The sequence below is a fragment of the Actinomycetospora termitidis genome, assembly GCF_030286555.1.
GTDB lineage: Bacteria > Actinomycetota > Actinomycetes > Mycobacteriales > Pseudonocardiaceae > Actinomycetospora > Actinomycetospora termitidis.
In genome coordinates, this window is the sequence record NZ_JASVWF010000003.1 from 53386 (window position 1) to 111056 (window position 57671).

A 57671-nucleotide genomic window follows, 5' to 3' on the forward strand; every position below is an offset into this window, starting at 1 on the left:
TGGTCGAACGCGGCCGACAGGTTCTCCGAGGTCATCACGTCGTCGAGCAGGCCCTGCGCGACGATCCCACCCTCGCGCAGCAGCATCCCGTGCGTGAAGCCGGGCGGGATCTCCTCGACGTGGTGGGTGACCATCACCATCGTCGGACCGTCCGGGTCGGCGGCCAGCGCGGTCAGCCCGGCCACCAGGTCCTCCCGGCCGCCGAGGTCGAGCCCGGACGCCGGCTCGTCGAGCAGCAGCAGCTCCGGGTCGGTCATCAGGGCCCGGGCCAGCATGGTGCGCTGCCGCTCGCCGGACGAGAGCGTGCCGAAGGTCCGGTCGGCGAGCGGCAGGGCGCCGAGCACCTCGAGCATCGCCTCCGCGCGCCCGTCGTCGACCTCCTCGTACGACTCCCGCCACGTCCCGAGCACGCCGTAGCCGGCGCTGCGGACCACGTCGCGCACCGTCTCGTCGGACGGCACCCGGCCGGACAGCGCGGCCGACGCCAGCCCGATCCGTTCCCGCAGCTCGAACACGTTCACCCGGCCCATGCGCTCGCCGAGCAGGTCCACGGTGCCCACGGTGGGGTGCATCTCCGCGGCGGCCAGGCGCAGCAGCGTGGTCTTGCCGGCGCCGTTCGGGCCGATCACCACCCAGCGCTCGTCGACCTCGACGGTCCAGTCGATCCCCGTGACCAGCGTGTTCCCGTTGCGGCGCACCGAGACCCCGCGCAGGCGCACGATCTCGTCGGCGTGCGGGCGGTCGTCGGTGGCAGGGAACGGGGCGGCGCTCACAGTGGCCATCCTCTCCGATCCGATCCGGGCGAACATGGCTGGGGACGGGTCCTGTTCGGGCACGATCGCCCCTCATGCGCGCAGGAGCAGAGCGGGGCGTCCGACTCGACGGGAGCGGCACGCTCTCCGTCGCCGTCCCCGCCACCACCACCGCCGAGGCCGTCGAGGTGTGCCTGCTGGACGGCACGTGGGAGTCCGGACGGCGGGTGGAGCTCGTTCCCGACGACGACGGCTGGTGGCGCGGGCAGGTCCCGGACGTGGCGCCCGGCACCGGCTACGGCCTGCGGGTCCACGGGCCGTGGTCCCCCGCGAAGGGCCTGCGCACCAACCCCGCGAAGCTGCTCGTGGACCCGTGGGCACGCCGCGTCGACGGCCGCTTCACCTCGCTGGCCGCCGCCCTGCCCTACGCCGACGACGACGCCTTCTCGACGTCCGCGTCGACGACCGACTCGGCCGGCTCGGTCCCCTACGCGCTGGTGCCGGAGCCCGCACCCGCCGTCGGGAAGGATCGTCCGGGCGTGCCGTGGCGGGACACGGTCGTCTACGAGACCCACGTGCGCGACCTCACGATGCGCCACCCCGAGGTGCCCGCCGACCTGCGGGGGACGTTCGCGGGGGTGGCGCACCCCGCGGTCGTCGAGCACCTCACGCGGCTCGGGGTGACGACCGTCGAGCTGCTGCCGGTGTTCGCGAACGCCCCGGAGCCGTCGCTGATGGCGCGCGGGGCGCGCAACCACTGGGGCTACTCGACGCTGGCCTACCTCGCACCGGAACCGCGCTACGCGTCCGTGCGGGGACAGGAGATCGCCGAGTTCCGGGCGATGGTCGACGCCCTCCACGCCGCGGGGCTGGAGCTGGTGCTCGACGTGGTGTTCAACCACTCGTGCGAGGGCGGGGTGGACGGGCCGTCGCTGTCGTGGCGCGGGCTGGACGCGCCGTCCTGGTACCAGCTCGGTCCCGAGGGCCGCGACATCGACTTCACCGGCTGCGGCAACACCTTCGACGCCGGCTCGCCGCTGGTCGAGGCCCTCGTCCTGGACTGCCTGCGGTACTGGGTGACCGAGATGGGCGTCGACGGGTTCCGGTTCGACCTGGCGTCGACGCTGGGTCGGCCCGGCGGGTCCGGGTTCTCGCGCGACGCACCGTTGCTGGCCGCGATGGCCGCGGACGACGTGCTGTCCGGCGTGAAGCTGGTCGCCGAGCCGTGGGACGCGACCGGCGAGGGCTACCAGGTCGGCGGCTTCGGGTGCCCGTGGGCGGAGTGGAACGGGCGCTACCGCGACGGGGTGCGCGACTTCTGGCGCGGCCACGGCCCGGTCTCGGAGATCGTGACGCGCCTGGCCGGCTCGTCGGACATCTACTGGCCGCGCCGTGGTCCGGCGGCCTCGGTGAACTTCGTGACGGCGCACGACGGCTTCACCCTGGCCGACCTGGTCTCCTACGACCACAAGCACAACGAGGCCAACGGCGAGGACAACCGCGACGGCACCGACGACAACCGCTCCTGGAACGGCGGGGTGGAGGGACCGACCGACGACCCGGGGGTGCGGGCGGTGCGGGAGCGCCAGGTGCGGAACCTGCTCACCACGCTGGGCCTCTCCGCGGGCACCCCGATGCTCCTCGGCGGCGACGAGCTCGGGCACACCCAGCACGGCAACAACAACGCCTACTGCCTCGACGACGAGACCTCGTGGCGGGACTGGTCCGGCCTCGGGTCGCTCGCCGACTTCACCGCCCGCGTGTTCGCGCTGCGCCGCGAGGTCTCCGAGCTTCGCCGCGGCGACTTCTTCTACGGCCACTCCGACCTGCCCGACGGCGAGGTCCCGGACATCGTGTGGCTCTCCGAGACCTCCCGCGAGCTCGGCGCCGAGGACTGGGGCCACCACCGCGAGACGCTGGTCGTGCGCGTGCGCTCGGCGTCGTCGGTGCTGCTGGTGCTGCACGCCGGGGGTGGGGACGTCGACATCGAGCTGCCGGGGTGGCTGGGCGACACCGCGTGGACGCCGGCGCTGACCTCCGGGACCCCGGACGGCACGCCGTCGTCGGTGGAGCCGCTGCCCGCGGGTGCGTCGGTGACGGTCCCGCCGCACACGTTCCTGGTGTTCCGCTCGGTGTAGGCGCGGTCCACCGTAGTGAGTGGCGCCGTGCAGCGACACGTGCGCGTGGTGCCACTGACGTCAGGGGCGAGCGCGCTCGGCCAGCGCTTCGCGGACCGTGAGCACGAACTTCTCGGGGCGTTCCTTGAGCTCGTGCCAGTTCGTGCGGATCACCACCCAGCCGGCGAGCACGAGCGCGTTCTGCCGGTCGGAGTCGTGCAGGAAGGCGCGCAGGTCGCGGTGGTAGGCCCACCCGTCGACCTCGACGAGGATCCGTCGGTCGACGAAGGCGAGGTCGAGCAGGGCGGGTCCGTGCCGTGGGAGCACGACGCGGTGATCGGCGACCCACCCCGTGATGCCGGCGCGCCGCAGGGCTCGATGGGCCATCCGTTCGGCCTCCGACCGTGCGCCTCCCGCGGCCAGGGCGAGCAGCGCGGTGCAGACGGCGGCCCCGTAACGACGCCGGCTGCGACCGTGCACCTCCTGGAGCGCGTCGAGAGTCACCAGCCCCTTCTGCAGGACCCGGTCCATGAGCTTCGCCCCGGCGATCAGCCCCAGGGCGGCCACGGCGGCGAGGACGGTGGCGGCACGCTTGGTGACGAACAGCCCGTCGACGGCCACGCGATCCCCAGCAGGCACGGCCCGTCGGACCACCGTCACCCCGGGCCGCGGACGCGGTTGGTTCCGCTGGGCGACGGCGATCTCCACCTCGGTCGGAGCCACGTCCACCATGCGCCACCAGTAGGCGGCGGACCGGCCGACGAGCGTGGCGTCCGCGCCGAGGGACAGCATCGCGATCCGGATGCGTGCCCGGGGCGTCAACGGGTGGTCGGTCGTGCGCAGCACGCCGTGCGCAGGGCGCTCCCACTCGCCGCGGCGGATCTTGCCGGCGATCGCCGCCCGCGTGTAGCCCGCCTGCTTCGCCTGCTCGACGGTCGCCACGCCGTCCTGGTCGCGCATCTGCGCCCGCAGCGCAGCGGCGCCGACCTGACTGGTCCTCACACGGGAACCGACGCACACCGGCCCGCATCGGCTCCCAGTTCCTGGCCGGCGACCGATGTCAGTGGCACCGCGCGCACCTGCGGCAGCACCGTGCCACTGACTTCGCCGTGTCGGTGGGCCGCGGCGAGCAGGCGACCGGGTTGACGACGGGCCCGACCAGCGCCGGGACCCGCCGTCGGGAAGGGGACCTACGCCGGGAGGACGACCTTGCCCAGCTCGACCGGGGACGCGAGCAGCTCGTGCGCCGGCAGGACGCGGACGGTGTAGCCGAGCACGCCCGCGTGCGGGAGCGCCACCGTCGCCTCGAAGGTCTGCGTGTCCCCCGCCGAGCCGACCGTCGCCATCGGCGACACGACCGCCCCGGAGAGCTCGTCGGACTCGTCGGCCCGGCCCACGACCGCCTGCACCAGCACGTCCGAGGCGGAGAGGCCACCCAGGTCCACCGTCGCGCGGACGGTCATCGGCGCGCCCAGCACCGGGGTGTCGGCCGCGCCGGAGACGTCGACCTCCGCCACGCGCACCGACGGCCACGCGGCGTCCAGGCGGGCCCGGAACTCGGCGAGTTCCTTGGCGCCGGCGAACGCGTCGGCGGCCACGCGGCGGGCGGCACGGGCCGCGGGCGTGTACCAGTCGGTGACGTAGTCGGTGACCATCCGCGAGGCCTGCACCTTCGGCGAGAGGGTCGCGAGGGTGTGCCGCACGAGAGCGGTCCAGCGGTCCGGGACGCCGTCGGCGCCGCGGTCGTAGAACAGCGGCGCGACCTGCGTGGACATCAGGTCGTACAGCGCCGCGGCCTCGATGTCGTCGCGGCGGTCGGGGTCGTCGACGCCGTCGGCGGTCGGGATCGCCCAGCCGTTGCGGCCGTCGTAGAGCTCGTCCCACCAGCCGTCGCGCACGGACAGGTTGAGCCCGCCGTTGAGCGCCGACTTCATGCCCGAGGTCCCGCACGCCTCCAGCGGACGCAGCGGGTTGTTCAGCCACACGTCGCAGCCCCAGTAGAGGTACCGGGCCATCGACATGTCGTAGTCGGGCAGGAAGACGATCCGGTGCCGGACGGCAGGGTCGTCGGCGAACCGGACCATCTCCTGGATGAGCCGCTTGCCGGAGTCGTCGGCGGGGTGCGACTTCCCGGCGATCACGAGCTGCACCGGGCGCTCCGGGTCGAGCAGCATCGACCGCAGCCGCTCCTGGTCGCGCAGCATCAGGGTGAGCCGCTTGTAGGTCGGCACCCGGCGCGCGAAGCCGATGGTGAGGACGTTCGGGTCGAACACGCGCTCGGTCCAGCCGAGCTCGGGCTCCGAGGCGCCGCGGTCGAGCCAGGACGCGCGGACCCGCCGCCGGACCTCGGACACCAGGCGGGCCCGCAGCGTGCCGCGGACCTCCCAGAGCAGCGAGTCGGACACCCCGAACAGCTCGGGCCCCGCACCCGCGGCCGCCGCACCCGCCGTCAGGCCGACCATCTCGCGCGCGGTCCAGGTGGGGCCGTGCACGCCGTTGGTGACCGAGCCGATCGGCACCTCCGGCGCGTCGAACCCGCCCCACAGCGACGAGAACATGCCGCGGGAGACCTCGCCGTGCAGCTGCGAGACGCCGTTCGAGCGCTGGGCCAGGCGCAGCCCCATGTGCGCCATGTTGAACATGTCCGGGTCGGGCTCGCGGCCGAGCGCGAGCACCCGGTCGGTGGGGATGCCGGGCACCAGGTCGGCGGAGAAGTAGTGCTCGACGAGGCCGATCGGGAACCGGTCGATGCCCGCGGGCACCGGCGTGTGCGTGGTGAACACGGTGCCGGCGCGGACGGCCGCGAGGGCCTGGTCGACGTCGAGACCCGCCGTCGTGACCAGCTCGCGCATGCGCTCCAGGCCGAGGAAGCCCGCGTGGCCCTCGTTGGTGTGGAAGACCTCCGGCGCCGCGTGCCCGGTGACCCCGCAGTAGGCGCGGACCGCGCGCACCCCGCCGATCCCGACGAGGATCTCCTGCCGGATGCGGTGCTCGGAGTCGCCGCCGTAGAGCCGGTCGGTGATGTGGCGCAGGTCGGCGTCGTTGTCCTCGATGTCGGCGTCGAGCAGCAGCAGCGGCACGCGCCCGACCGACGCGACCCAGATGCGCGCCCGCAGCACCCGGCCCTCGGGCAGGGCGACGTGCACCAGCAGCGGCGCACCGTCGGAGCCGGTGAGCAGGTGCAGCGGCAGGCCCTGCGGGTCGAGCGACGGGTACTGCTCCTGCTGCCAGCCGTCGAGCGAGAGCGACTGCCGGAAGTAGCCGGAGCGGTAGAGCAGGCCCACCGCGATCAGCGGCACGCCGAGGTCCGAGGCCGCCTTGAGGTGGTCCCCGGCGAGGATGCCGAGGCCGCCGGAGTAGTTCGGCAGCACCTCGGAGACGCCGAACTCCATCGAGAAGTAGCCGATGCCGGCGGGCAGGTCCTGACGGCCCTGGTACCAGCGCGGCTCGCTCAGGTAGGTCCGCAGGTCCTCGGAGACCTCGCGGACCCGCTCGACGAAGCGGTCGTCCGCGGCGAGCTCGGCCAGCCGGGCCGGGCCCACCTCGCCGAGCAGACGCACGGGGTCGCCGCCGGTCGAGCGCCAGGCCGCCTCGTCGACCGCCGCGAACAGGTCCTGCGTCGGACCGTGCCAGGTCCAGCGCAGGTTCGTCGCGAGGTCCTGGAGGGGCGCGAGCGCGGCCGGCAACTGGGCGCGGACGGAGAAACGACGCAGTGCTCTCACGGGGTGGAGCCTAGGCAAGACCTCCGGACGCGCCGTCATCGCCCGTCGCGGCTGGATCGATTCGCTGGCTACGCTGCGTCGCGTGAGCGTGCTGGGGAGATGGTGGCCGTCCGGACGACGGTCCGAGGGTGCTGACGACGAGGCCGGGACCGGCAGGCTCGACCTGCCCACCGAGGCGCAGGAGGACGCGGCGCCACCCCGCCGCAGCGAGCCCTGGAGCGGGCGGTTCCGGGCGATCGTCACCGGTCGACGTACCGGCGAGTTCCCCGTTCCCGACGCCGGGTCGGTGCCGGCCGAGGGGCCCCGCACCGGCTCCGACGGCGCGGCCGCCGCCGAGGACCTCCCGCCGCGCTACGACCCGCGCGAGCACCCGTCGCCCACCCGCCGGCCCTGGGGCTCGGCGGGCGAGGTCGAGCTCGGCCCGCCGCCGCCCCCGGACGCCCCGGTCGACCCCGGCACGCCGTCCGGCCCGATCCCGGCGCCCGGCCGGTCGGCCACCGTCGACCGGCTCCGACGGGGTCACGACGGCGGGTCCCTCGAGGCCTCGATCGCCGGCGGTCCGACCGTCCCCTCCACGCCGGTGCCGGCGACCGCGCACCCCGGGTCCCCCGCCGCGCCCGCGTGGTCGCGCTCCACCCGCACCGGCGGCTTCCGGGCCGTCGTCCCGCCGTGGCGCCATCCGGTGGTCCCGCAGGCCGGGCCCGACGCCGACGAGGCGCCCACCGCGCTCACCCGGCGTCCCACCGAGCCGAGCGCATCGAAACCGGACGGTTCGGGTAGGGCGACGGACATGAGTTCGTCGCCCGCCGATCGGCCGACCACCGAGCACGGGGCGCCTCCCTTCGGCGTCCCCGGTCGCCACGCGCGCACCGACGCCCCGTCGGCCTCTCCCGCCGTGGGCCCGTCCGACGACCCGCTGACCTCGCCGACCGTGCCCGCCCCCCTCGACGACGAGCCGGTCACCTCCCCGGCCGCCGACGGCACCGGGCTCGACCTCGGCCGCCGCGACGCCGCCGACGAGCCCCTCGACGACCAACCCGTCACCTCCCCCGCCGCCGACGGGTCCGGACTCGACCTCGGCCGCCGCGACGCCGCCGACGAGCCCCTCGACGACCAACCCGTCACCACTCCCGCGGCCGACGGGTCCGGGCTCGCCCTGGGCGCCGTCGCCTCCGGCGCCGCCCTGGGTGGCGCTGCCGCCTCCGGCGCTCCGGCGTCCGGCGCTGCTGCCTCCGCGGACGAGCCGGTGGCCGACGCCGAGTGGGCCCCGGTGGATCAGGGCGGGCCCGCCGAGAGTCACACCACGCAGGTCCCGGAGCCCGCCGAGCTGCCGGACGTCGCACTCGGCGAGGCCGACACCTCCGACACCTCCGACACCTCCGACACCTCCGAGGCGGCCGACCCCATCGAGGACACCCCCGCCGCCGAGGAGCCCGAGGTCGTCACGCCCACCGCGGCCGAGACCGACCCGGAGCCCACCCCCGACGAGGCGCCCGCCGCGACCGTCGGCCCGGCGCTCGCGCAGGCCGACCCCGTCCCCGCGCCGGCGCCCACGCGGACCCCCACCACCGGCGACCTCGCCGCCGAACGCGCCCGCCTCGCGCAGGGCCGGCTCGGCATCGACGAGGTGACCCCCGAGGTGTCGGGCGGGCGGTTCCCGTCGAAGGCCGTCGTCGGCGAGGTCGTCCCGGTGACCGCCTCGGTCTGGCGCGAAGGTCACGACGCGATCGCCGCGACGCTGGTCTGGCAGCGCTGCGCCGACGTCGACCACGCGGACGCCGAGGCGGTGGCGACCGCGCCCGTCGTCGGGCACGAGCGCACTGCGCGCATGGCGAGCCTGGGCAAGGACACCGACCGCGCCGCCGGCAGCCTGGTCGCCGACGCGGAGGGCCTGTGGCGCTTCCGGGTCGACGCGTGGAGCGACCCGTGGGCCACCTGGCGGCACGCCGTCGAGGTGAAGGTCGCGGCCGGTCAGGGCCCGGGCGAGCTCGCCAACGACCTGGAGTCCGGCGCCCGCGTGCTCGACCGCGCCGCCGCGCAGATCGAGGACCGCACCGCCGTCGACGAGGTCGGTCACCAGCCGGCGTCCGAGGCCACCACGCCGCTGGAGATGCCGCCGTCGGTCACGTTCGCCGCGGAGCTGCGCGAGGCCGCCGCGTCCCTGCGCGACACGGAGCGCCCGCTGGTGGAGCGCCTGGCGAAGGCCCTCTCCGAGCCGGTGCAGCGGACGATGACCGAGCGCCCGGTCCGCGAGCTGATCACCCGCGGCGCCGACCACCACGTGCTCGTCGAGCGCCCGCGGGCCCTCGACGGTGCCTGGTACGAGTTCTTCCCTCGCTCCACCGGTGGCTGGGACGACGAGGGCCGCCCGGTCCACGGCACGTTCGCCACCGCCCGCTCCGAGCTCGAGCGCGCCGCCGCCATGGGCTTCGACGTGGTCTACCTGCCGCCGATCCACCCGATCGGCACGGTCAACCGCAAGGGCCCGAACAACACGCTCACCCCCGGCCCGGACGACGTGGGGTCGCCCTGGGCGATCGGCTCCGCGGACGGCGGGCACGACGCGGTCCACCCGCAGCTGGGCACGATCGACGACTTCGACGCGTTCGTCGCGCGGGCGCACGAGCTGGGCCTCGAGGTCGCGCTCGACTTCGCCCTGCAGTGCGCGCCCGACCACCCGTGGGCCGCGACCCACCCGGAGTGGTTCACGGTGCGCCCGGACGGGACGATCGCGTACGCCGAGAACCCGCCGAAGAAGTACCAGGACATCTACCCGGTCAACTTCGACACCGACCCGGACGGCATCTACGCCGAGTCGCTGCGGGTGGTCCTCTACTGGCTCGCCCACGGCGTGCGGGTGTTCCGCGTGGACAACCCGCACACCAAGCCCGCCGACTTCTGGTCCTGGCTGATCGCCAAGGTCCACGAGGTCGACCCGGGCGTGGTCTTCCTGGCCGAGGCGTTCACCCGCCCGGCGCGGCTGTTCGGCCTGGCCAAGGCCGGGTTCAGCCAGTCCTACACGTACTTCACGTGGCGGACCGGCCGCGACGAGCTGCGCGAGTTCTTCGAGATGCACCGTGACCGCATCGACGAGGCCCGGCCGAACTGCTTCGTCAACACCCCGGACATCCTCCACGAGTCGCTGCAGACCGGCGGGCCCGGCATGTTCGCGATCCGGGCGACGCTGGCGTCGATGCTGGCGCCGTCGTGGGGGGTGTACGCGGGCTTCGAGCTGTTCGAGTGGCAGCCGGCCAAGGCGGGCAGCGAGGAGTACCTGGACTCGGAGAAGTACCAGCTCCGGCCCCGGGACTTCGACCGCGCACTCGCCGAGGGCCGCAGCCTGCAGCCGTGGATCACGCGGCTCAACGAGATCCGCCGGGCCCACCCGGCGGTGCGGCAGCTGCGGACGCTGCGCTTCCACGAGACCGACAACGACGCGCTGCTGGCCTGGTCGAAGACCGACCCGATCACCGGCGACACCGTGATCGGCGTGGTCACGCTGAACCCGTTCGGCGCCGAGCAGGGCACGCTGCGCCTGGACATGGAGGCGCTCGGTCTCGACCCGTTCGCCCGCTTCGGAGCGTTCGACGAGGTCTCGGGCCAGGTGTTCGACTGGGGCCAGACGAACTTCGTCCGCCTCGAGCCGTGGCGCGACGTCGCGCACCTGGTGTCGGTGCAGAAGCGGTAGCGGCGCGAGCCGTACGAGCGGGCCGTTCGTCACCTTCTTCCGTGACGAGCGGCCCGTTCGTCCGTTCCGGGGAGGTTCCCGACGGCGGGTCCGGGCACTTTCCGGCGGTCCCGCGCGTTGGACCGGGTGAGATCGACCCTGGAGGTCCCCCGTGCTGTTGCTCCTCGCGTTCCTGGCCTACGTCGCCGTCGAGATCTGGGTCCTGGTCCTGGTGGGCCAGGCGGTCGGGTTCCTGGGGCTGCTGGGCCTGCTGATCCTCTCCGCGGTGGTCGGCGCCTGGGCCCTGCGGCACGAGGGCCGGCGCTCGCTGACCGAGCTCGGCCGGGCCGTGCAGAACCGGCGCCCGGCCGAGGCGCAGGTGGCCGACGGGATGTACGTCGCGCTCGCCGGGGTGCTCCTGGTGATTCCGGGCATGCTCTCCACGCTCGCCGCCCTCGTGCTGCTCGTGCCGCCGGTGCGCCGCGCGCTGGCCCGCCGCGCGGCCTCCCGTGCGGTCCGGGCGGGCAGTGCCCGGATGACGCCGTCGGTCGTCGTCATCGGCGGGCCGGCACCGGCCGGCCGTCGGGAGCCGGACGACGGCGGGTCCCCGATGGTCATCGAGGGCGCCCCGGCCGACCCGGACCACGGCCGCTGAACCCGACGTCCGGCACGACCCGACCGGCCGGTGCGGCGCACCGGCGGGTCGGACCACTAGCGTGGCGCGCGATGAACGATCCGACTCCGGGCACGCCCACCAGCACCACGGTCGTCGAGCCGGGCCACGAGGTCGTGCAACCCAGCGCCGACGACTTCCGCAGCGCGCGCCAGCTCCCCGTCGAGGAGGGCTGGTACAAGCGCGCCGTCTTCTACGAGGTGCTCGTCCGGGCGTTCGCGGACTCCGACCGCGACGGGTTCGGCGACCTGCGCGGGCTCACCGACAAGCTGGACTACCTCGCGTGGCTCGGCGTCGACTGCCTCTGGCTCCCGCCGTTCTACGACTCCCCGCTGCGCGACGGCGGCTACGACATCCGCGACTACCGCAAGGTGCTCCCGGAGTTCGGGACCGTCGAGGACTTCGTGGAGTTCCTCGACCAGGCGCACGCGCGCGGCATCCGCGTGATCACCGACCTCGTCATGAACCACACCTCGGACCAGCACGTGTGGTTCCAGGAGTCCCGCCGCGACCCCGAGGGCCCGTTCGGCGACTTCTACGTCTGGTCCGACGACGGGTCGGAGTACTCCGACGCGCGGATCATCTTCGTCGACACCGAGACCTCGAACTGGACGTGGGACTCGGTACGCGGCCAGTTCTTCTGGCACCGCTTCTTCTCCCACCAGCCGGACCTGAACTTCGACAACCCGGCCGTGTGCGAGGCGATGATCGACGCGCTGCGCTTCTGGCTCGACCTCGGCATCGACGGCTTCCGCCTGGACGCCGTGCCCTACCTCTTCGAGCGCGAGGGCACCAACGGCGAGAACCTCCCCGAGACCCACCAGTTCCTCAAGCGCTGCCGCAAGGTCGTCGACGACGAGTACCCGGGCCGCATCCTGCTGGCCGAGGCCAACCAGTGGCCCGCGGACGTCGTCGAGTACTACGGCGACCCGGAGACCGGCGGCGACGAGTGCCACATGGCGTTCCACTTCCCGCTGATGCCGCGCATCTTCATGGCGGTCCGGCGCGAGTCGCGGTTCCCGATCTCGGAGATCCTGGCGCAGACCCCGGAGATCCCGCGCAACGCGCAGTGGGGCATCTTCCTGCGCAACCACGACGAGCTGACGCTCGAGATGGTCACCGACGACGAGCGCGACTACATGTACGCGGAGTACGCCAAGGACCCGCGCATGAAGGCCAACATCGGCATCCGCCGACGGCTGGCCCCGCTGCTCGACAACGACCGCAACCAGCTCGAGCTGTTCACCGCGTTGCTGCTCTCGCTGCCGGGGAGCCCGGTCATCTACTACGGCGACGAGATCGGGATGGGTGACAACATCTGGCTGGGCGACCGCGACGGCGTGCGCAGTCCGATGCAGTGGACGCCCGACCGCAACGCGGGCTTCTCCTCGTGCGACCCCGGGCGGCTCAACCTCCCGATCGTCATGGACCCGGTGTACGGCTACCAGGCGGTCAACGTGGAGGCACAGTCGAACTCCAGCGCGAGCCTGCTGCACTGGAACCGGCGGATGATGGAGATCCGGCGCCAGCACCCGGCGTTCGGTCTCGGCGACTTCCACGAGCTCGGCGGCTCGAACTCGTCGGTGCTCAGCTACATCCGCCAGACCGTCGACGCCGAGGGCCACCGCGACGTGGTGCTGTGCGTGAACAACATGTCCCGATTCCCCCAACCCGTGGAGCTCGACTTGATCGCGTGGAAGGACTGGACGCTCACGGAGCTCACCGGAGGCGTTCCCTTCCCCGCCATCGGTGAGCTGTCGTACCTGTTGACGCTGCCGGGGCACGGCTTCTACTGGTTCTCGATCCAGCCCGCCCAGGAGCGCTGATGACTGCTCCGGTTCTGGACGCCCTGCTGCCCGACCTGACCGCCTGGCTGCCCGCGCAGCGCTGGTTCGCCGCGAAGGACCGCACGATCGCCGCCGTGCGCTTCGTCGGTCACCAGGAGGTCACGCCCGCCGACGCGATCCCCGCCGTCGAGCACGCCGTCATCGCCGTGTCGTTCACCGACGGCGGGTCCGAGGAGACCTTCCAGCTCCTGCTCGGCACCCGCCCGCGGATCCCGGGCGACCTCGAGCACGCCGTCATCGGGCAGGTCGGGGACCGCACGGTCTACGACGGCCTGGCCGACGGCGAGATCAGCCGCCTGCTGCTCTCGATGATCGTCTCCGACACGGCCGTGGGCTCGCTGCGGTTCGTGCCGGAGCCGGGGATCGAGGCCCCCGTCGTGGGTCCCGGCCGCCCGTTGCTCGGCGAGCAGTCGAACTCGTCGGTGATCTACGGCGAGCGCGCGATCATGAAGCTCTTCCGCCGGGCGACGCCGGGGCTCAACCCGGACCTGGAACTGCACCGCGCTCTGGGCCGCGAACGCTCCCAGGAGGTCGCGCCGCTGCTCGGGGCGATCGAGGGCGTCCTCCCGGGTGACGACGGTGCCCTGCCCATGACGGTCGCGATGCTGCAGAGCTACGCCGCGAACTCGGCCGACGGCTGGTCGATGGCCCTGACCAGCGTGCGGGACCTCCTGGCCGAGGGCGACCTGCGGCCCGACGAGGTGGGCGGCGACTTCGCGGGCGAGGCCAGCCGGCTCGGGAAGACGGTCGCGAGCGTCCACATCGAGCTCGCCCGCGGCCTCGGCACCGACCGGCTCGGTCCGGACGGCGTCGCCGCGGTGGCCGACTGGATGCGGGACCGTCTCGACCGCGCCGCGGAGGCGGTCGAGGTGGTCGCGGCGCAGCGCACCGAGATCGCCCGGGTCCTCGACGGCGTCCGCGAGGTCGAGGGTCTGTTCGTCCAGCGCGTGCACGGCGACCTGCACCTCGGGCAGACCCTGCGCACCCCGCGCGGGTGGCTCGCGATCGACTTCGAGGGCGAGCCCTCCCGCCCGCTGCACGACCGCATCCGCCCGGACTCGCCGCTGCGCGACGTGGCCGCGATGCTGCGCTCGTTCGACTACGCGGCCTTCCACCAGCTCGCCGAGTGGGAGACCGGCGCGGAGGCCCCCGCGTACCTGCAGCGGCGGGCCCAGGAGTGGGCCGACCGCAACCGGTCCGCGTTCTGCGACGGCTACGCCGAGATCGCCGGGTCGGACCCGCGCGACCAGCTCGCCGTGCTCCGCGCCTACGAGCTCGACAAGGCCGTGTACGAAGTGCTCTACGAGACCCGCAACCGCCCGAACTGGCTGGCCATCCCGCTGCGCTCGATGGCCCGTCTGGTCGGCGACACCGCGGGCTCCGAGGGCTCGTAGCCCCGATCGGTTCCCCGACCCCGTCCGCCGGGTAGGAGTACGGGACCCGCCCGCCGTCACGATCCCGGAGTTCGCACCACCGATGACCCGCCCCACCGCGCCCGGTCCGCTGCCCGTCGCCCCCGGGGAGCTCGACGTCCACCTGCTGATGGAGGGCGCCCACCGCGACCCGCACAGCGTCCTCGGCCCGCACCGGCGGCCGCAGAACCCCGGCACCGTCGTCGTCCGGACCCTGCAGCCGGGCGCCGACGAGGTCGACGTCGTGGTCACCGAGGGCCCGACGGCGGGTCGCTACCCGCTGGGCGCGGTCAACACTTCCGGGCTGTTCGCCGGCGCCGTCCCCGGTCCGCTGCCGCACTACCGGCTCGCGGTGCGCCGCGAGGAGCAGGGCGAGGTCACCGAGACCGTCGTCGACGACCCGTACCGCTTCTCGCCCGTCATCGGCTCCGTCGACCTGCACCTCATCGGGGAGGGCCGCCACGAGCGGCTCTGGGAGGCGCTGGGCGCGCACTTCCGCCGGTGGCCCACGCCGTCCGGGCCGGTCGAGGGCACGTCGTTCACGGTGTGGGCGCCGAACGCCCGCGGCGTGCGCGTCGTCGGCGACTGGGCGCCGGAGCGCGGCAGCTGGGACGGCGTCGCGACGCCGATGCGCGCGCTCGGCTCCGGGGTGTGGGAGGTCTTCCTGCCCGGGGTCGGCGTCGGCACCCGCTACGGCTTCCGCATCCTCACCCAGCAGAACACCTGGCTGGACAAGGCCGACCCGATGGCGTTCGCGGCGGACCTCCCGCCGACGCCCGCCTCGGTCGTCACCGCGTCGACGCACACCTGGTCCGACGAGGCGTGGCTGACCCGGCGTCGGGAGTCGCAGGCGCACCGGGAGCCGATGAGCGTCTACGAGCTGCACGTCGGCTCGTGGCGCCAGGGCCTGACCTACGCCGAGCTCGGTGAGCAGCTGGTCGGCTACCTGACCGAGCAGGGCTTCTCGCACGTCGAACTGCTGCCCGTGGCCGAGCACCCGTTCGGCGGGTCGTGGGGCTACCAGGTCAGCTCGTACTACGCGCCGTCGAGCCGCTTCGGGACGCCCGACGACTTCCGCGCGTTCGTCGACACGATGCACGCGGCCGGCATCGGCGTGATCGTCGACTGGGTCCCGGCCCACTTCCCGCGCGACGAGTGGGCACTGGCCCGCTTCGACGGCACGCCCTGCTACGAGCACGGCGACCCGCGCCGCGGCGAGCAGCTGGACTGGGGCACGCTCGTCTTCGACTTCGGGCGCTCCCAGGTCCGCAACTTCCTCGTCGCGAACGCCCTGTACTGGCTCGAGGAGTTCCACGTCGACGGGCTGCGCGTCGACGCCGTCGCCTCGATGCTCTACCTGGACTACTCGCGCGACGAGTGGCTGCCGAACAAGTACGGCGGGCGGGAGAACCTCGAGGCGGTGTCGTTCCTCCAGGAGGTCAACGCCACCGTCTACAAGCACCACCCCGGCGTCGTCACGATCGCCGAGGAGTCCACCGCCTGGCCCGGCGTCACCCGCCCGACCCACCTCGGCGGCCTCGGCTTCGGCATGAAGTGGAACATGGGCTGGATGCACGACACGCTCGACTACCTCATGCGTGACCCGGTGCACCGCGGCTACCACCACAACCAGATGACGTTCTCCCTGACCTACGCCTGGTCCGAGAACTACGTGCTGCCGTTCAGCCACGACGAGGTCGTGCACGGCAAGGGCTCGCTGTGGACCCGCATGCCCGACATCGGGCGTGGCGACCACGGCAAGGCGGCCGGGCTGCGCGCCCTGCTGGCGTACATGTGGGCGCACCCGGGCAAGCAGCTGCTGTTCATGGGCCAGGAATTCGGGCAGGTCCGCGAGTGGTCCGAGGAGCGCTCGCTGGACTGGGAGCTGCTCGACGACCCGCTGCACGCGGGGATCGCGCGCCTGGTCGCCGACCTGAACGCGGCGTACCGGTCGCAGCCGGCGCTGTACACGGCCGACACCGACCCGGCCGGATTCTCCTGGATCGACGCCAACGACGCCGCGGGCAACGTCTTCTCGTTCGTCCGGCACGACCCGTCCGGCGGGCCGGACCTGGTGTGCGTCGCGAACTTCAGCGGCATCGTGCACGACCGCTACCGGATCGGCATGCCGCGGTCGGGCCGGTGGCGCGAGGTCGTCAACACCGACGCCGACGTCTACGGCGGAGACGGCGCCGGCAACTTCGGATCCGTCTTCGCGGCCTCCGTGGCCCAGCACGGCCTCCCCGCCTCGGCCGAGGTGACCCTCCCGGCCTCGGGCGTGCTGTGGCTGGTGCACGACGACGCCTGAGGAATCGCCCGATTCGACACCCACGCGCGACCCGGCTCCAGCACACTGATCCTCGTGCGGATCCGGGTCGTGCTGGCGGTGCTGTCGGTGCTGGCCGTCCTGGTCACCGCGGGGTGCGCGTCGGCCGTCGACGGGCGGGCGTTCGCCGGCCGGCAGGTCAGTGCGGGGCTCGACCCGGTGTTCGTCCGGGACAACGACGGTTCGGACGACGACCGGCTGGCCGCGGCCGTCCTGCGTGACCTCGAGGGCTGGTGGGCCGGGCAGTTCCCCACGATCGCCGGCGGGGAGCGGTTCGTGCCGCCGCGGGGCTACTTCTCGGTCGACTCGGCGCGCCCCGGTCCACCACCGCCCTGCACCGAGTCCACCGACGAGGTGGAGGGCAACGCCTTCTACTGCCCGCGGGCCGACGTCATCGCCTACGACCGTGCCGCGCTCATCCCGGTGCTGCGCGAGGAGTTCGGCGACTCCGCCGTCGTCGTCGTGCTCGCCCACGAGTTCGGCCACGCGATCCAGCAGCGCCTCGAGGACGTCGTCACCACCAGCGCGAGCCTCGGCTCCGGCGCGCCGACGATCCTCTCCGAGGGGCAGGCGGACTGCTACGCCGGCTCGTTCCTGCGCGCCGTGCACGAGGGGCAGACCCCCGACCTGCGCACCGGCGACGCCGGGATCGACGCCGCGATGAGCGCGCTGATCACCTTCCGCGACCCGGTGGGCACCGACGCCGCGGACGATCGCGCGCACGGCAACGCGTTCGACCGCGTCGCCTCGTTCCAGGACGGCTACTCCGACGGCGTCGGGACCTGCGCGCAGATGACGCTGCAGAACCGGTCGTTCACCCAGCAGGCGTTCGCCACGCTCTCCGACGCGCAGAGCGGGGGCAACCTGCCGCTGCCCGACCTGCTGCGCGCCATGGGCACCGACCTGGACCGCTTCTTCGGCGGCCTCGTCCGGGCGCAGGGCGGGCAGTGGACCCCGCCGACGATCTCCCAGGGCGGCGACGGCTGCGGGCAGGGTGCCGTGGGGCTCTGCGACGGTGCGATCAACGCCGACGAGGGGCTCGACCGCATCCACGACTCCATCGGCGACTACGCGAGCGGCACCCTGCTCGCCTCCCGCTACGCGCTCGCGGCCCTGGCCGCCCTGGGCCGCCCGACGACGGGTCCGGAGGCCGGCCGCAGCGCCCTCTGCCTGGCCGGCGCCTACACCGCGGACGTCGGGGCGCCCGGCTCGGACTTCAGCCTCTCCCCCGGCGACCTCGACGAGGCCGTCAACCTGCTGCGCGGCAACGACGACGCCGCGACCGGCACCGACGGCGCGGTCACCGACGCGACGGCCTACGCCCGCATCGCGGACTTCCGGCGCGGGGTGGACGGCGGCGCGCAGCCCTGTCTGGAGCTGCGCTGACCGGACCAACCCGGCGTCGGGACAGCCCTCAGTAGAGCGCGCGGGCGAGCGCGCGCCGAGCCGTGGTGACCCGGGGGTCATCGGCGGCGAACAGCTCGAACAGCGAGACCAGGTGCTCGCGGGCGGCGTCCCGGTCCTCGCCGGCGGTGCGCTGCACCGTCTTGACGAGCCGGTCGAACGCAGCCTCGACCTGGCCGCCCGCGAGCTCCGCGTCGGCGGCGGCCTTCTGGGCGGCCACGTCGTCGGGGGCCGCGTCGGCCGCGGCGATCGCCGACGGGTCCGCGGACTCCGCGCGCGACATGAACCGGACCTGCGACAGCGCGGCCTGGGCCTCGGCGTTGGCGGGCTCGGCGGCGAGGATCTGCTCGTAGGCGGCCACGGCGGCGTCGTAGTCGCCGCGCTCGAGGGCCTCCTCGGCGGCGGTGAACCGCGGGTCCTCGGGCTCGGGCGCCGGCTCGGCCGACTCGTCGCCCCCGAAGCGGGCCTGGGCCTCGGCGATCCCGGGCATCTGCTCGCCGAGCTGCTCGAGGAGCTGGGTGAAGAACGGGCGGAGCTGGTCCTCGGGGTAGATCCCGGAGAACGACTGCACCGGGCGCTGCGCGACCACGACGTGCACCGTCGGGATCTCCTGCACCTGGAACATCTGCGCGATGCGCTGGTTCGTCCGCAGGTCGACCCGGGCGAGCACCCAGCCGCCCCGGCCCTCGACGGCGAGCTTCTCCAGGGTCGCGGAGAGCTCCGCGACCGCCGGGTCGCCGGACGCGGTGAGCTCGACGACGACGGGCAGCGTCATCGACCGGTCGAGGATCTCCTCCTGCAGGTTGGCCTCGGTCACCTCCACGGCGACCGAGCCGCCGGACGACGGCGCGGCGCCGCCGCCACCGCCGGACGCCGGCCGCTGCGGGGCGTTGCGCTGCTCGGCGCGGGCCTTGAGCCCGGACAGGTCGACGGCCCCGGCCATCGCCGAGGACAGGGCAGCCGCCTGAGCGGCCTGACGGGGATCGGGGCGTGCCACGGGTCAATCCTGCCAGCTCGACAGATGCTCCTCGACCCGTGCCACCTTGGCGTCCATCTGACCGCTCCAGCCGGGGCGGATGTCCGCTTTGAGCACGAGCGAGACCCGCGACCCGTACCGGCCCGCGGCTTCGGTCGCGCGGCGCACCACGTCCATCACCTCGTCCCACTCCCCCTCGAGCGAGGTGAACATCGACGAGGTCTCGTGCGGCAGCCCGGACTCGCGGACGACCCGCACGGCGGCGGCGACGGCCTCGCTCACCGAGTCGGACTCCCCACCGCTGGGGGCGACACTGAAGGCAACGATCACCGGTCCATCATCCTGCTAGATTCGCGCCGATGCCCGCGTCCGAGCCGCTGCCGTTCGATCCGATCGGACGGGCCGCCGACATCTGGTCGGTCAAGATCGGCGACGCCACGACGATGGCCGCCACCACGAGCGTGTTCCGGGTGCAGCAGATCCTGCAGCAGGCGGTCGACTCCGCCCTGCGCCCGCACGAGCTGACGTTCGCCCGCTACGAGGCGCTGGTGCTGCTGACCTTCTCCCGGCACGGCGCCCTGCCGATGAGCCTCATGGGTCAGCGCCTGCAGCTGCACCCGACGTCGATCACCAACATCGTCGACCGTCTGGAGGGCGCGGCCCTGGTCCGCCGGACGCCGCACCCGAGCGACAAGCGCACCACCCTGGTCGAGATCACCGCCGCCGGGCACGACCGCTGCCGCGAGGCCACGGCCGCCGTCACCGCGGTGGAGTTCGGCCTGGTCGGGCTCGGCGAGGACGAGGTCGAGGCGCTCACCGGCCTGCTCGCCAAGGTCCGCCGCGCGGCGGGCGACTTCGCCTGAGCCTCAGACGCCCTCCGGTACGCGCAGGCGCCCGTCGGCGAGGTCGAGGACGGTGTCCATCCGGTCGAGGCCCTCGGGGCGGTGGGTCAGGAGCAGGACGGTCCGCGGCGCGGCGAGCAGGTCGGCCATCAACGCCTCGGCGGTCGGGACGTCCAGGCCCTCGGTCGGCTCGTCGAGGATCCACACCGCGGGGTCGGCGACCACCAGACGTGCCGCGGCCAGCCGACGCCGCTCCCCGCCCGAGACGCTGCCCGGCCCGATCACGGTGTCGAGGCCCTCGCCGAGCGAACCCACCCAGCCGTCGAGGTGCACGCGGCGCAGCGCCGCGAGCAGGCGCTCGTCGTCCGCTTCCGGGGCGGCGAGGAGCAGGTTGGCGCGGACCGAGGCGGTGAAGACGTGGTCGTGGTCGCCGAGCAGGCCGACCCGTCGTCGCACCTCGTCGCCGGGCAGGTCCCTGACGTCGGTCCCGTCCAGGGCCACGCTTCCCGACATCGGGTCGAGCAGCTTGAGCAGGACGGCCGCCAGCGTCGACTTGCCCGAGCCGGACGCCCCCGTCACCGCCACCCGGGCCCCCGGTGGGAGGTCGAGGTCGACGTCGCGGAGGGCGGGCGAGCCCGGGGTCCATCCGGCGACGAGGCCACGGACCCGGATCGACGATGGCGCCCTGCACGCATCCGTTGGGAGCAGCGCGCCATCGTCGGTCGGGGAGGCACGTCCCGGCTCCGTTGCGGGCGGTGGCACCGCGGCGAGGGCGTCGAGTCGCGCCCGGGCCTGCCGCCCCCGCACGAGGGCCCGGGCAGCGGCGGGCAGCGCGAGGACGGTGCCGGCGAGGGCGGTCGGGAGCAGCACGACGATGCCGACCAGCTCCGGCGACGCGTCCAGCGACACCGCGGCGAGGGCGGCACCGACCGTCGTGACGCCCAGCGCGAGGTGGGCCGCCCCGTCGAGCAGACCGTCGTGGACGGCGGCCCGCCGTCGCGCCCGGTCGAGGACCGCCGCCCGGGCCCGGGGGACGGCGAGCACGTCGTCGCGGTCGCGGGCGGCCAGCTCCTCGCGGGCGGCCACCGTCTCGACGACGGCGGCCCGGAGCCGGTCGCCGGCGCGGTCGAGCGCCGGCACGTCGCGGCGGGCGGCCAGCGCGGCGAGCAGCGGGACCACCACCCCGGCGACGCCGAGCCCGACCAGCAGCGCCGGCACGGTCCCCGGCACCGCGAGCCACGCGACGAGCAGCACGACCGGGAGGACCACCCCGGCGACGAGCACCGGCTGCCGGCCCCGCACGAGCCCGTCGAGCCGCACGTCCACGTCGTCGACCGCCCGGGCGAGCAGCTCCCCGCGGCGTCCGGCGACCGCGCCGGGCACGCGGTCGACGAGGACGCCGACCAGCGATCGCCGCCAGCCCGCGACCCGGGAGAGCGCGTCGTCGTGGGTCACCAGTCGCTCCAGGTAGCGCAGCAGCGGGCGCAGGATCGCGCTCGCCCGCACGATCACCACCGCCACCGACAGCGTCAGCACCGGCGGCCGCGCGTCCGCCCGCACGATCAGCCACGTCGACGCCGCCGTCAGCACCAGCCCGGCCAGCACCGACCCTGCGCCCAGGACGACCCCAGCCGTCGTCGAGAACCGACGACGAGAACCTCCGCCACCCGAGCGAAGGGCCCCGTCGCTCGATCTACCCGACCGGAGGGGCCCCTCGCTCGAGACGGGTGCGGCCGCCGCCGGCCGCGACAGCGTGACAACGCGGTCCGCCGCCGCCAGTGCGGCCGGCCGGTGCGCGACGACGAGCACCGCGGCGCCGCGCCGGGCAGCGGCGCGCAGCAGGTCGAGCACCCGGGCCTCGGTGGCCGCGTCGAGGTGCGCGGTCGGCTCGTCGAGCAGCACCGTCTGGCGCGGCTCGGCCTCGAGGGCGACCAGCACGCGCGCCAGGGCGAGCCGCTCGCGCTGCCCCGCGGACACCGACCCGCCCTCCTCGGCGAGGGGGTCGTCGGGGCGCAGGGGCAGGTCGAGGGCGTCGAGCACGGCCCGGTCCGTCGTGCCGATCGCCTCGCCGACGGTGCGCGCGTGCGGGAGGGTCGGGCGCTGCGGCAGGTACTGCAGCGGCCGGCCGACCTCGACCCTCCCCTCGTCGGCGCGGATCGCCCCGGCGAGCACCCGCAGCAGGGTGGTCTTCCCCGCGCCGGACTCCCCGGCCAGCGCCACGACCTCGCCGGCCCCCACGGTCAGCCCGTCGAGGGCCAGCGCGTCGCTCCGGCGGTGCGGGTAGCGGATGCGGACACCGGTGGCGCGAGCGCCTCGTGAGGACTCGCGGCGGCTGTCGCCGCCAGAAGTGCTCACGAGGCCGGAGGCCACCTCCGAGGCCCGCGCCACGTCGTGGAACCGCGCCCCGACCTCGCGGATCGGCCTGTACGCCTCCGGCGCCAGGAGGATCGCGACGAGCGCCGGGGCCAGGCCCAGCGACCCGTCCACCACCCGCAGGCCGGCCGAGACGGCGACCAGGCCCACGGACACGGTCGCCACCAGGTCGAGCGCCGTCGTCGACAGGAACGCCACCCGCAGGAGCGCCGAGGTCGCCCGCCGGTGCGCCTCGCCGGTCCGGGCGACCTCGTCGACCTGCCGGCGCGCCCGTCCGAACAGCCGCAGCGCCGCGAGCCCGGCGACGACGTCCAGGACATGCCCCGCCAGGCGCTCGCCCGCCGCCCACTGGCTCGCCGCGCGCTTCTCGGTCACCCACCCGATCAACGCCGCGAACACCGGCAGCAGCGGCAGCGTCGCCAGGACGATCAGCGCGGACGGGCGGTCCGCGACGAACAGCCCGACGAGCACCAGCGGCGGCAGCACCGCGGCCAGCACCAGCGCGGGCAGGTAGGAGGTGAACCAGGCGCGCAGGTCGTCGATCCCGCCGCCGGCCAGCTCGCGACGCGCGCGGCCACCCGGGTCGCGTCGCTCGGCGTCGGGGTCGCGCGCGTCGAGCAGGTCCTCGCGCAGCGGCTCGACCACCCGCGTCGCCGTGCCCGCGGCCACCCACGGCAGCGCGGTCGCGACGAGGGTCCGCACCACCACGGCGCCGACCAGCCAGGCGATCTCCGTCGTCGGCCGCCCACCCCCGACCAGCGAGGCCACCAGCAACCCGGCCGCGACCAGGGCGACCGCGTCGGCCACCGCGCCCAGCGCCCCCAGCACGACCTGCGCCGCCACCCCGGGCAGCGCCGGCCGCGCGAGACGCAGCAGCCGCACGTCCACCGGGCCGGCCCTCCGGGTCGAGCTCCGCTGCGCTGCGTCTCCCGCCACTACGCCACCCGCTCCGACGCCACCCGCCGCCGGAACACCCAGTACGAGAACGCCTGGTAGGCGACGACGCCCGGCAGGATCAGCACCGCGCCCACGGTGATCACCGTCAGCGCGTACGGCGAGGCGGCCGCACCCGCGATCGTCAGCGACGACGCCGGGTCCAGGGTCGAGGGCAGCACGACCGGCACGTGCGCGGTGAACGCCGCCACCACGGCGCCTACCACCCCGAGGGTCGCCGCCGCGAACGCCGCGCCCTCGTGCCGTCCGGCCGCGGCCAGTGCCGTCACGACGGCGAGCAGCGCGACCACGCCCGCAGTCAGCGCCGGCAGGCCGCCGACCAGCAGCGCCACGATCCCGACGACGACGGCCGCGAGGGCCGCCGTCGCGACCGCCACCCGGCGCGCCCGCTCGCGCACCGGACCCGTCGTGCGGAGACCGAGGAACGTCGCGCCCTGCAGCAGCGCCGCGAGCACCCCGAGGACCGCGCCGGTCGCCGCCGGCCACGAGACCAGCGGCCCGAGCGTCCGCTCCAGGCCGTTCCCGACGACGGCTCCGGCCGGGTCGAGCGCCAGCCCGGTCGTCGCGACGCCGACCACCGCACCGAACAGACCCGCCGTCAGGAAGGAGGAGACGGCCAGCGTGCGCTCGCACCGGCGGCGCCACGCCGGGGTGTCGACCTTTCCGCGGAACTCGATCGCGACCCCGCGCGCCGCCAGCGTGAGCAGGGCCAGCACCAGCGGCAGGTAGAGCCCGGAGAGCAGGGCGGCGTACCAGTCGGGGAAGGCCGCGAAGGTGACGCCGATCGCGGCGACCAGCCACACCTCGTTGCCGTCCCAGACCGGACCGACGGTGCGGATCGCGGCGCCGCGCTCGTGGTCGTCGCGCCCGAGCACCCCGGCGAGCATCCCGACGCCGAAGTCGAAGCCCTCCAGGGCGAAGAACAGCACCCAGCAGAGCACCGCGAGGCCGAACCAGAGGATCTCCATCACGCGCTCCTAGTAGCTCGGCTCGAGGACGGATGCGGCGGTGTCGTCGGCGGCCGGTGCCGGGTGCAGCGGCGCCGGCTCGGCGCGCGAGACGTGCAGCACGAGCCGCGCCCACACCACCGCGAGCACGCCGTAGACCAGCGCGAACCCGGCCAGGGAGGCGATCAGCTCGACGGGGGTCAGGGTGGGCGAGACGCCGTCGCGGGTCTGGAAGAGGCCGAACACCAGCCACGGCTGGCGGGCGGTCTCGGTGAACAGCCAGCCGAAGGTCGCGGCCGCCGTCGGCAGCACCGGGAGGACCCACAGGAAGCGCAGCAGCCAGCGGTCGGCGAACCACGCGGGCTCGAAGTCCCGACCCTTCCGGGTGCGCCAGAGGACGTAGGCGGCCACGGCGGTGGCGACGACGCCCAGCCCGATCATGAGGCGGAACGTCCAGTACGCGACCGGGATCCACGGCGTGTAGTCCCCGGGGCCGAACTGCGCGGCGTACTGCGCCTGCAGGTCGTCGATGCCCTGGACGGTCGCGGTCGGGTCGCCGGTGGCGAGGAAGCTCAGCAGCCACGGGACGTCGAGCGACCACGGCGCGTCCTGGCCCGGCAACTGCACCGCGAACAGGCTGAACGGGGCGTGCGAGGTCGTCTCGTAGAGCGCCTCGGCGGCGGCCATCTTCATCGGCTGGACCTCGGTCATCACCTTGCCCAGCACGTCGCCCGTGAGGCTGACCGCGGCCCCGCCGACCAGGGTGGTCCAGGCGCCCACGCGGGCGAGGACGCGCCAGGTCGGGCCGTGGTCGGCCGTGGCCCGGCGCCGCCACAGGCCGATCGCCAGGAGCAGCGCGCCGCCCGCCATGAAGGCGCCCGCGATCGTGTGCGGGAACGACGCGACGACGACGGGGTTGGTCAGCAGGGCGGTGAAGCTGCCGAGCACGGCCCGCCCGGTCCCCGGGTCGATCGCCGCCCCCACCGGGTGCTGCATGAACGCGTTCGCCGCGAGGATGACGTAGGCCGAGATCAGGGTGCCGATCGCGACGACCCAGATCGTCGCCAGGTGCAGCCCGGGCCGCAGCCGGTCCCGCCCGAACCACCACAGGCCCAGGAACGTGGCCTCGAGGAAGAAGGCGAGCATCCCCTCGATCGCGAGGGTCGGGCCGAAGACGTCGCCGTAGTACTGCGCGAACGCCGACCAGGAGAGCCCGAACTGGAACTCCTGGACCAGGCCGGTCACCACGCCCACGGCGAAGGTGGCCATCAACAGCTTCCCGACGAGCATCGTGGCCCGCCCGTACCGGTCGTCACCGGTGCGCCAGAAGGCCGTCTGCAGGCCCGCCGTCAGTGCCGAGAGCGAGATCGACAGCGGGACGAACAGGTAGTGGTAGACGGTGACGACGGCGAACTGCAGGCGTGAGAGCTCCAGTGCGGTCACGACCCGACCTCCTGTCGACTACGACGCTTCGTAGTATCTACGACCAACCGTAGTACGACACGGGTCGTTGACACATCGTGTTGCTGGGTACACTCGCTCGCGTGGCCCTGGGAGAGCTCGAACGCGCGGTCATGGCGCAGCTGTGGTCGGCGATCGAGCCGCTCACCGTGCGGGACGTCCACGATCGACTGGAACGCGAGCTCGCCTACACCACGGTCATGACCGTGCTGGGCCGGCTGGCCAAGAAAGGGCTGGTCAGGCAGGAGCGCGACGGCAAGGCCTACCGCTACGCCGCCGCCTCGAGCCGCGAGCAGATGGCCGCGTCGCTGATGCTCGACGCGCTCGGCGACGTCGGGGAGGACCGGACCGCGGCCCTCGTGGCCTTCGTCGACCAGGTGGGCCCCGAGGAGGCGGAGGCGCTCCGCCGCGCCCTCGACACGCCGCCCAACGGCACGCCGCGCCCGGCGGAGCGATCACCCGAGTCGTGAGAACCGCCACCCAGGCGCCACACTGACTGTCCATGGCGTCGGTGTGGCTGGCGGGGCTCGCCCTCGTGCTCGCCGGGCCCGTGCCCGCCCTGCTCGCACGCGCCCGGTGGACCCGTGCCGTGCCCCGTGCGGCGATCGTGCTCTGGCAGGCGGTGGCGGTCGCCGCGGTGCTCGCCGCGGTCGGCAGCGCGCTCGCCGCGCCCGAGGCCCTGCTGCGGGTCCTCACCCATCCCCAGGAACGGACCGGGGCCCCGCTCGCCGTCGCCGTGGGCGTCGCCGCGGTGCTCGCGGGGCTGATCGTCGTGCGGCTCGTGGCGGTGCTGGTCCTGCTCGCCGTGCGCACCCGCAAGCGCCGCGCCCGGCACCGCGACATGGTCGACCTGCTCGCCCGCGCCGAACAGGGCGAGGCCGTCGGCTCGCTGCGCACCGGCACCGTGCTGCGCGTGCTCGACGGCGCGGTGCCCTTCGCGTACTGCGTCCCCGGGCGCGTGGGCCGCGAGGGCCGGGTGGTGCTCACCGGGGCCACCCTGGAGACGCTGGGGCCGCACGAGCTCAGCGCGGTCATCGCCCACGAGCAGGCCCACCTCGACGCCCGCCACGACCTCGTGCGCGAGGGCTTCACCGCCCTGCACAAGGCGTTCCCGGTGATCGTGCGCAGTCGGGAGGCCCGCGACGCCGTCGCGCTGCTGCTCGAGATGCTCGCCGACGACGCCGGCCGCAGCCGCCACGGCGACGACGCCATGGCCGGCGCGCTCGACGCGTTCGCCTCCGCCTCGGACCGGGCGGGCTACGGCACCGACGTCGTCGAGCGGCTCGACCGCATCCGCGCCCGGGTGCGGGGCGGACGCGCCCTCGCCGCCGGGACGTACCTCGCGGCCGTCGCCCTCGTCGTCGTCCCCACCGTCACGATCGTCATCCCGTGGCTCACCGACGCCCTCCCGACCGTCGGTGTCCGCTGAGCCCGCAGACCCCACACGACCGGACCCTCACGACGAGGGCCGCTCGCCCGGCCACTCCCGCATCGCCCCGCGCCGCCCGCGGTGCGCGCCGCGGCCGCGCCGCCACCGCCGCCGCGCCCGACCTGCGTAGTCCGCGCCCTGCAGCAGGGCCATCACCGCGACCATCCACCAGCACAGCATGTCCGCCCCTCCCGTCGGGCTCTCCGTCTCCCGACGGGAACGGACGGTAGCGTCACCCCCCGTCAACCTCGGCCGCTGCGCGCAGCCGGTCGGCCGCCGCGAACGGGTCGAGCCCCCCGCCGGCCACCTCCCCGGCCAGGGCGTCCAGCGCCGCCGAGCCGGAGACCGCCCGGAGCTGCGCCCGCAGGTCGGCCAGGGCGATCGCCTCGATCTCGGCCCGCGCCCGCCGACGCCGCCCCTCGTCGCCGCGGCCGTGCGCGTCCATCCAGGCGCGGTGGGCGTCGACGGCGGCCAGCAGGTCGTCGATGCCGCGCCCGGCCGAGGCGACCGTGCGCACCACCGGGGCCCGCCACTGCGGACCGGTCCCCCGCCGGCCCATCGCCATCGCGTTCTCGATCTCGCGGACGGTGGTGTCGGCGCCGTCCCGGTCGGCCTTGTTGACGCAGAACACGTCCGCGATCTCCAGGATCCCGGCCTTGGTCGCCTGGATGCCGTCGCCCATCCCGGGCGCGAGCAGGACGACGGTCGTGTCGGCGAGGGCGACCACCTCGACCTCGGACTGGCCCACGCCCACCGTCTCGACCAGCACGACGTCGCACCCGGCCGCGTCGAGCACCCGCAGCGCCTGCGGAGCCGCCGCGGACAGCCCGCCGAGGTGGCCGCGGGTCGCCATCGACCGGATGAACACGCCCGGGTCCGTGGCGTGCTCGCTCATCCGCACGCGGTCCCCGAGCAGCGCGCCCCCGGAGAACGGGGAGCTCGGGTCGACGGCGAGCACCCCGACCCGCCGTCCGGAACGACGGATCTCCGCCACCAGGGCGGACGTCGTCGTCGACTTGCCCACCCCCGGGGACCCGGTCAGGCCCACGACCAGGGCGTGCCCGACGTGCGGGGCGAGCGCGGCGGCGAGGTCGCGCACCTGCGGCCCGCCGTCCTCCACCATCGAGACCAGCTGGGCGACGGCCCGCGGGGAGCCCTCACGGGCACGGTCGACGAGGTCGGTCAGGTCCGGCACGTGCGGCATCCTGACACCGCCCGGCTGATCGGAGGGGGTCACCCGTCCGAGGTCGGGGTGGTGGCCGTCACCTGCTTGGCGTCTCGATTCAGTCGCTTACTGTCCCGAGCATGACTGCACAGCTCGACGCAGCGGTCGGCATCGTGGCCGTGGACCACGTCGGCATCGCCGTCCCGGACCTCGACGAGGCCATCGCCTGGTACGCCAGCACCCTCGGCCTCGAGGCGACCCACACGGAGACGAACGAGGAGCAGGGCGTCCGCGAGGCGATGCTGCACGCTCCCGACGACACCTCCGGCACGGCCGTCCAGCTGCTCGCCCCGCTGAACGAGACCTCCACCATCGCCAAGTTCATCGACCGGAACGGCCCGGGCCTGCAGCAGGTCGCCTACCGGGTCCGCGACGTCGAGGACACCGCGGCCCGGCTGCGGGAGAAGGGCGTGCGGCTGCTCTACGAGACCGCCCGCCGCGGCACGGCCGACTCGCGCGTGAACTTCGTCCACCCCAAGGACGCCGGTGGCGTCCTCGTCGAGCTCGTGCAACCCGCCGCGGGCCACTGACCGGCGCCTGACGGACGCCTGACCCACGTCACCCTTCTCGCCGTACCTACCCGTCGGTAGCCTCACCGCCACCCGACACCCCGGAGGCTCTTGACCGTGCACGACATCCGCGAAGCCATCCTCGCCGACGATCTGGCCGGCATCGGCTCCATGACCGTCCCCGAGTCCTACCGGGGCATCACGGTGCACGCCGACGAGGCCGACATGTTCGCCGGGATGCCCGCCCAGGAGAAGGACCCGCGCAAGTCGCTGCACCTCGACGAAGTGCCCACGCCCGAGGTCGCGCCCGGCGAGGCACTGGTCGCCGTCATGGCCTCGGCGATCAACTACAACACCGTGTGGACCTCGATCTTCGAGCCCGTGTCCACGTTCGGCTTCCTCAAGCGCTACGGCCGGATCTCCGAGCTGGCCAAGCGCCACGACCTGCCCTACCACGTGGTGGGCTCCGACCTCGCGGGCGTCGTCCTCAAGGTCGGCGCGGGCGTGCAGATGTGGAAGCCCGGCGACAAGGTCGTCGCGCACTGCCTGTCGGTGGAGCTGGAGAGCCCCGCCGGCCACGACGACACGATGATGGACCCCGAGCAGCGCATCTGGGGCTTCGAGACCAACTTCGGCGGCCTCGCCGACATGGCCCTGGTCAAGACCAACCAGCTGATGCCCAAGCCCGACCACCTCACCTGGGAGGAGGCCGCCTCCCCCGGGCTGGTCAACTCCACGGCCTACCGCCAGCTGGTCAGCCCGCACGGCGCGAACATGACCCAGGGCGACGTCGTGCTGATCTGGGGCGCCTCCGGCGGCCTGGGCTCCTACGCCACCCAGTTCGCCCTCAACGGCGGCGCCACCCCGGTCTGCGTGGTCTCCTCCCCGGCCAAGGCCGAACTGTGCCGCAAGATGGGCGCCGAGCTGATCATCGACCGCTCCGCCGAGGGCTACAAGTTCTGGTCCGACCCCGAGACCCAGGACCCGCGCGAGTGGAAGCGGTTCGGCTCGAAGATCCGCGAGCTCACCGGCGGCGACGACCCGGACATCGTCTTCGAACACCCCGGCCGCGAGACCTTCGGCGCCTCGGTCTACGTCGCCAAGCGCGGCGGCACGATCGTCACCTGCGCGTCGACCTCGGGCTTCATGCACCAGTACGACAACCGCTACCTGTGGATGAACCTCAAGCGGATCATCGGCTCGCACTTCGCGAACTACAAGGAGGCCTACCTGGCGAACCGCCTGGTGGCCCAGGGGAAGATCCACCCGACGGTCTCCAAGACCTACGCGCTCGAGGAGACCGGTGAGGCGGCCAACGACGTCCACCACAACTCCCACCAGGGCAAGGTCGGCGTCCTCTGCCTCGCCCCCGAGGAGGGCCTGGGCGTGACCAACCCCGAGCTGCGCGAGCAGCACCTCGAGGGCATCAACCGCTTCCGCGGCGAGTAGGCCCTCCGGGTCCCGAGCGAACGGCACTCTCGCAGCATCCAGGCGCGCGAGAGTGCCGTTCGTTCGTTTCCGGCGACCCCTTCCCGACGGCGGGGCGGTGCCGGTGACCCGACTCACCCGGCCGTGTGACCGGTGCTGATCCGACCGGGAGCGGCGTGTCCGTCCCCCGACCGTGGCCGTGTCGCACACAGCCCTAGTAACCTGGGGCGATGCCGTCCGGTGACCGTGATCTGCTGCCTCTGGGCACCGGCTTCGACGTGGTCCGTCGGGGCTACGACCGCGGCCAGGTGGAGGAACACCTCGACCGCGTCGAGGCCGATCTGCGCATCCTCACCGCCGACCGCGACGCCGCCGTGGCCCAGGCCTCCGAGCTCGCCCGCGCGCTCGACCGCACGCGCGCCCACGTCGAGGAGCTGCGCGCCCAGATCGACCGGCTGGCTGCGCCGCCGGACTCGATGGAGGGCCTCTCCGAGCGCCTGCAGCGGATGCTGCGCCTGGCCCAGGACGAGGCCCGCGAGATGCGCTCCTCGGCCGAGCAGGCCGCCCGCCGCGCGCGCGAGGAGGCCGACGAGCGCGCGAGGAGCACCATCGCGGAGGCCGACCAGCAGGCCGCCCGCACCATCGCGGAGGCCGACGAGTACGCCCGGGGCACGTCCGACGAGGCCCGCCGTCAGGCCCAGGAGACCCACGACGCCGCCGAGGCCGTGGCCCAGGAGACACGGACCCGGTTCGACGCCGGGCTCGCCGACAACGAGCGTCGTCGGGCCGAGATGGAGGACGAGCACCGCGCGCTGATGGATTCCGCGCGCGCCGACGCCGCCCGCATCCGCACCGAGGCCGAGAACGAGCGGCGCCACCTCGACGAGGAGTCCCGCGCCCGGCGGGCCCAGGTCGAGGAGGACTTCGAGATCGCGATGGCCTCGCGGCGCACCGAGTCGATGCGGGTCCTCGCCCGCAGCGAGGCCGACGCCCGGTCGCGCGCCGAGAAGCAGCTGCGCGACGCCTCCGAGGAGGCCCGGCGCCGGCGGCGGGAGGCCGACGGCGAGGTCGCCGAGATCCGTCGCCTCCGCGCGCGCGTGACGAACCAGCTGGCCACCCTCCGCGAGTCGCTCTCCGACCTGCCCAGCCTCGACGCGTTCCCCGACGAGACGCCGGACGACGCCACGACGCCCGTCCCGACGCCGAGCGTCGCGGCCGACGGGCACGGCACCCGCCGGGACTACGAGACCACGTCGTCGTAGGTCCTCCCCCGTGGTGACCCGCTGACTCGGCGTCGAGCGGGCCCTCAGTGCTGCCCAGACGGCCCCGGCGCAACGCTGGAGGACCCGCTCGGCGGCCGTCCTCGCGCGCGGCCCGCCGCGGCAGCGAAAACCCGTCCGGTCGCCTCTTTACATCCCGGCAACCTCCGTGGTCTCCTCTTGCGAGACGCTGTTTCCCGTCGAGAGATCACCGAGTCGCCGAGGAGCCCCCATGACCGTGATCGACCCCCGGACCGACGGGTCCCCGACCACCCTCGCGAGCCCCGTGAGTCTCGCCGACCGGGCACGTGCCGACGGCGTCCGCTTCCTGCTCGCGCTGTTCGTCGACCTCACCGGCAAGCCGTGCGCGAAGCTGGTGCCGGTCGAGAGCGCGGACGAGCTCGAGCACGAGGGCGTCGGGTTCGCGGGGTACGCGGTCGGCGCCATCGGTCAGCAGCCGTGCGACCCGGACCTCATCGCGATCCCGGACGTGAGCAGCTACACCCCGCTGCCGTGGGTCCGTGAGGGGCTGGCCCTCGTCCACTGCGACCCGCACGTCGAGGGTCGACCCTGGCCCTACGCCCCGCGGGTCCTGCTCAAGGCGATGCTGGCCAAGGCGGCCGGACTCGAACTGATGGCGGGCGCCGAGGTCGAGTACTTCCTGGTCGCGAAGGACGAGGACGGCACCCTCCGCCCCGCCGACGCCCTCGACGACGGGATCCGCCCCTGCTACGACGCCCGTGGCCTGACCCGGATGTACGACCACCTCACCGCGGTCTCCACCGCCATGAACGCCCTCGGCTGGGGCAACTACGCGAACGACCACGAGGACGCGAACGGCCAGTTCGAGCAGAACTTCGCCTACGCCGACGCGCTGACCACCGCGGACCGGGTCATCACCGCGCGGTACCTGATCTCCATGCTCGCCGAGCAGCGCGGGATGACGGCGACGTTCATGCCGAAGCCGTTCGCCGACCGCACCGGCTCCGGCATGCACCTGCACCTGAGCCTCTGGTCCGACGGGTCGAGCCGCTTTCCCGACGACAGCGACGGGCGCGGCCACGGCCTCTCCGAGCTCGCCTACCGGTTCCTCGCCGGCCTGCTCGAGCACGCCCCCGGGATGCAGGCCGTCCTCGCGCCCACCGTGAACTCCTACAAGCGCACCGGCGCCACCTCGACGCGCTCCGGCGCCACCTGGTCCCCGCGCCGCGCGACCTGGGGCGGCAACGACCGCACCCACCTCGTCCGCGTCCCGGACGGCCACCGCGTGGAGCTGCGCGGCGGCGACGGCGCGGCCAACCCGTACCTCGCGCTCGCCGTCGCCCTGGCCGCCGGCCTGGACGGCATCGACCGCGAACTCGAGCCCGACGTCACCCACGAGCGCCCCGAACTCCCCCCGACGCTGCTGCACGCCGTGGACGCCCTGCGCGCCGACGCCGTCGTCACCGCCGGGCTCGACGCGGCCGGGCCGGGCGTCGCCGAGTACTTCGCCGGGCTCAAGCGCGAGGAGTTCCTCGACTGGCACGGCACCGTCGGCTCCTGGGAGCACGACCGCTACCTCACGGCCTTCTAGGAGAGAAGATGTGCGGAATCGTCGGACTCCACCTGCGCGACCCCGAGTTGTACCCGCAGCTCGGGCGCCTGCTGGAGTCGATGCTGTGCGGGGTCGTCGAGCGCGGCCCGGACTCCGCGGGAGTCGCGGTCTACGGCGACCACCGGCGGGTGCCCGAGGGCCACGCGGCCGTCTCCGTCCTGCTGCCGCCGGACGCGGACACCACCGACCTGGACGCGCTGGTCACGACGGCGGGTGACACCACGATCGTGGCCGCTCCCGTCCCGCTCGAGACCCTCGTGGCCCGGGTGAGGGAGTCGTTCCCGACGGCGGTCGTGGTCGGGACCGGGCACGACCTCACGGTCTACAAGGGCGTCGGGCACCCTCGTGAGCTCGCGGCGACCTACGACCTGGTGAACGCCCAGGGCTGGCAGGGCCTCGCGCACACCCGGATGGCCACGGAGTCCGCGGTGATCCCCGAGGGGTGCCACCCGTTCTCCGTCGGGCCGGACCAGTGCCTGGTGCACAACGGCTCGTTCTCCAACCACGCCTCGATCCGCCGCGAACTGGCCCGTGAGGGTGTCACGTTCGACTCGGAGAACGACTCCGAGGTCGGCGCCCGCTTCGTGGCCTCCCGGCTCGCACAGGGCGAGGACCTGGAGAAGGCCCTCCTGGCGCTCCGCGAGACCTTCGACGGCTTCTACACCCTGCTCGTGACCAGCGCGGACGGCTTCGCCGTGGTCCGCGACCCGATCGCCTGCAAGCCCGCGGTGATCGCCGAGACCGACGCCTGGGTGGCGATGGCGTCGGAGTTCCGCGCGCTCGCGCCGCTGCCCGGCATCGAGCACGCCCGCCTCTACGAGCCCGAGCCCGGGAGGGTCTACGCATGGAGTCGATGACGTTCGATCTCTCGACGACGACGGTCCGCGCGCTGAACGCGGAGCTGCACGACCCGTCGGTCAAGAGCTACGAGGTGCTCCACCCCGAGGGCGCGCACGCCGTCGCCGCCGGGATCGACAGCGGCGTCGCGGTCGACGTGCACGGCCACGTCGGCTACTACTGCGCCGGCATGAACGACGGCGGGTCGGTGACGGTCCACGGCAACGCCGCCACCGGCCTTGCCGAGAACATGATGTCCGGGACCGTCCGGATCACCGGCGACGCCTCCCAGTCCGCGGGCGCCACCGCGCACGGCGGCCTGCTCGTCATCGAGGGCTCCGCGTCCATGCGCTGCGGTATCTCGATGAAGGGCGTGGACATCGTCGTCGGCGGCTCGGTCGGGCCGATGAGCGCGTTCATGGCCCAGGCCGGACGCCTCGTGATCTGCGGCGACGCCGGCGACGGGCTCGGCGACTCGATCTACGAGGCCCGGCTCTACGTCCGCGGCCGCGTCGGGGAGCTCGGCGCGGACTGCGTCGAGAAGGAGATGCGCGACGAGCACCGGGCCGAGCTGGCGGAGCTGCTCGCCGCGGCGGGGCTCGAGCACGACGTGACCGAGTTCCGTCGCTACGGCTCGGCCCGGCGCCTCTACCACTTCACCAGCGAGCACTCGGGGAGTTACTGATGGCCCTGCGCGAGTCCGCGACCTTCGGCCGGGGCGTCATCGACGACATCCAGCGCGCGGCCGAGACCGGCGTCTACGACATCCGCGGCTGGGGCGCCAAGCGCGCCGTGCCGCACTTCGACGACCTGCTCTTCCTCGGCGCCTCGATGTCGCGCTACCCGCTCGAGGGCTACCGCGAGCGCTGCGACACCGACGTCGTGCTGGGCGACCGCAACGCCCGCTACCCGCTGCACCTGCAGACCCCGGTGACGATCGCGGGGATGAGCTTCGGCGCGCTGTCCGCGCAGGCCAAGGAGGCCCTCGGGCGCGGCGCCAGCGAGGTCGGCACCAGCACGACGACGGGTGACGGCGGCATGACCCCCGAGGAGCGCGGCCAGTCCAAGCACCTCGTCTACCAGTACCTGCCCTCGCGCTACGGCATGAACCTCGCCGACCTGCGCAAGGCCGACGCGATCGAGGTCGTGCTCGGGCAGGGCGCCAAGCCCGGCGGCGGGGGGATGCTGCTCGGCCAGAAGATCTCCGACCGGGTCGCCGAGATGCGCACGCTGCCCGCCGGGATCGACCAGCGCAGCGCCTGCCGGCACCCGGACTGGACCGGCCCGGACGACCTCGCCATCAAGATCCTGGAGCTGCGCGAGATCACGGACTGGGAGAAGCCGGTCTACGTCAAGGTCGGCGCCACCCGCACCTACTACGACGTGAAGCTGGCGGTCGCGGCCGGCGCGGACGTCGTCGTCGTGGACGGGATGCAGGGCGGCACGGCCGCGACGCAGGACGTGTTCATCGAGCACGTCGGTATCCCGACGCTCGCCGCGATCCCGCAGGCCGCGCAGGCCCTGCAGGAGCTGGGGCTGCACCGCAAGGTCCAGTTGATCGTCTCCGGTGGCATCCGCAGCGGGGCCGACGTCGCGAAGGCCATGGCGCTGGGCGCGGACGCGGTCGCGATCGGGACGGCGGCGCTCATCGCGCTGGGCGACAACTCCCCGCGCTACGCCGCCGAGTACGAGGCCCTCGGCTCCGCGGCCGGCATGTACGACGACTTCCAGGACGGCCGCGACCCGGCCGGCATCACCACGCAGGACCCAGAGCTCTCGGCCCGGCTCGACCCGGTCGAGGGTGGCCGGCGGCTCGCGAACTACCTGCGGGTCCTGACGCTGGAGGCGCAGACCATCGCCCGCGCGTGCGGCAAGGCGCACCTGCGCCACCTCGAGCCGGAGGACCTCGTCGCACTGACGGTCGAGGCGGCGGCGATGGCGCGCGTGCCGCTGGCAGGGACGACGTGGATTCCGGGAGTGAAGAGCCATGCCTGAGGTGCTGATCGTCGGCGGCGGGCTGGAGGGCTGCGCCACCGCGTGGGCGCTCACGCAGCGCGGGGTCACCGACGTGACGATCCTGGAGCGGCACACCGTCGGCTCCGGCGGGACCGGGAAGTCGTCGGGCGTCGTGCGCTGTCACTACGGCGTCTCGTCGCTGGCCGCGATGGCGACGCGGAGCCTGGACACCCTGGAGCACGCCGTCGACGTGCTCGGGGAGGAGTCCGGCTTCCATCGGACCGGCTACGTCGTCGGGGTCGGCGAGCAGAACGTGGACGCCCTGCACGCGTCGATGGCCGACCAGCGCGCCGTCGGGGTCCGCACCGAGGACATCGACCGCACCGAGGTCGCGAAGCTCTGGCCGGTCGCCGACCTGGAACCGTTCGGCGCGTTCGCCTGGGAGGAGCGCGGCGGCTACGGCGACGCCTACCAGACCGCCCAGGCGTTCTCCGCCGCCGCGCGGCGCGCCGGCGCGACGCTGCGCCAGGGCACGGAGGTCGCCGGACTCGTCGTCGCGAACGGGCGGGTGACGGGCGTGCACCTGACCGACGGCTCGACGCTCGAGGCGGACGCAGTCGTCCTCACGGCCGGCCCGTGGTCGGTGGCGCTGCTCGCGGCGCACGGCGTGGACCTGCCGATCACGGTGCACCGCGAGGAGATCGTGCTGATCGACCCGGGCCAGGCGCTCGGCGAGGTCCCGGTGTTCTCCGACCTGGTGTCGCTGCAGTACATCCGGCCCGAGGGGTCCGGGGAGCTGTTGTTCGGCAACTCCGACCTGGCGGTCCTGCACCCCGCCGATCCCGACCGGTACTCCAACCAGGCGCGGCCGGAGACGGTGGACCTGGTGGTGGACAAGGTCGGGACCCGCTTCCCCGGCCTGGTGGACGCGTCGATCGCCTCCACGTACGCCGGCTGCTACGACGTGACGCCGGACTTCAACCCGGCGATCTCGCGCGTGGACGGGATCGACGGGCTGGTGGTCGCCGCCGGGTTCTCCGGGCACGGCTACAAGATCTCGCCGGAGGTCGGACGGCTCACGGCCGACCTCGTCGTCGACGGGGTCAGCTCGGTCCCGGAGACGCCGGCGTCGGACTTCCGGCTCTCCCGCTTCGCCGAGGGCGCGCTCCTGACGAGCCCGCACCCGTACGTGGGCGCGGGGCAGATGCGGTAGGGCCACTAGCGTGAGCGAGGTGGAGCAGGTCGAGCACGGTCCGGCGGCCCGCGAGGTCGAGGGCCCCGACGACGGGGAGGGTCGGCTCGAGCGTGCGATCGGGGCGCAGGTGCGCCGCATCCGGCACGACTCGGGCCAGACCCTGGCCGAGATGGCGACCCGCACCGGCATCTCCAAGCCGATGCTGTCGAAGATCGAGAACGCGCAGATCTCCTGCTCGCTCACGACGCTCGCGCGGCTGGCGTCGGCGCTGGAGGTGCCGGTGACGGCGCTCTTCCGGGACGCCGACACGCCCCGTGAAGCCGTGTTCACCCCGGCCGGCGGTGGCGCGCGGATCGTCGCGCGGGGCACTCGCGTGGGGCACGACTACACCCTGCTCGGGGCGCTGCGCGGGCCGCACAAGCGCATGGAGGCGCACCTCGTCACGCTCACCGAGCGCAGCGAGGAGTTCCCGCTGTTCCAGCACCCGGGAACGGAACTGCTGTTCATGTTGGAGGGCGCCATGGTCTACGGCCACGGCGACAGCTCCTACGAGATGCGCCCGGGCGACGCGCTGCAGCTCGACGGCGAGGGCGCGCACGGGCCCCGCGAGCTCGTGGAGCTGCCGATCCGCTTCCTGTCCGTGGTCGCCTACGGCGACACCCCCGGCTGAGGGGTCCGGCCCCAGCGGTCGATCGCCACGCTCGCCGCGTGGACGTCGTCGCCGACCCGGTGGTCCTCCCGGACGTCGGGCAGGGTCGCGTCCAGGTCCGCGAAGCGCGCCGCGAGCAGGCGGCCGCGGGGCGCGGTCCCGGTGAGCCGGAGCACCCGGACCGCCGCGACGAGCTCGCACGCCAGCACCGTGCGGTAGCTCTCCACGGAGGCGGCCGTGCTGCGGGCGGCGTGCGGGGTGAAGCTCGCGTGGTCCTCCACGCCCCGCGAGATCACCGACGTGCCGACGGTGACCGGGCCCGCGGAGTGGCGCAGCCGGCCGAGCGCGTCGTGCGTGAGGTACTCGAGGATCATCAGCCCGGAGCTGCCCTCGGGCCCGGCGGCGAGGAACGGGGCCAGGCCCGTGAACTCCGGCTCCATCAGGTCGCCGAGCCGGGCGGCCGAGAGCTCCGCGGCGTGGTGCACCGCCGCGCGGACCTGGTCCAGCGCCAGCGCGACGTACGCCGTCGAGAACAGGCCGTGGTGGAACACCCCGCCGCCGGCGACGTCGATCAGCGGGTTCTCCGCGGCCGCGTTCACCTCGATCTCCAGCGTGGCCCGCAGCCGGTCGACCGCGTCCAGCGCCGGGCCGTGCACCTGCGGGAACGCGCGCAGCCCGAACGGGTCCTGGATGCGGCGGCCCGGGCTGAGGTCGCCCTCGTGCCACAGCAGCTCCCGCATCCGGGCGGCCGCGCGTACCGAGCCGGGGTGCGGACGGCGGGCGTGGACCTGTTCGGCGAACGCCTCCGGGGACCCCGCGAGGGCGCAGTAGGACAGTGCGGTCACGGTGTGCGCGGAGGCGAGCAGCCGGCTCAGCTCGTCGGTCGCGAGCACGGCCCGGGCCAGCGTGACGGCGTTCGAGGACATGAACGCCAACGCGTCGCCCGGCTCGAGCGCGACCGACCGCACGGCACCGCGCGCCCACGGGACGTGCCCGGTGAGCGCGAGACCGATCTCGGCGAGGGTGGCGAGGTCGCCCGTGCCGATGGACCCGCCGTCGTGGACCGTCGGGACGGCGCCGGTCCGCAGCGCGGACTCCAGCGCGGTGACGAACCGGGGGTGGATGCCGCTGCCCGCGGCCGCGAGCTGGTTGAGCCGGATCAGCATGGCCGCCCGGACGACGGCGGGTTCGAGCAGGTCGCCGACCCCGGCGGCGTGGCTGCGCAGCAGCCGCAGGTCGTGCTCCCCGGGCCCGCTCCCGACGACGGCCTCGCGGTTCGCCCCGACGCCGGTGGTGCGGCCGTAGACGGGCCGGGTCGAGCTCGCCGCACACGCGGTCTCCCACGCGAGGTGGACGGCCTTCATCGCCTCCGGCGCGACCCTGACGGGCCCGTCGCCGGTCGCGACGCGGACCACGTCGTCGCAGCTCAGCGTGCTCCCGTCGACGACGAAGGCGTCCGGGTCGGTCATCTCTCCTCCTCGCTCGGGACGCCCCCACGCCAGACCTCCCGCACCAGCGGCACCCCCGGGCGGTAGGCCAGGTGCACGTACGACGGGGCCGCGAGCCGGACCAGGTCGGCCCGGGCGCCGGGGACGAGCGACCCGACGTCGGGACGCCGGAGCGCCGCCGCCCCACCCGCCGTCGCCGCGTGCAGCGCCTCGGCCGGGGTCAGCCCCTGGTGCCGCACGGCGAGCGCGAGGCAGAACGCGATGTTCGACGTGTAGGAGCTCCCCGGGTTGCAGTCGGTCGCCAGCGCGACCATGGCCCCCGCGTCGAGCAGGCGCCGGCCGTCCGCCCACGCCGTGCGCGTGCTGAACTCGACCCCGGGCAGCAGGGTCGCCACCGTGGGCCCCGCGGCGAGGCCCTCGACGTCGTCGTCGGACAGGTACGTGCAGTGGTCGACCGCGGCCGCTCCGAGGTCCACCGCGAGTCGCACCCCCTCACCCTGCCCGAGCTGGCCCGCGTGCACCCGCATCCCGAGGCCCCGGTCGCGGCCGGCCTCCAGCACGGCGCGGGCCTCGTCGACGTCGAACGCCCCGGTCTCGCAGAACACGTCCACCCAGCGGGCGTGCGGTGCGCACGCGTCCAGCATCGGGCCGCACACCAGGTCGACGTAGTCCGCGCGGTGGTCGGCGTACTCGGCCGGGACCACGTGCGCCCCGAGGTAGGTGGTCTCCGGGGTGAACCGGCCGGCGATCTCCAGCGCCCGGCGCTCGTCGTCGACCGTGAGCCCGTAGCCGCTCTTCGTCTCGAAGGTCGTGACGCCGGCCGCGAGCAGCTCCCGGGCCAGGCTCGCGACGCCGGCGGCGAGGGCCTCGTCGGAGGCCGCGCGGGTGGCGGCGACCGTGGTGCGGATGCCGCCCGCGGTGTAGGGGCGGCCGCTCGCGCGGGCGGCGAACTCCGCCGAGCGCTCCCCCGCGAACACGAGGTGGGCGTGGCTGTCGACGAAGCCGGGCACGACGGCATCACCCTCGTGGTCGACCCGGTGGTCGGCGGCCGGAGCGCGGGCCGCAGGCCCGACCCAGGCGACCCGGTCGCCGTCGGTGACCAGGGCGGCGTCGTGCAGGAGCCCGAGGACCGACCCGTCGCCGATGGCGGGGTCGTTCGTGACCAGCTCGCCGATCCCGGTGTGCAGCACGCTCACGCCGCACGCTCCTCGTCGTCGAGGACCCGGGCCGTGACGGCGGCCAGCCGGTGGGCGGCGTCCGGCACGGTGGTGTGCCGACGGTCCGCGACCACGACGCGGCCGTCGACGAGCACGTCGTTGACGTCGGCGGCCCCGGCGGCGAACACCGCGGTCTCGACGGTCGCACCCCCACCCGCGGTGCGCACCGACGCCAGGTCCAGCGCGACCAGGTCCGCCCGCGCGCCCGGGGCGATCGTCCCGGCGTCGGAGACCCCGAGGGACCGGTGCCCGTGACGGGTCGCGCACGTCAGCAGGGTCTCCGCGTCGAGCACCCCGCGCTCCCGGCGGGCCAGCCGCTCGTCGAGCTCCACGGCGCGGGCCTCCTCCAGCAGGTCGATGACGGCGTGGCTGTCCGACCCGAGGGACAGCGGGACCGCCGGCTCCGCGAACAGGGCGGACGCGGGGCCGATCCCGTCGCCGAGGTCGCGCTCGGTCGTCGGGCAGAAGCACACGCCGGTGCCGCTCGTGCGCAGTGCCGTGACGTCGGACGGGCTGAGGTGGGTCGCGTGGACGGCGGTGGTGCGCGGCCCGAGTACCCCGTGCCCATCGAGCAGCTCGACCGGGGTCGCGCCGTGCACCGCGCGGCAGGCGTCGACCTCGGCGGTCTGCTCGGCGACGTGGGCGTGCAGCGGCGCGCCCCGGGCTGCGGCCCACTCCACGACCGCGGGCAGCTGCGACGGCGGGACGGCCCGGACCGAGTGCGCGGCGGCACCGACGAGGACGCCGTCGACCCCGGACACCCTCGCGTGGAGGTCGTCGACCCGCGCGGCCCAGGCGTCCGCGGAGCCGTCGGAGAACCGCTCCTGGGTCCCGACGACGGGTGCGCCGCTCACGTCCGCGGTGAGGTAGCACGTGTCGAGCAGGGTCAGCCGGAGCCCGGCAGCCCGGGCGGCGTCCGCGAGCGCGAGGCCCATCGCGTTCGGGTCCGCGTAGCGCCGGCCGCCGGGCGCGTGGTGCAGGTAGTGGAACTCCCCGACCCCCGTGACCCCGGCCAGCGTCATCTCCGCGAACACGGCGGTCGCGACCTCGCGGTAGGAGTCCGGGGTGAGGCGGTCGGCGGCCCGGTACATGAGGTCGCGCCAGGTCCAGAACGAGCCACGTCCCTGCTGCGTGCGCGCCCGGAGCAGCCGGTGGAAGGCGTGCGAGTGCGCGTTCGCGAAGCCCGGGACGACGAGGCCCCGCAGCGCCGGGACCCCGGCGGGCCGGGGCACGCCCGGGGTGACGGCGGTGATCCGACCGTCGTCGACGGTGACGAGGACGTCGCGCTGCACCGGCCCGGTGCCGGTCCACACGTGCTCGCACCACCAGGCGCTCATGCTGACGCTCCGTCCCGCAGGACCGCGGTCAGCGCCTCGACCCCGGCCAGGCAGTCGTCGCGCTCGGCGTGCTCGGCCGGCGAGTGCGAGACCCCGGTCGGGTTGCGGACGAACAGCATCGCCGTGGGGACCTCGGCGGCGAGCACCCCGGCGTCGTGGCCGGCGGCCGTCGGCAGCACGGGCAGGTCACCGAGGACCGCGCGGATGCGTTCCCGCGGGCCGTCGGGGAACGCGACGACCGGCGACAGCGACTCGGCGACGACCTCGACCTCGGTGCCCTCGGCCCGGGCGTGCGCAGCGGCGTCGGCGAACACGTCCGCGGTGAGCGCCCCCAGCACGGTCTCCGACGGGGCGCGCGCGTCCAGCACCGCGACCACCTCGGAGGCGATCGCGTTCGCGCCGTTCGGGGCCACCGCGAGCTTCCCGATCGTGGCCACCGCGCCGTGCTGCCGCGCGCGGGCGCGGGCGGCGGCGACCGTGGCCGCGCACGGCAGCATCGGGTCGTGCCGGTCGACGAGCAGGGTGGCCCCGGCGTGGTTCGCCTCGCCGGTGAAGCGCAGCCGCCAGCGGCCGTGCGGCCAGATCGACGACGCGACCGCCACCGGCCGGTCGAGCCGGTCGAGCGCGCGCCCCTGCTCCACGTGCAGCTCGACGAACGTGCCGACGCGGCGGGCCAGCCCGTCGTCGCGACCCAGCCCCGCCGGGTCGACCCCCGCCCGACCGAGCACCTCGGCCAGCGTGCGCCCGTCGGCATCCCGCAGGGCCCGCGCGCGGTCCGGGTCCAGCGCGCCGGTGGACAGCCGCGACCCGACGCATGCGACCCCGAACCGCGCGCCCTCCTCGTCGCCGAAGCAGACGACACCGATCGGCCGGCGCGGCGCGAAGCCCTCGGCGCGCAGGGCGTCGACGGCCGCGAACGACGAGACCACGCCGAGCGGGCCGTCGAAGGCGCCGCCGTCGGGCACCGAGTCCAGGTGCGAGCCGGTGACGACGGCGCCCTCCGGGTCCCCGGACCGGCCCGCCGGGAGCCACCACGCCCACAGGTTGCCGTTGCGGTCGCGCTCCACGTCGAGACCGCGGGCCTCGGCCGCGCCGGTGAACCACTCCCGCAGGGTCAGGTCGGCGTCGTCCCAGGCGGAGCGGCGGTAACCGCCGGTCGTCCGGTGGCGGCCGATGTCGGCGATGTCAGCCCACAGACCGTCGAACGTGCTCATCGATCCTCCATCGGCACGCGGAGCCCGCGCTCGGCGGCGACGGCGCGCGCATGCGGGTAGCCCGCGTCGGCGTGGCGCAGCACGCCGGTCGCCGGGTCGTTCGTCAGCACCCGCTCCAGCTTCGCCGCCGCGAGCGCCGTGCCGTCGGCGACGCACACCTGGCCCGCGTGCTGGGAGCGGCCGATCCCGACCCCGCCGCCGTGGTGCAACGACACCCAGGTGGCTCCGGACGCCGTGCTGACCAGGGCGTTCAGCAGCGGCCAGTCCGCGATCGCGTCCGAACCGTCGAGCATCGCCTCGGTCTCGCGGTAGGGCGACGCGACCGATCCGGAGTCCAGGTGGTCGCGGCCGATGACGACCGGCGCGCTCAGCTCGCCGGACGCGACCATCTCGTTGAACCGCAGCCCGGCCCGGTGCCGCTCGCCGTAGCCGAGCCAGCAGATGCGGGCGGGCAGGCCCTCGAACGCGACCCGCTCGCCGGCCATCGTGATCCACCGGCGCAGGGCGTCGTCGTCCGGGAAGAGGTCGAGGATCGCGCGGTCGGTCGCGGCGATGTCGGCGGGATCGCCGGACAGCGCCGCCCACCGGAACGGGCCGCGCCCCTCCTCGAACTGCGGGCGGATGTACGCGGGGACGAAGCCGGGGAAGGCGAACGCCCGGTCGTAGCCGCCGCGGCGGGCCTCGTCCCGCAGCGAGTTGCCGTAGTCGAACACCTCGGCGCCGCGGTCGGCGAACCCGACCATCGCCTCGACGTGCGCGGCCATCGCCGCCCGGGCCCGCACGGTGACGCCCTCCGGGTCGGCGGCCGCGGCGGCGCGGAGGTCCTCCACCGCCATCCCGATCGGGAGGTAGGAGAGCGGGTCGTGCGCCGAGGTCTGGTCGGTGACGACGTCGATCGGGGCCTCGCGGCGCAGCAGCTCCGGTACGACCTCGGCGGCGTTGCCGACCACCCCGATCGACAGCGGCCGCCGCGCGTCCCGCGCCTCGACGGCGAGCCGCAGGGCGTGGTCCAGGTCGTCCGCGCGGACGTCGAGGTACCGGTGGGCGATGCGGCGCTCGACGCGGGTCGGGTCGGCCTCGACGCACAGCGCGACACCGTCGTTCATCGTGACGGCGAGCGGCTGCGCGCCGCCCATGCCGCCCAGGCCCGCCGTCAGGGTGACGGTGCCGGCGAGCGTGCCGCCGAAGCGCCGGCGGGCCACGGCGGCGAACGTCTCGAAGGTGCCCTGCAGGATCCCCTGGGTGCCGATGTAGATCCACGAGCCGGCCGTCATCTGCCCGTACATCGTGAGCCCGGCCGCCTCGAGCCGGCGGAACTGCGTCCAGTCCGCCCAGTCGCCGACGAGGTTGGCGTTCGCGATCAGCACCCGCGGCGCCCAGGTGTGCGTCCGCAGGACCCCGACCGGCTTCCCGGACTGCACCAGCAGGGTCTCGTCGTCGGCGAGGTCGCGCAGGCACGCGACGATCGCGTCGAACGCCTCCCAGCTCCGCGCGGCACGGCCGGTACCGCCGTAGACGACGAGGTCCTCGGGGTGCTCGGCGACCTCGGGGTCGAGGTTGTTGCACAGCATCCGCAGCACGGCCTCCTGCTGCCAGCCGCGGCAGGAGAGCTCGGTGCCGCGCGGGGCCCGCACCGCGGGGCGGGTGGGTGACGAGGTCACGGGGTCCTCCACGTCAGGGGTCGGGTGGCGTGCTCCGAGTGCACCGGATCGCCGTCTCCCGCCCCAGGGCCTACGGGCTACGGTCGTCTCGGATTCGAGACGTCCGAGGAGGCACCCGTGGGCAGCAGCACCTCACCCGCCGTCGGGAAGGCGCTGGACGTCCTGCTCCACCTCGCGGGCCGCTCCGGCCCAGTGCCCGGCGCCGCGTTGATCCGGGAGCTCGGGATGCCGCGCTCGTCGGCCTACCACCTGCTGGCGGTGCTCACCGAGCGCGGCTTCGTCCTGCACTACCCCGAACAACGGGCGTACGGGCTGGGCGTGGCGGCCTTCGAGATCGGGAGCGCGTACCTGCGCCACGCGCCGCTGGAGCACCTCGGCCGACCGCTCGCCCGGCGCCTGGCCGCCCGCACCGGCGAGACCGCGCACCTCGGGATCCTGCACGGCCCGGACTCGCTCTACCTGGTCAAGGAACGGCCGCCGCGGCAGGCCTTCCCGGTCTCGCTGGTCACCGACGTCGGGGTCCGGCTCCCCGCCTCGCTCACGGCCAACGGGCGGTCGATGCTGGCACACCTGGCCCCGGCCCAGCTCCGGGCGTTGTTCGCGGCGCCCCTGGTGACCCGGACGGAGTCCGGTCCGACGTCCCTGCCCGAGCTCCGCGAACTGCTCGCCGCCGAACACGCCCGCGGGTGGGCCCGGGAGGACGGGATGATCACCGCGGGGATGCGGTCGGTCGGCGCGTGCGCGTTCGACCACCACGGCGCGCCCGTGGCGGCGTTCAGCGTGACCGGTCGCGGCGATCGGGCCGCGACCGGCGAGGAGGAGATCGCCGCGGCGACCCGGTCGGCCGCCCGCGCGCTCACCCGGCGGCTGAGCGGGACCGCTCCCGCCGGCTGGTTCGGGTGAACACCTCCGCGACCCACAGCGCCCAGAGCACCAGCACGGGCTGGAAGAACAGCCGGGTGAGGCGGGACCGGTCGTCGTCGAGCCCGAACGCGGACACCCCGTCGAGGTACTGCCACAGGTTGCCCGGGAAGATCGCGACGAAGAACAGCGCGACGACGACCCCCACGACCCGTCGTCGGGAAGCAAGGATGAGCAGCGCGAGCCCGAGGACGATCTCGACGACCCCCGAGACCAGGACGACGAGGTCCGCGTCGACCGGGAACCACGAGGGCACCTGCCCGCGGAACGCGACCCGGAACGGACCGAGGTGGGTGACCCCGGCCGTCGTCAGGAACGCTCCTAGCAGCCACCGTGCGAGCCTCCGCGGCAGGGACTCGGCCGACCCGCTCATCGCCGCCAGCACCCCGAGTGCCAGTGCCGGCGCTCGTCACCGCCGCCGACCTCGTCGACCGGCCACGCGACGACGTGCGAGGTGCCCGGCCGGATCTCCTGGTTGCACCCCGGGCAGCGGTAGGTCTTCGTCGCGGACGACCCGCTGATCGCCCGCACCGCCCAACGCCGCCCGCCGCGCTCGACGTAGGACAGGGCGCCACCGAACAGCGGACGGGCCTCCCCGCCCGCCATTCGGCGGTTCTTGCGCGACATGGGCGCTACGCCCAGGGGCTCACCGGTAGTCCCGGAACCCGTGCCCGGTCTTGCGGCCGAGCCGGCCCGCCGTCACCAGGTGCTCCAGCAGCGGCGTCGGGGCGAACCCGGGCACGCGGAACTCCTGGTAGAGCGACCGCTCGATGGCGAGCGAGACGTCCAGGCCCACGACGTCGAGCAGCGCGAACGGGCCCATCGGCAGGCCACAGCCGTTCTTCATGGCCGAGTCGATGTCGTCGACGGTCGCGTAGTGCGCGTCGAGCATCGCCACCGAGTCGTTCAGGTAGGGGAAGAGCAGCGCGTTGACGATGAAGCCCGCGCGGTCCCCGCAGAGCACCGGCGCCTTCTTGATCTTCGCGCAGAGGTCCCGCACGGTCGCGGTGACGTCGGGTGCCGTGGTGATCGGCGAGACGATCTCGACCAGCTTCATGACGGCGGCCGGGTTGAAGAAGTGCATGCCGATGACGTCGGCCGGGCGGGAGGTCGCCGCGGCGCACTCCACGACCGGCAGCGACGAGGTCGTCGTCGCGAGGATCGTCCCGGGCTTGCAGACCTCGTCGAGCGCGGAGAACGCGGCTTGCTTGACCTCGAGGTCCTCGGCGATCGCCTCGACGACGATGTCGCACTCGGCGAGCCCGGAGAAGTCGACCGTGGTGGAGATGCGCCCGAGCGTCTCGTCGCGCGCCTCCTCGGTCAGCTTGCCCTTGACCACGGCCTTCTCCAGCGACTTGCGCACCGCGGCGACGGCACCCTCGCCCTTGGACTCCGAGCGACCCCGCACGACGACGTCGTAGCCGGCCTTCGCGAAGACCTCCGCGATGCCGGTGGCCATCGTCCCGGTGCCGACCACGCCGACCCGCGAGATCGGGCGCAGCGTCGCGTCGTCCGACCCGGGCGGCGGCGGGGTCAGTGCATCGGCGACGACCTGGGACGAGCCCGGCTCGGCGTAGGTGTAGAAGCCGCGACCGGTCTTCCGGCCGAGGAGCCCGGCGGTGATCATCTGCTTGAGGATCGGCGCCGGCGCGTGCCGCTGGTTGCGCGACTGCCGGTACATCTCCTCGAGGATCTCGTAGGCGGTGTCGAGGCCGATGAGGTCCATCAGCGCCAGCGGGCCCATCGGGTAGCCGCAGCCGAACTTCATCGCGGCGTCGAGGTCCTCGCGGCCCGCGTAGTGCGACTCGAACATGCCCACGGCCTGGTTCAGGTACGTGAACAGCAGCTGGTTCGCGATGAAACCGGCGCGGTCGCCGCAGACCACCGGCGACTTGCCCAGGCGCTCGGCCAGCGCGCGGACGTCGTCGACCACGTCGGGCTCGGTGACGACGGTGCGCACGAGCTCCACCAGCGGCTGCACCGGCGCCGGGTTGAAGAAGTGCATCCCGACGACCTTGCTCGGCCGCTGCGTGCGCACCGACAGCTCTGTGATCGACAGTGACGAGGTGTTCGAGGCGAAGATCGTGTCCGCCGCGCAGACCTTGTCGAGCGCCGCGAAGACCTCGCTCTTGAGCTCGAGGCGCTCGGGCACCGCCTCGACGACGAGCGCGACGTCGCCGAGCTGCGCCATGTCGGTGGTGACGGTGACACGCTTCAGCAGGGCGGCACGGTCGTCCTCGGCGAGCTTCCCGCGGGAGACGGCGCGCGCGGTGGAGGACTCGATCTGCTCCTTGCCGTGCGCGGCGGCGGCCTCGGTGACCTCGACCGCGACCACCTCGATGCCGCCCTTGGCGAACACCTCGACGATGCCCGCCCCCATCGTGCCGAGGCCGACCACACCCACCCGGGCGAACTCGCGCGCCACTACTCGTCCCTTCGTCGGAAGCTGAGATTCTCGCGATCGTGGCACGTCGCGGGCGTGGGACCCACCCCACGCACCCGCACGTGACGCACCCCTCCGCGCGCTTTACCGGTTCCGTCGGTAGATGACCCCGGCCAGCACGGACAGCAGCTTGACCACCCAGCCGGGCCGGTCGAACGTCATGACGTTGATGCTCTTGAATCGGCGCTCGGAGACCGCCAGCGCGCGCGTGAACTCGCGCAGCCCGTCCCGGCCGTGGATGCGCCCGAAGCCCGAGTCGCCGACCCCGCCGAAGGGCAGCGAGGGCATCGCGGCGAAGGCGATGACGCCGTTGACCGACACCATCCCGACCCGCAGCTTCCGCGCGACCTCGTACCCGCGCTTCTTGGCGAAGACCGACCCGCCGAGCCCGTACTTCGACGCGTTGGCGCGCTCGACGGCCTCGTCGATGTCGCGGACCCGGTTGACGACGACGGTCGGCCCGAACGTCTCCTCGGTGACCGCGGTCGAGTCCTCCGGCACGTCGGCGAGCACCACGGGGTCGACGTACGGGGCACGGACGGACTCCCGACCGCCGAGGACGGCCCGGCCGCCCTTCGTCAGCGCGTCGTCGATCTGGCCGGAGATCACACCGATCTGGCTCGGCATCGTGATCGGGCCGTACACCGACCGCGGCTCACCGCCCGGGTGCAGCTTCGCGGCCCGCTGGGCGACCTTGTCCAGGAACTCCTCGGCGACCGACTCGACGACGTACACCCGCTCCACGCCGATGCAGGTCTGCCCGGCGTTCGACATCGCTCCCCACACCGCGGCGGCCGCGGCGTCGTCCAGGTCGGCGTCGTGGTCGACGAGCAGCGCGTCCTTGCCGCCGCACTCGACGAGGATCGGGGTGAGGGTCTCCGCGCAGGTCGCCATGACCTTCTTCGCCGTGGCGGTCGAGCCGGTGAAGGCGACCTTGTCCACGCCGACCCGGCACAGCGCCGCGCCCGTCTCCCCCTCGCCGGTGACCAGGCTGAACAGGCCCTCGCCGTAGCCGTCCGTGCGGTGCAGCACCTCGGCGAACGAGTCCACCAGCCACTTCCCGACGGTCGGGGTCAGCTCGCTCGGCTTGAACACGACGGCGTTGCCGGCGGCGAGCGCGTAGCCGATCGAGCCCATCGGCGTGAAGACCGGGTAGTTCCACGGCCCGAGCACCCCGATCACGCCGAGCGGGCGGTACTCGATCGTCGCCTTGTGGTTCACCATCAGCGCGCCGGCCTCGAAGCGCTTGCGACCCAGCGCCGCCTTCGCGTGCTTGCCCGCCCAGTGCAGGTGGTCGATGACGAGGACGACCTCGAGCCGGGCGTCGTCGAGCGGCTTGCCGGTCTCGCGGCTCACGAGCTCGGCCAGCTCGTCCGTGCGCTCGATCAGCAGCTTGCGCCACGCGCCCAGCCGCTCCCGTCGCCCGTCGAAGCCGAGGTCGGCCCACCACTGCGCGGCGCGGCGGGCGCGGTCGACGACGGAGCGCACCTCGTCCGGCCCCTGGAGCGGATACGTCGCGATGACGGAGCCGTCCCGCGGGTCGAGCGAGTCGAAGGTCTTTCCCGACGACGGGTCGGTGCTCGCTTCGGGCCGCGCTGCCGTGCTGGTCATGGCGCGGGACGTTACCGGCGGGTACACCTATCTGGCGAGTGCTGCCCGGAGCCGATCGGCGGTCGTGTCGAGCTCTGCCCGCTCCGCGAGCCGGAACCGGCCGTCGAGCCGCAGCCCGTCGCCTGCCGTGCGCGGGAGGACGTGCAGGTGCGCGTGCCAGACCTCCTGACCCGCCGTCGGGCCGTCGGCGAGGAAGAGGTTCACGCCGTCCGCGAGCCCGGCCCCGCGGGCGGCCGCCGCGACCCGCCGTCCCAGTTCCCACACCCCAGCGCCCTCCTCGGCGGTCAGGCCGACGAGGTCGACGACGTGGCGGCGCGGGACGACGAGCGTGTGCCCGGTGACCGCCGGCTGCAGGTCGAGGAAGGCGACCGCGACCCCGTCGTCGTGGACCAGGCTGCGCTCGGCGGTGCCGGCGACGATCGCGCAGAACACGCACTCCCCGCCCACCTCGGCCGGCAGGACCTGCCGCTTCGGGGTGCGGCGGATCGACGGGAGGCGCATCAGGTCGTGCTCAGAAGAGCCGGAACACGTCGGACTCGATCCCGCGCAGGGCGTCGTAGTCCAGCGTCACGCAGCGGATGCCGCGGTCGGTGGCGAGCACCCGGGCCTGCGGCTTGATCTGCTGCGCGGCGAAGATGCCGGCGACCGGGGCGAGCAGCGGGTCCCGGTTGAGCAGTTCGAGGTACCGGGTGAGCTGCTCGACCCCGTCGATCTCGCCGCGCCGCTTGATCTCGACCGCCACGGACCCGCCGTCGTGATCGCGACAGAGCAGGTCGACCGGGCCGATCGCCGTCGGGTACTCGCGGCGGACGAGGGTCCAGCCGTCCCCGAGGGTCGTGACGTGCTCCGCGAGGAGTTCCTGCAGGTGCGCCTCGACGCCGTCCTTGACCAGGCCGGGGTCGACGCCGAGCTCGTGAGTGGAGTCGTGCTGGATCTCCTCGAGCGTGATCGTCAGCGTCTCGTCGGCCTTGTTGCGTACGACCCACGTACCGGGCTCCTCGGTGAGCCAGCACGGCGGGCTCATCCAGTTCAGGGGCTTGTAGGCGCGGTCGTCGGCGTGGACGCTCACCGACCCGTCCGCCTTGACGAGCAGGAGTCGGATCGCGCTGGGCAGGTGCGCGGTGAGGCGCCCGGCGTAGTCGACCGTGCAGCGGGCGATGACGAGACGCACTCCTGAGAGGGTTCCAGACGCCCGTCGTGGATCATCGCGGGGTGTGGAGACCACCAGCTCGCGCGAGATCTACGCCAACCCGTGGATGACGATCCGCGAGGACACGTTCGTCCGCCCCGATGGCGGCGAGGGGATCTACGGGGTCGTCGACAAGCCGCACTACGCGCTGGTGATCGCCCTGGAGGGCGACCGGATGATGCTGGTCGAGCAGTTCCGCTACCCGATCGGCCTGCGCCGGTGGGAGTTCCCGCAGGGCACCGCCCCCGACCGGGCGGTCATGGACCCGTCGGAGCTCGCCGCCCGGGAACTGCAGGAGGAGACCGGGTTGACCGCCCGGTCGTGGCACCCGCTGGGCCTGCTCGACGTCGCCCCCGGCCTGTCCTCCCAGCGCGGGCGCGCCTTCCTGGCCACCGACCTCGTCGCGGGTGAACCTGACCGCGAGGAGACCGAGGCCGACATGCGCGCGGCCTGGGTCACCCGCGGGGAGTTCGAGGACCGGGTGCGCGCCGGCGAGATCACCGACGCCCAGTCGATCGCGGCGTACGCCCTGCTGCTGCTCTCGGGCCGCTGATCCCTCACCCTGCCGCCATGGTCCAGGGCCGGTTGCGGCGGGGTGTCCGGGTGGGGTCGAGCCATTTCGGGGGGATGAACCAGGGCAGCCGTTGGTCCATGACGATCTCCCAGCCCGACCGGTGCACCAGCCCGTGGTGGTAGACGCACAGGCAGACCAGGTTGTCGAGCTCGGTGTCGCCGTCGTGGCCCCAGTGCTGGATGTGGTGGATCTGGGAGCGGCGGGCTCTCCGGCGGCAGCCGGGGAAGGCGCAGTGCCGGTCGCGGCGGCGCACGGCGCGGACGAGCCCGGCCGGTGGGGTGCGGGACTTGCGGCCGACGTCGAGGACCTCGCCCTTCGAGCCGAGGACCATGGGGATGATCTCGGCATCACAAGCCAACTGCCGCACGGTTTTGGGGCGGATCCAGGTGGCGTCGCCGAGCAGGGCAAGAGCCTGGCTGCGGTCGGCGAGTTGGTCGCGCAGGGTGTCGTAGTCGACGGTCACGGTCAGTTGGATCGGGCTGGTGTCCCCGGGCTTGCGCCGTCTCGGGTTACCCGGGCGCGGTGGTGACGGCGCTGTGGGCGGTGGCGGCTCGGCTTCGGCGCCCACGGGGTTCGAACCCGCGTTCTCGGGAGGTTCCCAGTCGCGGTCGCTCCCGGCGGCCGAGGTCTCGCCGCCGCCATCGGTGTCGCCGGTGGTGTCGGACCGCGCGGGGTCGGGGGTGTAGTCGGGGTCGGGGCCACCGAACTCAGCCCGGTCGGCCCGGTCGGCCCGGTCGTCGTGGTCGTCGTCGCTGTCATCGTGGTGGTCGAACAGCGGCGGCTGCTGGGACGCAGTCTCGTCGGGTTCGTCGAGGCCTTCGGTGAGGCCGGCGTTGAGCAGGTCGATCAGGGCGGCGGCCTGCCGGGCGGGCTTGGAGTGGTCGGCCTCGACCTCGGGGGCCTCACCCCGCTCGCCGTTCTCGGCGACGGGGGCAGCGCCGGTGTCAGGGTCGGCCACCGCGGCGGACTCCGGGGGCAGGGTGGCGGCGCGGATAGCCTGGTCGAACAACTCCGCCGAGACCGGGTCACGCAGGATCACCTTCGCGTGCAGGTCACCGTTGCCCCGTCGGGTGTAGCTCAGCTCATCCTGCTGCGGCGGGTCCTCCGCGGGCGCGGCGCCGTCGGGGTCGAGGCGGTCGGCGATCACCGACGCCGCGCCCTTGAGCGCGATCGGGGAGTGCGTCGCGGCGAGCGCGGCGAGTTGTTGTTCGGTGACCGCGAGCAGTTCGGGGTCCAGGTCCTCGACCGTCGAGAGCCGGCGCATGGTGTCGCGGATGACCTCGACGTGCCCGTCACCCACGGTGCCGTCATCGACGGACGAGCTGGTTGCCGGCAGGTCGGCGGGCACCACTGCCCCGGACGGGCTGGTGGTCTCGTGCAGCGCCGCGGCGTGCCGGGCGAGCCGGTTGGTCTCGGCGGGGTCGAGGCGCACGTGATCGGCCAGCAGCCGGGACAGGTGCCGGTACCCGGACTCCGCCAACGCGTCGCTGGCTTTGAGCGCGGTGAGCGCCCGGTACACCCGCGCCCCGGTGAGCCGGTGGGCCCGTACTGCGGTGGCCATCTCGGCCAGCGCCTCCCGCGACCGCGCCGACAGGCCGTCCTCGTCCCGATCGGTCTCGCCGTGGTCGAGGCCCGGCACTGCCCATTCGGCGGCGCCGTCGCTGGTCGGCTCTCCGGGCTGCGGGCGTGTGGCGAGGTCGGGTGCCAGGCGCAGCAACCGTGCGATGGGTTCCTGCGGCTCCGCCGCGGCCTGCGTGCGGTCGGCGCGCGTGAACCACGACCCCTTGCTGGGGTCGAAGGTCCACACCGCTGCCGTCATGAACCCATCGTCGAACACGCGTTCGAGAAGATCAAGAGCCGTTCGGAGCAACTTCGCAGAGCGATCAGGCGCGCCCGGATCGGTACCGACGGTCCCTGCTGGCACGGGGAACACTGGGGTCATGCCGCTCGTGCGTCTCGGCCCGCTCGCCGTCCCCACCCCGTCCGAGGCGCTCTCGTTCACCGCGGAGGTCGCAGCGGTCGGCGCCCGGTTGCCGGAGCAGGTCGGGACGCTGCTCGGCGAGGTGACCCGACTGGTGGGCCGCCTGGACGGGATAGCGACCCGGGTCGACGGCCTGCTCGACCGGGCCGAGGGCATCGTCGGCGAGATCGAGGGCGTCATCGGCGAGGCGCGGACGATCACCCGGGGCGCGAACGAGGTCGTCGGGTCCGCGCGGGAGATCACCACCGGGGCCAACGAGGTGGTCACGCAGGCCCGCGACATCACCAGCGGGGCCAACGAGGTCGTCGCTCAAGCCCGCACCATCACCTCCGGCGCGAACGACGTCGTCGGATCCGCGCGCGAGATCACCACCGGGGCCAACGAGGTGGTCACCCAGGCCCGCGAGATCACCAGCGGGGCCTCCTCCGTCGTCGACGACGCCCGCGCGATCACCTCCGGCGCGAGCGAGGTCGTCGGATCCGCGCGGGACATCACCACCGGGGCCAACGAGGTCGTCACCCAGGCCCGCACCATCACCTCCGGCGCGAGCGAGGTGGTCGACTCGGCGCGGTCGATCACCGGCGGCGCGGACGAGGTCGTCACGCAGGCCCGGGAGATCACCAAGGGCGCGGACGAGGTCATGTCCTCCGCCGGCGCGACGAGCCGCAGCGCCCAGGAGCTGCTGGACCTCTACCGCCCGATGCTGGAGCGGGCCGCCCCGCTGACCCAGCGCTTCGTCGACGACCTCGCCCCCGAGGAGATCGACGCGGCCATCCGCCTGGTCGACGAGCTCCCGGCCCTCGCGCACCACATGTCCGAGGACATCCTGCCGATCCTGGAGACCCTCGACCGCGTCGGACCGGACCTCAACGAGCTGCTCGAGGTCACGAAGGACCTCCGCAACGCCATCGACGGCATCCCCGGGTTCTCGTTCCTCAAGCGGCGCGGCGAGTCCAAGGACGACGAGAGCGACTCCTAGAGCACCGCCTGGGTCTGGGTCGTGCGAGCCACGAGCCGACCCTCGTCGTCGTGCAGATCGGTCTGCACGACCACCTGCGAGCGCCCGCGGTGCACGGGCCGCGCCACGGCGGTGACGGTGCCGCCGCGCACGCCACGGAGCAGGTTCGTCGACGACTGGGTGGTCGCGGTCGAGGCGCCCTCGGGCAGGCCCAGGTAGGCGCACACGGCCCCGACGGTGTCGGCCAGGCTCATCAGCGCCCCACCGTGCATCAGGCCGCGCGCGGTCGTGAGGTCGTCGGCGTACGCGAGGGTCCCGACGACCTCCTCGGGACCCGCCGTCGTCAGCTCGATCCCGAGCCGGCGGGCGAACGGCATGAGCGAGAGCAGGTCGTCGGCCACCGCAGCAGCCTGCCGCACCCGGCCGGCCCGCGACGATGACCCGGCGCGTCATCGACGTCTCCCGAACGGCCACCACGATGACGACCCGGCCGTCACGATCACCGCCATGCGACTCGTCCTGCTCCTCGCCGCGCTCGCGCTGCTCGTCACGGGCTGCGCGACCGGGGGTCCCCCTCCACCTCCGTCGTCGACGACGACGCCGGCCGTCCCGTCCGACCTCACCGGCAACCGGGTGCTCACGCCGGCCCGCGGAATGTTCTCGGTCGAGGTGCCGGCCCGCTTCGCCGACGTGCCCGCGTCCGCCCCGGAGGCCGCGGCGGTCCCGCCGCTGGCGCGGGCGATCGGGCAGGGCGCGGGCGTGCTCGCGGTCGACCGGCGTCAGGGCTACTCCCCGACGGCGGGCGGCTACTGCACCCTCGTGCAGTCGCGGGACCTGCCCCAGCTCGCGGCCGAGGCCCGGGAGGCCCTGCAGGGCAGCGGCGCCCCGGTCGAGGCCCCGGAGTTCACCGTCCTGCCGGCCACCGGGCCCGCCGGACCGCGCGTATCGGGCACCTACCGCAGCACCGGCAACGGCCGGACGCTGACCGTGCAGCAGGTCGCCGGGCTCGCCGGCCCGGGCCGGGCGTGCCTGCTCACGGTCTCGACCGACGACGCGGCCCGCGACGCCGGGGTTCTCACCACCGCCCGCGACACGTTCCGCATGGCCGGCTAGGCCTGGGCGGCCTCCCGGTCGGCGTCCAGCCCGTGCACCTCGCGGATGACGTCGACGAACTCGCCCATGATCCCGGTCAGCGAGTAGCTCTTCGGCGTCACCACGCGGTGCACCCCGAGACGCTGCAGCTGCTCGGCGTCCGCGGGCGGGATGATCCCGCCCGCGACCACCGGGATGTCGGCGGCGTCCGCGCGGGCGAGACCGTCGAGCACGGCGGGGATCACCTCGAGGTGCGACCCGGAGAGGATCGACAGCCCGACGACGTGCACGCCCTCCTGCACCGCGGCCGCGACGATCTCGGCGGGGGTCAGGCGGATGCCCTGGTAGATGACCTCGAACCCGGCGTCGCGGGCCCGGACGGCGATCTGCTCGGCGCCGTTGGAGTGCCCGTCGAGCCCAGGCTTGCCGACCAGCATCCGCAGGGCGGACACCCCGAGGTCCTCCGCCGTGCGACGCACCCGCTCGCGGACCTGCTCGAGCTCGGTCGGCTCGCCGTCGGGAGTCTCGGACCCCGGCGCGCTCGATCCCGACGACGAGGCCGCGGTCACCCCGGTCGGGGCCCGGTAGGAGCCGTAGACCGAGCGCAGCGCCCCGGCCCACTCCCCCGTCGTCACACCGACCTTCGCACAGGCGAGCGTCGCGTCCATGAGGTTCTCGGTGCCGCCCGCGGCGGTGGTGAGCTGCTCCAGGGCGGCCTTCACGGCGTCGTCGTCCCGGTTGGCGCGCCAGGCGGCGACCGCCTCGCGGGCCTGCTCCTCGACCTCCTTGTCGACGACGAAGATCGCGTCGGCCCCCTCGGCCTGCAGCGGGCTGGGCTCGGTGGAGGTGAACTTGTTGACGCCGACGACGGTGTCCTCGCCGGACTCCAGGCGCAGCCGTCGCGCGGCGAGCGAGCTGACCAGCTGGGACTTCATGTAGCCGGAGTCGACCGCGGCGACCGCCCCGCCCATCTCGGCGACCTTCGCGATCTCGGCGCGGGCGCCCTCGATGATCGACGCGGTCTTCGTCTCGATGACGTGGGAGCCGGCGAAGATGTCGTCGTAGTCGAGCAGGTCGGTCTCGTAGGCGAGCACCTGCTGCATCCGCAGCGCCCACTGCTGGTCCCAGGGCCGCGGCAGGCCGAGCGCCTCGTTCCACGCCGGGAGCTGCACGGCGCGGGCACGGGCGTCCTTGGACAGCGTCACCGCGAGCATCTCCAGCACGATGCGCTGGACGTTGTTCTCCGGCTGCGCCTCGGTGAGGCCCAGCGAGTTGACCTGCACGCCGTAGCGGAAGCGGCGCAGCTTCTCGTCCGTGACGCCGTAGCGCTCGCGGCACAGCTCGTCCCACAGCTGCGCGAAGGCCCGCAGCTTGCAGATCTCCTCGATGACGTGCAGGCCCGCGTTGACGAAGAACGAGATGCGCCCGACGACCTTGCCGAAGTCGGCCTCGGGCACCTGGCCCGAGTCCCGGACGGCGTCGAGCACCGCGATCGCGGTGGAGATCGTGTAGGCGACCTCCTGCGTCGGCGTGGCCCCGGCCTCCTGCAGGTGGTAGCTGCAGATGTTGATCGGGTTCCACTTCGGGACCTTGAGGACCGTCCACGCGATGGTGTCGGTGATCAGCCGGACGCTCGGGGCCGGCGGGAACGCGTACGTCCCGCGCGAGAGGTACTCCTTGACGATGTCGTTCTGCGTCGTGCCCGCGAGCTTCGCCCGCTCCGCCTGCGGGTCGCGCCCATCGGCCTCGGCCTGCTCGTCGGCCACGGAGACGTAGAGCGCGAGCAGCCACATGGCGGTCGCGTTGATCGTCATCGAGGTGTTGGCCTCGTGCAGCGGGATCTGGTCGAACAGCGCCCGCATGTCGCCGAGGTGCGACACCGGCACGCCGACCTTGCCGACCTCCCCGCGCGCGAGCTCGTCGTCGGGGTCGTAGCCGGTCTGCGTCGGCAGGTCGAAGGCGACCGACAGGCCCGTCTGCCCCTTGGCCAGGTTGCGACGGTAGAGCTCGTTGGAGGCCTTCGCGGACGAGTGCCCGGCGTAGGTCCGCATGACCCAGGGACGGTCGCGCGAGTCGTCGGTCGGGTACGGCATGGGTGAACCTCCGAGCAGGGTCCGGACCCGCCGAGGTTACCGGCGGGTCGCGACGACGCTGCACATGCTGCTTTTCACAGGATCGGTCACGATGGCCGGATGGTCGGTTCCATCGGCGAGATCCTGACGGCGATCGCGGTTGTCATCCTGCTGGCCGGCTTCCTGCGCTACACGTTCGGCTCCGGCCCGAAGGGCGCGATGCCCAGCGAGGGTGGCGACGTCGGGTTGCTCGAGACGGTAGCGACCGTGCCCACCCGGGACGCGGCCGAGATCCTCGCCGCCCGGCTCGCCCGGGAGAAGGTGCGCGCCACGATCGCGCACGGCACGGACGGCTGGAACCTGCTGGTGTTCCCGGGCGACGCCGACGACGCCCGGGTC

48 protein-coding genes (2 of these 48 only partly in view) are annotated in these 57671 nt (G+C 74.0%); 24 read left to right on the forward strand and 24 right to left on the reverse strand.

Translation table 11 applies throughout. The features are described 5' to 3' along the window. Positions 1-782: the 5' portion of an ABC transporter ATP-binding protein gene (locus QRT03_RS13740; protein ID WP_425604839.1), read on the reverse strand. It extends 52 nt beyond the left edge of the window; the window shows 782 of its 834 coding nt (coding positions 1-782); the start codon lies at positions 780-782; its stop codon lies beyond the left edge, outside the window. 65 nt (positions 783-847) lie between these two features. Between QRT03_RS13740 and glgX the strand changes: the two genes are divergently transcribed. Then, positions 848-2890, forward strand: a complete 2043-nt coding sequence (gene glgX / locus QRT03_RS13745; protein ID WP_286053434.1) for a glycogen debranching protein GlgX — start codon at positions 848-850, stop codon at positions 2888-2890. Between the two features lie 60 nt (positions 2891-2950). On the opposite strand, the gene QRT03_RS13750 is transcribed toward glgX, so the two are convergent. Then, a complete protein-coding gene (locus QRT03_RS13750) occupies positions 2951-3871 on the reverse strand; it encodes a type IV toxin-antitoxin system AbiEi family antitoxin domain-containing protein (RefSeq protein ID WP_286053435.1) in 921 nt (306 codons plus the stop codon). Between the two features lie 188 nt (positions 3872-4059). After that, complete coding sequence (gene glgP, locus QRT03_RS13755; protein ID WP_286053436.1) at positions 4060-6591, reverse strand: alpha-glucan family phosphorylase; 2532 nt, start codon at positions 6589-6591, stop codon at positions 4060-4062. A 1618-nt stretch (positions 6592-8209) separates the two neighbouring features. On the opposite strand from glgP, the gene QRT03_RS13760 reads away from it, so the two are divergent. From QRT03_RS13760 to QRT03_RS13785, 6 genes are all read left to right on the forward strand, one after another. Then, on the forward strand, positions 8210-10279 hold the full coding sequence (locus QRT03_RS13760; RefSeq protein ID WP_286054362.1) for an alpha-1,4-glucan--maltose-1-phosphate maltosyltransferase: 2070 nt from the start codon (positions 8210-8212) through the stop codon (positions 10277-10279). 151 nt (positions 10280-10430) lie between these two features. After that, entirely contained in the window at positions 10431-10913 is a 483-nt protein-coding gene (locus QRT03_RS13765; protein ID WP_286053437.1) for an FxsA family protein, read from the forward strand. Positions 10914-10984: 71 nt separating this feature from the next. After that, entirely contained in the window at positions 10985-12757 is a 1773-nt protein-coding gene (gene treS, locus QRT03_RS13770) for a maltose alpha-D-glucosyltransferase (protein WP_286053438.1), read from the forward strand. Then, the gene (locus tag QRT03_RS13775; protein ID WP_286053439.1) at positions 12757-14172 is read left to right on the forward strand and encodes a maltokinase N-terminal cap-like domain-containing protein; all 1416 of its coding nucleotides are present in this window, start codon (positions 12757-12759) and stop codon (positions 14170-14172) included. Before treS ends, QRT03_RS13775 begins: the two co-directional genes overlap by 1 nt. 82 nt (positions 14173-14254) lie before the next feature. Continuing rightward, a complete protein-coding gene (glgB, locus tag QRT03_RS13780) occupies positions 14255-16498 on the forward strand; it encodes a 1,4-alpha-glucan branching protein GlgB (protein ID WP_286053440.1) in 2244 nt (747 codons plus the stop codon). Between the two features lie 54 nt (positions 16499-16552). Continuing rightward, the gene (locus tag QRT03_RS13785; protein ID WP_286053441.1) at positions 16553-17902 is read left to right on the forward strand and encodes a neutral zinc metallopeptidase; all 1350 of its coding nucleotides are present in this window, start codon (positions 16553-16555) and stop codon (positions 17900-17902) included. A gap of 28 nt (positions 17903-17930) precedes the next feature. Here QRT03_RS13785 and QRT03_RS13790 read toward each other — a convergent pair whose 3' ends face one another. Together QRT03_RS13790 and QRT03_RS13795 are read right to left on the reverse strand one after the other, a co-directional pair. Next, entirely contained in the window at positions 17931-18917 is a 987-nt protein-coding gene (locus tag QRT03_RS13790; RefSeq protein WP_286053442.1) for a tetratricopeptide repeat protein, read from the reverse strand. Positions 18918-18920: 3 nt separating this feature from the next. Further along, a complete protein-coding gene (locus tag QRT03_RS13795; RefSeq protein ID WP_286053443.1) occupies positions 18921-19226 on the reverse strand; it encodes an MTH1187 family thiamine-binding protein in 306 nt (101 codons plus the stop codon). Positions 19227-19255: 29 nt separating this feature from the next. On the opposite strand from QRT03_RS13795, the gene QRT03_RS13800 reads away from it, so the two are divergent. Continuing rightward, positions 19256-19759, forward strand: a complete 504-nt coding sequence (locus QRT03_RS13800; RefSeq protein WP_286053444.1) for a MarR family winged helix-turn-helix transcriptional regulator — start codon at positions 19256-19258, stop codon at positions 19757-19759. A 3-nt stretch (positions 19760-19762) separates the two neighbouring features. On the opposite strand, the gene cydC is transcribed toward QRT03_RS13800, so the two are convergent. From cydC to QRT03_RS13815, 3 genes are read right to left on the reverse strand one after another with little or no spacing between them, the layout of a single operon-like run. Further along, a complete protein-coding gene (gene cydC / locus QRT03_RS13805; protein ID WP_286053445.1) occupies positions 19763-22999 on the reverse strand; it encodes a thiol reductant ABC exporter subunit CydC in 3237 nt (1078 codons plus the stop codon). A 47-nt stretch (positions 23000-23046) separates the two neighbouring features. Further along, entirely contained in the window at positions 23047-24033 is a 987-nt protein-coding gene (gene cydB, locus QRT03_RS13810; RefSeq protein WP_286053446.1) for a cytochrome d ubiquinol oxidase subunit II, read from the reverse strand. Between the two features lie 9 nt (positions 24034-24042). Continuing rightward, positions 24043-25455 carry a cytochrome ubiquinol oxidase subunit I gene (locus QRT03_RS13815; RefSeq protein ID WP_286053447.1) on the reverse strand — a complete coding sequence of 471 codons (1413 nt, stop codon included), beginning with the start codon at positions 25453-25455 and terminating at the stop codon, positions 24043-24045. A 101-nt stretch (positions 25456-25556) separates the two neighbouring features. Between QRT03_RS13815 and QRT03_RS13820 the strand changes: the two genes are divergently transcribed. Both QRT03_RS13820 and QRT03_RS13825 read left to right on the forward strand, forming a co-directional pair. After that, positions 25557-25943, forward strand: coding sequence for a BlaI/MecI/CopY family transcriptional regulator (locus tag QRT03_RS13820; RefSeq protein WP_286053448.1), 387 nt, complete (start codon positions 25557-25559; stop codon positions 25941-25943). A gap of 32 nt (positions 25944-25975) precedes the next feature. Continuing rightward, complete coding sequence (locus tag QRT03_RS13825; protein WP_286053449.1) at positions 25976-26902, forward strand: M56 family metallopeptidase; 927 nt, start codon at positions 25976-25978, stop codon at positions 26900-26902. A gap of 27 nt (positions 26903-26929) precedes the next feature. On the opposite strand, the gene QRT03_RS13830 is transcribed toward QRT03_RS13825, so the two are convergent. Both QRT03_RS13830 and meaB read right to left on the reverse strand, forming a co-directional pair. After that, the gene (locus QRT03_RS13830) at positions 26930-27082 is read right to left on the reverse strand and encodes a hypothetical protein (RefSeq protein ID WP_286053450.1); all 153 of its coding nucleotides are present in this window, start codon (positions 27080-27082) and stop codon (positions 26930-26932) included. A 52-nt stretch (positions 27083-27134) separates the two neighbouring features. Further along, positions 27135-28106 carry a methylmalonyl Co-A mutase-associated GTPase MeaB gene (gene meaB / locus QRT03_RS13835; protein ID WP_286053451.1) on the reverse strand — a complete coding sequence of 324 codons (972 nt, stop codon included), beginning with the start codon at positions 28104-28106 and terminating at the stop codon, positions 27135-27137. A 101-nt stretch (positions 28107-28207) separates the two neighbouring features. Between meaB and mce the strand changes: the two genes are divergently transcribed. From mce to QRT03_RS13880, 9 genes are all read left to right on the forward strand, one after another. Then, positions 28208-28657: a methylmalonyl-CoA epimerase gene (gene mce / locus QRT03_RS13840; protein ID WP_286053452.1), complete on the forward strand. Its 450-nt coding sequence runs from the start codon at positions 28208-28210 to the stop codon at positions 28655-28657. A gap of 150 nt (positions 28658-28807) precedes the next feature. Then, entirely contained in the window at positions 28808-30085 is a 1278-nt protein-coding gene (ccrA, locus tag QRT03_RS13845; protein WP_425604853.1) for a crotonyl-CoA carboxylase/reductase, read from the forward strand. 209 nt (positions 30086-30294) lie between these two features. Beyond that, the gene (locus tag QRT03_RS13850; protein WP_286053454.1) at positions 30295-31326 is read left to right on the forward strand and encodes a DivIVA domain-containing protein; all 1032 of its coding nucleotides are present in this window, start codon (positions 30295-30297) and stop codon (positions 31324-31326) included. Between the two features lie 229 nt (positions 31327-31555). Beyond that, complete coding sequence (gene glnT / locus QRT03_RS13855) at positions 31556-32896, forward strand: type III glutamate--ammonia ligase (protein ID WP_286053455.1); 1341 nt, start codon at positions 31556-31558, stop codon at positions 32894-32896. 8 nt (positions 32897-32904) lie between these two features. After that, on the forward strand, positions 32905-33774 hold the full coding sequence (locus QRT03_RS13860; RefSeq protein WP_286053456.1) for a class II glutamine amidotransferase domain-containing protein: 870 nt from the start codon (positions 32905-32907) through the stop codon (positions 33772-33774). After that, positions 33762-34439 carry a glutamate synthase gene (locus QRT03_RS13865; protein ID WP_286053457.1) on the forward strand — a complete coding sequence of 226 codons (678 nt, stop codon included), beginning with the start codon at positions 33762-33764 and terminating at the stop codon, positions 34437-34439. Before QRT03_RS13860 ends, QRT03_RS13865 begins: the two co-directional genes overlap by 13 nt. Then, positions 34439-35749 carry an FMN-binding glutamate synthase family protein gene (locus tag QRT03_RS13870; RefSeq protein ID WP_286053458.1) on the forward strand — a complete coding sequence of 437 codons (1311 nt, stop codon included), beginning with the start codon at positions 34439-34441 and terminating at the stop codon, positions 35747-35749. The genes QRT03_RS13865 and QRT03_RS13870 overlap by 1 nt, the downstream gene beginning before the upstream one ends. After that, complete coding sequence (locus QRT03_RS13875; protein ID WP_286053459.1) at positions 35742-36923, forward strand: NAD(P)/FAD-dependent oxidoreductase; 1182 nt, start codon at positions 35742-35744, stop codon at positions 36921-36923. The genes QRT03_RS13870 and QRT03_RS13875 overlap by 8 nt, the downstream gene beginning before the upstream one ends. Positions 36924-36933: 10 nt before the next feature. Next, positions 36934-37575 (forward strand): helix-turn-helix domain-containing protein, encoded by a 642-nt coding sequence (locus QRT03_RS13880; protein WP_286053460.1) that lies wholly within the window; start codon positions 36934-36936, stop codon positions 37573-37575. Here the strand turns inward: QRT03_RS13880 and QRT03_RS13885 are convergent. From QRT03_RS13885 to hutU, 5 genes are read right to left on the reverse strand one after another with little or no spacing between them, the layout of a single operon-like run. Then, on the reverse strand, positions 37554-39023 hold the full coding sequence (locus QRT03_RS13885; protein WP_286053461.1) for an aromatic amino acid ammonia-lyase: 1470 nt from the start codon (positions 39021-39023) through the stop codon (positions 37554-37556). The genes QRT03_RS13880 and QRT03_RS13885 overlap by 22 nt on opposite strands. Beyond that, the gene (hutI, locus tag QRT03_RS13890) at positions 39020-40198 is read right to left on the reverse strand and encodes an imidazolonepropionase (protein ID WP_286053462.1); all 1179 of its coding nucleotides are present in this window, start codon (positions 40196-40198) and stop codon (positions 39020-39022) included. The genes QRT03_RS13885 and hutI overlap by 4 nt, the downstream gene beginning before the upstream one ends. Then, positions 40195-41556 carry a formimidoylglutamate deiminase gene (locus tag QRT03_RS13895; RefSeq protein WP_286053463.1) on the reverse strand — a complete coding sequence of 454 codons (1362 nt, stop codon included), beginning with the start codon at positions 41554-41556 and terminating at the stop codon, positions 40195-40197. Before QRT03_RS13895 ends, hutI begins: the two co-directional genes overlap by 4 nt. Further along, positions 41553-42770 carry an allantoate amidohydrolase gene (locus tag QRT03_RS13900; protein ID WP_286053464.1) on the reverse strand — a complete coding sequence of 406 codons (1218 nt, stop codon included), beginning with the start codon at positions 42768-42770 and terminating at the stop codon, positions 41553-41555. Before QRT03_RS13900 ends, QRT03_RS13895 begins: the two co-directional genes overlap by 4 nt. After that, positions 42767-44431 carry a urocanate hydratase gene (gene hutU / locus QRT03_RS13905; protein WP_286053465.1) on the reverse strand — a complete coding sequence of 555 codons (1665 nt, stop codon included), beginning with the start codon at positions 44429-44431 and terminating at the stop codon, positions 42767-42769. The genes QRT03_RS13900 and hutU overlap by 4 nt, the downstream gene beginning before the upstream one ends. A gap of 117 nt (positions 44432-44548) precedes the next feature. Here hutU and QRT03_RS13910 point away from each other — a divergent pair, with 117 nt between their 5' ends. Continuing rightward, entirely contained in the window at positions 44549-45334 is a 786-nt protein-coding gene (locus QRT03_RS13910; protein ID WP_286053466.1) for an IclR family transcriptional regulator, read from the forward strand. Here QRT03_RS13910 and QRT03_RS13915 read toward each other — a convergent pair. From QRT03_RS13915 to nucS, 6 genes are all read right to left on the reverse strand, one after another. Further along, a complete protein-coding gene (locus tag QRT03_RS13915) occupies positions 45288-45725 on the reverse strand; it encodes a DoxX family protein (RefSeq protein WP_286053467.1) in 438 nt (145 codons plus the stop codon). The two genes, QRT03_RS13910 and QRT03_RS13915, sit on opposite strands and share 47 nt — an antisense overlap. Continuing rightward, positions 45722-45979: a hypothetical protein gene (locus tag QRT03_RS13920; RefSeq protein ID WP_425604840.1), complete on the reverse strand. Its 258-nt coding sequence runs from the start codon at positions 45977-45979 to the stop codon at positions 45722-45724. Before QRT03_RS13920 ends, QRT03_RS13915 begins: the two co-directional genes overlap by 4 nt. Before the next feature lie 19 nt (positions 45980-45998). Further along, entirely contained in the window at positions 45999-47777 is a 1779-nt protein-coding gene (locus QRT03_RS13925; protein ID WP_286053469.1) for a 3-hydroxyacyl-CoA dehydrogenase family protein, read from the reverse strand. A 102-nt stretch (positions 47778-47879) separates the two neighbouring features. Further along, the gene (locus tag QRT03_RS13930) at positions 47880-49406 is read right to left on the reverse strand and encodes an aldehyde dehydrogenase family protein (protein WP_286053470.1); all 1527 of its coding nucleotides are present in this window, start codon (positions 49404-49406) and stop codon (positions 47880-47882) included. 27 nt (positions 49407-49433) lie between these two features. After that, entirely contained in the window at positions 49434-49907 is a 474-nt protein-coding gene (locus QRT03_RS13935) for an HIT family protein (RefSeq protein WP_286053471.1), read from the reverse strand. 10 nt (positions 49908-49917) lie between these two features. Next, entirely contained in the window at positions 49918-50577 is a 660-nt protein-coding gene (nucS, locus tag QRT03_RS13940; RefSeq protein WP_286053472.1) for an endonuclease NucS, read from the reverse strand. Between the two features lie 43 nt (positions 50578-50620). On the opposite strand from nucS, the gene QRT03_RS13945 reads away from it, so the two are divergent. After that, a complete protein-coding gene (locus tag QRT03_RS13945; RefSeq protein WP_286053473.1) occupies positions 50621-51148 on the forward strand; it encodes an NUDIX domain-containing protein in 528 nt (175 codons plus the stop codon). 4 nt (positions 51149-51152) lie between these two features. Here the strand turns inward: QRT03_RS13945 and QRT03_RS13950 are convergent, their stop codons facing one another. Beyond that, entirely contained in the window at positions 51153-52988 is a 1836-nt protein-coding gene (locus tag QRT03_RS13950; protein WP_286053474.1) for an HNH endonuclease signature motif containing protein, read from the reverse strand. Between the two features lie 121 nt (positions 52989-53109). Here QRT03_RS13950 and QRT03_RS13955 point away from each other — a divergent pair, with 121 nt between their 5' ends. Further along, entirely contained in the window at positions 53110-54129 is a 1020-nt protein-coding gene (locus QRT03_RS13955; RefSeq protein WP_286053475.1) for a hypothetical protein, read from the forward strand. On the opposite strand, the gene QRT03_RS13960 is transcribed toward QRT03_RS13955, so the two are convergent. Next, complete coding sequence (locus tag QRT03_RS13960; protein ID WP_286054363.1) at positions 54126-54485, reverse strand: PaaI family thioesterase; 360 nt, start codon at positions 54483-54485, stop codon at positions 54126-54128. The genes QRT03_RS13955 and QRT03_RS13960 overlap by 4 nt on opposite strands. Before the next feature lie 130 nt (positions 54486-54615). Between QRT03_RS13960 and QRT03_RS13965 the strand changes: the two genes are divergently transcribed. Continuing rightward, positions 54616-55221 (forward strand): hypothetical protein, encoded by a 606-nt coding sequence (locus QRT03_RS13965; protein WP_286053476.1) that lies wholly within the window; start codon positions 54616-54618, stop codon positions 55219-55221. On the opposite strand, the gene QRT03_RS13970 is transcribed toward QRT03_RS13965, so the two are convergent. Then, entirely contained in the window at positions 55218-57293 is a 2076-nt protein-coding gene (locus tag QRT03_RS13970) for a protein meaA (RefSeq protein WP_286053477.1), read from the reverse strand. The two genes, QRT03_RS13965 and QRT03_RS13970, sit on opposite strands and share 4 nt — an antisense overlap. Positions 57294-57392: 99 nt before the next feature. Here QRT03_RS13970 and QRT03_RS13975 point away from each other — a divergent pair, with 99 nt between their 5' ends. Then, on the forward strand, positions 57393-57671 hold the 5' portion of the coding sequence (locus QRT03_RS13975; protein ID WP_286053478.1) for a hypothetical protein. The gene runs 15 nt beyond the window's last position; only the first 279 of its 294 coding nucleotides appear in the window; it begins with the start codon at positions 57393-57395; its stop codon lies off the right edge, out of view.

What these genes read in the sequence shown, in the direction of transcription:
- glgX (WP_286053434.1), top strand. Translation starts at nt 848, where the DNA reads ATGCGCGCAGGAGCAGAGCGGGGCGTCCGACTCGACGGGAGCGGCACG.
- treS (WP_286053438.1), top strand. Translation starts at nt 10,985, where the DNA reads ATGAACGATCCGACTCCGGGCACGCCCACCAGCACCACGGTCGTCGAG.
- QRT03_RS13775 (WP_286053439.1), top strand. Translation starts at nt 12,757, where the DNA reads ATGACTGCTCCGGTTCTGGACGCCCTGCTGCCCGACCTGACCGCCTGG.
- glgB (WP_286053440.1), top strand. Translation starts at nt 14,255, where the DNA reads ATGACCCGCCCCACCGCGCCCGGTCCGCTGCCCGTCGCCCCCGGGGAG.
- QRT03_RS13800 (WP_286053444.1), top strand. Translation starts at nt 19,256, where the DNA reads ATGCCCGCGTCCGAGCCGCTGCCGTTCGATCCGATCGGACGGGCCGCC.
- cydB (WP_286053446.1), bottom strand. Translation starts at nt 24,033, where the DNA reads ATGGAGATCCTCTGGTTCGGCCTCGCGGTGCTCTGCTGGGTGCTGTTC.
- QRT03_RS13825 (WP_286053449.1), top strand. Translation starts at nt 25,976, where the DNA reads ATGGCGTCGGTGTGGCTGGCGGGGCTCGCCCTCGTGCTCGCCGGGCCC.
- QRT03_RS13830 (WP_286053450.1), bottom strand. Translation starts at nt 27,082, where the DNA reads ATGCTGTGCTGGTGGATGGTCGCGGTGATGGCCCTGCTGCAGGGCGCG.
- meaB (WP_286053451.1), bottom strand. Translation starts at nt 28,106, where the DNA reads ATGCCGCACGTGCCGGACCTGACCGACCTCGTCGACCGTGCCCGTGAG.
- mce (WP_286053452.1), top strand. Translation starts at nt 28,208, where the DNA reads ATGACTGCACAGCTCGACGCAGCGGTCGGCATCGTGGCCGTGGACCAC.
- ccrA (WP_425604853.1), top strand. Translation starts at nt 28,808, where the DNA reads ATGACCGTCCCCGAGTCCTACCGGGGCATCACGGTGCACGCCGACGAG.
- QRT03_RS13850 (WP_286053454.1), top strand. Translation starts at nt 30,295, where the DNA reads ATGCCGTCCGGTGACCGTGATCTGCTGCCTCTGGGCACCGGCTTCGAC.
- glnT (WP_286053455.1), top strand. Translation starts at nt 31,556, where the DNA reads ATGACCGTGATCGACCCCCGGACCGACGGGTCCCCGACCACCCTCGCG.
- QRT03_RS13860 (WP_286053456.1), top strand. Translation starts at nt 32,905, where the DNA reads ATGTGCGGAATCGTCGGACTCCACCTGCGCGACCCCGAGTTGTACCCG.
- QRT03_RS13865 (WP_286053457.1), top strand. Translation starts at nt 33,762, where the DNA reads ATGGAGTCGATGACGTTCGATCTCTCGACGACGACGGTCCGCGCGCTG.
- QRT03_RS13870 (WP_286053458.1), top strand. Translation starts at nt 34,439, where the DNA reads ATGGCCCTGCGCGAGTCCGCGACCTTCGGCCGGGGCGTCATCGACGAC.
- QRT03_RS13875 (WP_286053459.1), top strand. Translation starts at nt 35,742, where the DNA reads ATGCCTGAGGTGCTGATCGTCGGCGGCGGGCTGGAGGGCTGCGCCACC.
- QRT03_RS13885 (WP_286053461.1), bottom strand. Translation starts at nt 39,023, where the DNA reads ATGACCGACCCGGACGCCTTCGTCGTCGACGGGAGCACGCTGAGCTGC.
- QRT03_RS13895 (WP_286053463.1), bottom strand. Translation starts at nt 41,556, where the DNA reads ATGAGCGCCTGGTGGTGCGAGCACGTGTGGACCGGCACCGGGCCGGTG.
- QRT03_RS13900 (WP_286053464.1), bottom strand. Translation starts at nt 42,770, where the DNA reads ATGAGCACGTTCGACGGTCTGTGGGCTGACATCGCCGACATCGGCCGC.
- QRT03_RS13915 (WP_286053467.1), bottom strand. Translation starts at nt 45,725, where the DNA reads ATGAGCGGGTCGGCCGAGTCCCTGCCGCGGAGGCTCGCACGGTGGCTG.
- QRT03_RS13920 (WP_425604840.1), bottom strand. Translation starts at nt 45,979, where the DNA reads ATGTCGCGCAAGAACCGCCGAATGGCGGGCGGGGAGGCCCGTCCGCTG.
- QRT03_RS13930 (WP_286053470.1), bottom strand. Translation starts at nt 49,406, where the DNA reads ATGACCAGCACGGCAGCGCGGCCCGAAGCGAGCACCGACCCGTCGTCG.
- QRT03_RS13935 (WP_286053471.1), bottom strand. Translation starts at nt 49,907, where the DNA reads ATGCGCCTCCCGTCGATCCGCCGCACCCCGAAGCGGCAGGTCCTGCCG.
- QRT03_RS13950 (WP_286053474.1), bottom strand. Translation starts at nt 52,988, where the DNA reads ATGACGGCAGCGGTGTGGACCTTCGACCCCAGCAAGGGGTCGTGGTTC.
- QRT03_RS13955 (WP_286053475.1), top strand. Translation starts at nt 53,110, where the DNA reads ATGCCGCTCGTGCGTCTCGGCCCGCTCGCCGTCCCCACCCCGTCCGAG.
- QRT03_RS13960 (WP_286054363.1), bottom strand. Translation starts at nt 54,485, where the DNA reads ATGCCGTTCGCCCGCCGGCTCGGGATCGAGCTGACGACGGCGGGTCCC.
- QRT03_RS13965 (WP_286053476.1), top strand. Translation starts at nt 54,616, where the DNA reads ATGCGACTCGTCCTGCTCCTCGCCGCGCTCGCGCTGCTCGTCACGGGC.
- QRT03_RS13970 (WP_286053477.1), bottom strand. Translation starts at nt 57,293, where the DNA reads ATGCCGTACCCGACCGACGACTCGCGCGACCGTCCCTGGGTCATGCGG.